This is a genomic window from Rhizobium grahamii CCGE 502 (genome assembly GCF_000298315.2).
Classification (GTDB): domain Bacteria; phylum Pseudomonadota; class Alphaproteobacteria; order Rhizobiales; family Rhizobiaceae; genus Rhizobium; species Rhizobium grahamii.
In genome coordinates this window covers 111643-166993 of sequence record NZ_AEYE02000008.1, presented here as the reverse complement: position 1 = coordinate 166993, position 55351 = coordinate 111643, and the positions used below count along the sequence as shown (strand labels likewise).

Annotated in this window: 59 protein-coding genes and 1 tRNA gene (2 of these 60 running past the window's edge); 30 read left to right on the top strand and 30 right to left on the bottom strand. The window is 59.6% G+C overall.

Annotation, left to right across the window (positions count from 1 at the left end):
- Window positions 1-69: the beginning of a superoxide dismutase family protein gene (locus tag RGCCGE502_RS06590; RefSeq protein ID WP_016553392.1), read on the bottom strand. Its footprint begins 447 nt before the window's first position; only the first 69 of its 516 coding nucleotides appear in the window; the start codon lies at window positions 67-69; its stop codon lies off the left edge, out of view.
- Window positions 70-192: 123 nt separating this feature from the next.
- Window positions 193-501, bottom strand: a complete 309-nt coding sequence (locus RGCCGE502_RS06585) for a hypothetical protein (RefSeq protein ID WP_016553391.1) — start codon at window positions 499-501, stop codon at window positions 193-195.
- A gap of 458 nt (window positions 502-959) precedes the next feature.
- Here RGCCGE502_RS06585 and RGCCGE502_RS06580 point away from each other — a divergent pair, with 458 nt between their 5' ends.
- From RGCCGE502_RS06580 to RGCCGE502_RS06570, 3 genes are all read left to right on the top strand, one after another.
- Entirely contained in the window at window positions 960-2837 is a 1878-nt protein-coding gene (locus tag RGCCGE502_RS06580) for a putative bifunctional diguanylate cyclase/phosphodiesterase (RefSeq protein ID WP_016553390.1), read from the top strand.
- A gap of 70 nt (window positions 2838-2907) precedes the next feature.
- A complete protein-coding gene (locus tag RGCCGE502_RS06575; protein WP_016553389.1) occupies window positions 2908-3552 on the top strand; it encodes an HD domain-containing protein in 645 nt (214 codons plus the stop codon).
- Window positions 3553-3561: 9 nt separating this feature from the next.
- On the top strand, window positions 3562-4416 hold the full coding sequence (locus RGCCGE502_RS06570; RefSeq protein WP_016553388.1) for an MOSC domain-containing protein: 855 nt from the start codon (window positions 3562-3564) through the stop codon (window positions 4414-4416).
- On the opposite strand, the gene RGCCGE502_RS06565 is transcribed toward RGCCGE502_RS06570, so the two are convergent.
- The 12 genes from RGCCGE502_RS06565 to rpoZ form a co-directional block, all read right to left on the bottom strand.
- Window positions 4413-5414 (bottom strand): aldo/keto reductase, encoded by a 1002-nt coding sequence (locus RGCCGE502_RS06565; RefSeq protein ID WP_016553387.1) that lies wholly within the window; start codon window positions 5412-5414, stop codon window positions 4413-4415. The genes RGCCGE502_RS06570 and RGCCGE502_RS06565 overlap by 4 nt on opposite strands.
- Before the next feature lie 108 nt (window positions 5415-5522).
- Window positions 5523-6281, bottom strand: a complete 759-nt coding sequence (gene recO, locus RGCCGE502_RS06560) for a DNA repair protein RecO (RefSeq protein ID WP_016553386.1) — start codon at window positions 6279-6281, stop codon at window positions 5523-5525.
- Between the two features lie 68 nt (window positions 6282-6349).
- On the bottom strand, window positions 6350-6793 hold the full coding sequence (locus tag RGCCGE502_RS06555) for a response regulator (protein WP_425327219.1): 444 nt from the start codon (window positions 6791-6793) through the stop codon (window positions 6350-6352).
- Between the two features lie 143 nt (window positions 6794-6936).
- Window positions 6937-7689 carry a Crp/Fnr family transcriptional regulator gene (locus RGCCGE502_RS06550; protein ID WP_016553384.1) on the bottom strand — a complete coding sequence of 251 codons (753 nt, stop codon included), beginning with the start codon at window positions 7687-7689 and terminating at the stop codon, window positions 6937-6939.
- 135 nt (window positions 7690-7824) lie between these two features.
- Window positions 7825-8763, bottom strand: a complete 939-nt coding sequence (gene era / locus RGCCGE502_RS06545; protein WP_019279736.1) for a GTPase Era — start codon at window positions 8761-8763, stop codon at window positions 7825-7827.
- Window positions 8764-8771: 8 nt separating this feature from the next.
- A complete protein-coding gene (rnc, locus tag RGCCGE502_RS06540; protein WP_016553382.1) occupies window positions 8772-9491 on the bottom strand; it encodes a ribonuclease III in 720 nt (239 codons plus the stop codon).
- Window positions 9488-10231, bottom strand: coding sequence for a signal peptidase I (gene lepB, locus RGCCGE502_RS06535; protein WP_016553381.1), 744 nt, complete (start codon window positions 10229-10231; stop codon window positions 9488-9490). The genes rnc and lepB overlap by 4 nt, the downstream gene beginning before the upstream one ends.
- Before the next feature lie 115 nt (window positions 10232-10346).
- On the bottom strand, window positions 10347-10751 hold the full coding sequence (gene acpS, locus RGCCGE502_RS06530) for a holo-ACP synthase (RefSeq protein ID WP_016553380.1): 405 nt from the start codon (window positions 10749-10751) through the stop codon (window positions 10347-10349).
- On the bottom strand, window positions 10748-11332 hold the full coding sequence (locus RGCCGE502_RS06525) for a DUF2062 domain-containing protein (RefSeq protein WP_040674063.1): 585 nt from the start codon (window positions 11330-11332) through the stop codon (window positions 10748-10750). Before RGCCGE502_RS06525 ends, acpS begins: the two co-directional genes overlap by 4 nt.
- Window positions 11333-11473: 141 nt before the next feature.
- The gene (locus RGCCGE502_RS34905; RefSeq protein WP_016553378.1) at window positions 11474-11623 is read right to left on the bottom strand and encodes a DUF3563 family protein; all 150 of its coding nucleotides are present in this window, start codon (window positions 11621-11623) and stop codon (window positions 11474-11476) included.
- Between the two features lie 163 nt (window positions 11624-11786).
- Entirely contained in the window at window positions 11787-14030 is a 2244-nt protein-coding gene (locus RGCCGE502_RS06520; protein WP_016553377.1) for a RelA/SpoT family protein, read from the bottom strand.
- Window positions 14031-14130: 100 nt separating this feature from the next.
- The gene (rpoZ, locus tag RGCCGE502_RS06515) at window positions 14131-14535 is read right to left on the bottom strand and encodes a DNA-directed RNA polymerase subunit omega (protein ID WP_016553376.1); all 405 of its coding nucleotides are present in this window, start codon (window positions 14533-14535) and stop codon (window positions 14131-14133) included.
- Window positions 14536-14821: 286 nt separating this feature from the next.
- Here rpoZ and RGCCGE502_RS06510 point away from each other — a divergent pair, with 286 nt between their 5' ends.
- Window positions 14822-15406, top strand: a complete 585-nt coding sequence (locus RGCCGE502_RS06510) for a LabA-like NYN domain-containing protein (RefSeq protein ID WP_016553375.1) — start codon at window positions 14822-14824, stop codon at window positions 15404-15406.
- Window positions 15407-15452: 46 nt separating this feature from the next.
- Here RGCCGE502_RS06510 and smpB read toward each other — a convergent pair whose 3' ends face one another.
- Together smpB and dapA are read right to left on the bottom strand one after the other, a co-directional pair.
- Entirely contained in the window at window positions 15453-15932 is a 480-nt protein-coding gene (gene smpB / locus RGCCGE502_RS06505) for an SsrA-binding protein SmpB (protein WP_016553374.1), read from the bottom strand.
- Between the two features lie 104 nt (window positions 15933-16036).
- Window positions 16037-16921: a 4-hydroxy-tetrahydrodipicolinate synthase gene (gene dapA, locus RGCCGE502_RS06500; protein WP_016553373.1), complete on the bottom strand. Its 885-nt coding sequence runs from the start codon at window positions 16919-16921 to the stop codon at window positions 16037-16039.
- Window positions 16922-17134: 213 nt separating this feature from the next.
- Between dapA and RGCCGE502_RS06495 the strand changes: the two genes are divergently transcribed.
- Both RGCCGE502_RS06495 and RGCCGE502_RS06490 read left to right on the top strand, forming a co-directional pair.
- On the top strand, window positions 17135-19201 hold the full coding sequence (locus tag RGCCGE502_RS06495) for a lytic transglycosylase domain-containing protein (protein WP_016553372.1): 2067 nt from the start codon (window positions 17135-17137) through the stop codon (window positions 19199-19201).
- A gap of 57 nt (window positions 19202-19258) precedes the next feature.
- On the top strand, window positions 19259-20146 hold the full coding sequence (locus RGCCGE502_RS06490; protein ID WP_040674099.1) for an alpha/beta fold hydrolase: 888 nt from the start codon (window positions 19259-19261) through the stop codon (window positions 20144-20146).
- Between the two features lie 90 nt (window positions 20147-20236).
- Here the strand turns inward: RGCCGE502_RS06490 and RGCCGE502_RS06485 are convergent, their stop codons facing one another.
- The 4 genes from RGCCGE502_RS06485 to RGCCGE502_RS06470 all read right to left on the bottom strand — a co-directional run bounded on the left by RGCCGE502_RS06485 (window position 20237) and on the right by RGCCGE502_RS06470 (window position 24438).
- Window positions 20237-21289 (bottom strand): porin, encoded by a 1053-nt coding sequence (locus RGCCGE502_RS06485; protein ID WP_016553370.1) that lies wholly within the window; start codon window positions 21287-21289, stop codon window positions 20237-20239.
- A 561-nt stretch (window positions 21290-21850) separates the two neighbouring features.
- A tRNA-Ser gene (locus RGCCGE502_RS06480) sits at window positions 21851-21940 on the bottom strand.
- 81 nt (window positions 21941-22021) lie between these two features.
- Window positions 22022-23239: an NAD(P)/FAD-dependent oxidoreductase gene (locus tag RGCCGE502_RS06475; RefSeq protein ID WP_016553369.1), complete on the bottom strand. Its 1218-nt coding sequence runs from the start codon at window positions 23237-23239 to the stop codon at window positions 22022-22024.
- An 83-nt stretch (window positions 23240-23322) separates the two neighbouring features.
- Window positions 23323-24438, bottom strand: a complete 1116-nt coding sequence (locus RGCCGE502_RS06470) for a Gfo/Idh/MocA family protein (RefSeq protein WP_016553368.1) — start codon at window positions 24436-24438, stop codon at window positions 23323-23325.
- Between the two features lie 205 nt (window positions 24439-24643).
- Here RGCCGE502_RS06470 and RGCCGE502_RS06465 point away from each other — a divergent pair, with 205 nt between their 5' ends.
- The 8 genes from RGCCGE502_RS06465 (at window position 24644) to RGCCGE502_RS37145 (ending at window position 32730) form a co-directional block, all read left to right on the top strand.
- Complete coding sequence (locus tag RGCCGE502_RS06465; protein ID WP_016553367.1) at window positions 24644-25519, top strand: MurR/RpiR family transcriptional regulator; 876 nt, start codon at window positions 24644-24646, stop codon at window positions 25517-25519.
- A 92-nt stretch (window positions 25520-25611) separates the two neighbouring features.
- The gene (locus RGCCGE502_RS06460) at window positions 25612-27546 is read left to right on the top strand and encodes a bifunctional 5-dehydro-2-deoxygluconokinase/5-dehydro-2-deoxyphosphogluconate aldolase (RefSeq protein WP_016553366.1); all 1935 of its coding nucleotides are present in this window, start codon (window positions 25612-25614) and stop codon (window positions 27544-27546) included.
- A 23-nt stretch (window positions 27547-27569) separates the two neighbouring features.
- A complete protein-coding gene (iolD, locus tag RGCCGE502_RS06455; RefSeq protein ID WP_016553365.1) occupies window positions 27570-29420 on the top strand; it encodes a 3D-(3,5/4)-trihydroxycyclohexane-1,2-dione acylhydrolase (decyclizing) in 1851 nt (616 codons plus the stop codon).
- A gap of 66 nt (window positions 29421-29486) precedes the next feature.
- Window positions 29487-30542, top strand: coding sequence for a myo-inosose-2 dehydratase (gene iolE, locus RGCCGE502_RS06450; protein WP_016553364.1), 1056 nt, complete (start codon window positions 29487-29489; stop codon window positions 30540-30542).
- The gene (gene iolB / locus RGCCGE502_RS06445; RefSeq protein ID WP_016553363.1) at window positions 30481-31275 is read left to right on the top strand and encodes a 5-deoxy-glucuronate isomerase; all 795 of its coding nucleotides are present in this window, start codon (window positions 30481-30483) and stop codon (window positions 31273-31275) included. Before iolE ends, iolB begins: the two co-directional genes overlap by 62 nt.
- Window positions 31276-31366: 91 nt before the next feature.
- Complete coding sequence (locus RGCCGE502_RS06440; RefSeq protein ID WP_016553362.1) at window positions 31367-31585, top strand: DUF1127 domain-containing protein; 219 nt, start codon at window positions 31367-31369, stop codon at window positions 31583-31585.
- A gap of 55 nt (window positions 31586-31640) precedes the next feature.
- Window positions 31641-32474: a helix-turn-helix transcriptional regulator gene (locus tag RGCCGE502_RS06435; protein WP_019279733.1), complete on the top strand. Its 834-nt coding sequence runs from the start codon at window positions 31641-31643 to the stop codon at window positions 32472-32474.
- 91 nt (window positions 32475-32565) lie between these two features.
- Window positions 32566-32730, top strand: a complete 165-nt coding sequence (locus RGCCGE502_RS37145; protein ID WP_016553360.1) for a hypothetical protein — start codon at window positions 32566-32568, stop codon at window positions 32728-32730.
- Window positions 32731-32768: 38 nt separating this feature from the next.
- On the opposite strand, the gene RGCCGE502_RS06430 is transcribed toward RGCCGE502_RS37145, so the two are convergent.
- Both RGCCGE502_RS06430 and RGCCGE502_RS06425 read right to left on the bottom strand, forming a co-directional pair.
- Complete coding sequence (locus RGCCGE502_RS06430; protein ID WP_016553359.1) at window positions 32769-34136, bottom strand: MATE family efflux transporter; 1368 nt, start codon at window positions 34134-34136, stop codon at window positions 32769-32771.
- Between the two features lie 67 nt (window positions 34137-34203).
- The gene (locus RGCCGE502_RS06425; protein WP_016553358.1) at window positions 34204-34641 is read right to left on the bottom strand and encodes a glyoxalase superfamily protein; all 438 of its coding nucleotides are present in this window, start codon (window positions 34639-34641) and stop codon (window positions 34204-34206) included.
- Window positions 34642-34978: 337 nt separating this feature from the next.
- Here RGCCGE502_RS06425 and RGCCGE502_RS06420 point away from each other — a divergent pair, with 337 nt between their 5' ends.
- Entirely contained in the window at window positions 34979-35311 is a 333-nt protein-coding gene (locus tag RGCCGE502_RS06420; protein WP_016553357.1) for a hypothetical protein, read from the top strand.
- A gap of 298 nt (window positions 35312-35609) precedes the next feature.
- Entirely contained in the window at window positions 35610-36476 is an 867-nt protein-coding gene (locus RGCCGE502_RS06415) for a LysR family transcriptional regulator (RefSeq protein WP_016553356.1), read from the top strand.
- 37 nt (window positions 36477-36513) lie between these two features.
- Here the strand turns inward: RGCCGE502_RS06415 and RGCCGE502_RS06410 are convergent, their stop codons facing one another.
- Entirely contained in the window at window positions 36514-36960 is a 447-nt protein-coding gene (locus RGCCGE502_RS06410) for a baeRF12 domain-containing protein (protein ID WP_016553355.1), read from the bottom strand.
- 288 nt (window positions 36961-37248) lie between these two features.
- Between RGCCGE502_RS06410 and RGCCGE502_RS06405 the strand changes: the two genes are divergently transcribed.
- Complete coding sequence (locus RGCCGE502_RS06405; RefSeq protein WP_016553354.1) at window positions 37249-37644, top strand: hypothetical protein; 396 nt, start codon at window positions 37249-37251, stop codon at window positions 37642-37644.
- 94 nt (window positions 37645-37738) lie between these two features.
- Window positions 37739-38851 (top strand): pyridoxal phosphate-dependent aminotransferase, encoded by a 1113-nt coding sequence (locus RGCCGE502_RS06400; RefSeq protein WP_016553353.1) that lies wholly within the window; start codon window positions 37739-37741, stop codon window positions 38849-38851.
- 140 nt (window positions 38852-38991) lie between these two features.
- Here the strand turns inward: RGCCGE502_RS06400 and RGCCGE502_RS06395 are convergent, their stop codons facing one another.
- Window positions 38992-39258 carry an SEL1-like repeat protein gene (locus RGCCGE502_RS06395; RefSeq protein WP_016553352.1) on the bottom strand — a complete coding sequence of 89 codons (267 nt, stop codon included), beginning with the start codon at window positions 39256-39258 and terminating at the stop codon, window positions 38992-38994.
- Window positions 39259-39694: 436 nt separating this feature from the next.
- Between RGCCGE502_RS06395 and RGCCGE502_RS06390 the strand changes: the two genes are divergently transcribed.
- The gene (locus RGCCGE502_RS06390; protein WP_016553351.1) at window positions 39695-40033 is read left to right on the top strand and encodes a DUF2147 domain-containing protein; all 339 of its coding nucleotides are present in this window, start codon (window positions 39695-39697) and stop codon (window positions 40031-40033) included.
- Between the two features lie 52 nt (window positions 40034-40085).
- Here the strand turns inward: RGCCGE502_RS06390 and RGCCGE502_RS06385 are convergent, their stop codons facing one another.
- A complete protein-coding gene (locus RGCCGE502_RS06385) occupies window positions 40086-40784 on the bottom strand; it encodes a glutathione S-transferase N-terminal domain-containing protein (protein WP_016553350.1) in 699 nt (232 codons plus the stop codon).
- Window positions 40785-40937: 153 nt separating this feature from the next.
- On the opposite strand from RGCCGE502_RS06385, the gene RGCCGE502_RS37140 reads away from it, so the two are divergent.
- On the top strand, window positions 40938-41114 hold the full coding sequence (locus RGCCGE502_RS37140) for a hypothetical protein (protein ID WP_016553349.1): 177 nt from the start codon (window positions 40938-40940) through the stop codon (window positions 41112-41114).
- A 95-nt stretch (window positions 41115-41209) separates the two neighbouring features.
- Window positions 41210-42706 carry an AMP nucleosidase gene (gene amn, locus RGCCGE502_RS06375; protein WP_016553348.1) on the top strand — a complete coding sequence of 499 codons (1497 nt, stop codon included), beginning with the start codon at window positions 41210-41212 and terminating at the stop codon, window positions 42704-42706.
- A 9-nt stretch (window positions 42707-42715) separates the two neighbouring features.
- Here amn and RGCCGE502_RS06370 read toward each other — a convergent pair whose 3' ends face one another.
- On the bottom strand, window positions 42716-42934 hold the full coding sequence (locus tag RGCCGE502_RS06370; RefSeq protein WP_016553347.1) for a hypothetical protein: 219 nt from the start codon (window positions 42932-42934) through the stop codon (window positions 42716-42718).
- Between the two features lie 148 nt (window positions 42935-43082).
- Here RGCCGE502_RS06370 and RGCCGE502_RS06365 point away from each other — a divergent pair, with 148 nt between their 5' ends.
- From RGCCGE502_RS06365 to RGCCGE502_RS06350, 4 genes are read left to right on the top strand one after another with little or no spacing between them, the layout of a single operon-like run.
- Window positions 43083-43442, top strand: a complete 360-nt coding sequence (locus RGCCGE502_RS06365; RefSeq protein WP_016553346.1) for a YciI family protein — start codon at window positions 43083-43085, stop codon at window positions 43440-43442.
- A gap of 10 nt (window positions 43443-43452) precedes the next feature.
- Window positions 43453-43812, top strand: a complete 360-nt coding sequence (locus RGCCGE502_RS06360) for a YciI family protein (RefSeq protein ID WP_016553345.1) — start codon at window positions 43453-43455, stop codon at window positions 43810-43812.
- A gap of 4 nt (window positions 43813-43816) precedes the next feature.
- Window positions 43817-44176 (top strand): YciI family protein, encoded by a 360-nt coding sequence (locus tag RGCCGE502_RS06355; protein ID WP_016553344.1) that lies wholly within the window; start codon window positions 43817-43819, stop codon window positions 44174-44176.
- 3 nt (window positions 44177-44179) lie between these two features.
- Window positions 44180-45421 carry an RNA polymerase sigma factor gene (locus tag RGCCGE502_RS06350; RefSeq protein ID WP_016553343.1) on the top strand — a complete coding sequence of 414 codons (1242 nt, stop codon included), beginning with the start codon at window positions 44180-44182 and terminating at the stop codon, window positions 45419-45421.
- Here RGCCGE502_RS06350 and RGCCGE502_RS06345 read toward each other — a convergent pair.
- Window positions 45392-46354 carry a lysylphosphatidylglycerol synthase domain-containing protein gene (locus RGCCGE502_RS06345; RefSeq protein ID WP_016553342.1) on the bottom strand — a complete coding sequence of 321 codons (963 nt, stop codon included), beginning with the start codon at window positions 46352-46354 and terminating at the stop codon, window positions 45392-45394. The two genes, RGCCGE502_RS06350 and RGCCGE502_RS06345, sit on opposite strands and share 30 nt — an antisense overlap.
- 69 nt (window positions 46355-46423) lie before the next feature.
- On the opposite strand from RGCCGE502_RS06345, the gene RGCCGE502_RS06340 reads away from it, so the two are divergent.
- Complete coding sequence (locus RGCCGE502_RS06340; protein WP_016553341.1) at window positions 46424-47440, top strand: glycosyltransferase family 2 protein; 1017 nt, start codon at window positions 46424-46426, stop codon at window positions 47438-47440.
- Entirely contained in the window at window positions 47433-48929 is a 1497-nt protein-coding gene (locus tag RGCCGE502_RS06335) for a glycosyltransferase family 39 protein (RefSeq protein WP_016553340.1), read from the top strand. The genes RGCCGE502_RS06340 and RGCCGE502_RS06335 overlap by 8 nt, the downstream gene beginning before the upstream one ends.
- Before the next feature lie 9 nt (window positions 48930-48938).
- Here the strand turns inward: RGCCGE502_RS06335 and RGCCGE502_RS06330 are convergent, their stop codons facing one another.
- Window positions 48939-50306, bottom strand: a complete 1368-nt coding sequence (locus RGCCGE502_RS06330) for an aspartate aminotransferase family protein (protein WP_016553339.1) — start codon at window positions 50304-50306, stop codon at window positions 48939-48941.
- A 52-nt stretch (window positions 50307-50358) separates the two neighbouring features.
- Here RGCCGE502_RS06330 and RGCCGE502_RS06325 point away from each other — a divergent pair, with 52 nt between their 5' ends.
- Window positions 50359-51741, top strand: coding sequence for a glutamine synthetase family protein (locus tag RGCCGE502_RS06325; RefSeq protein ID WP_016553338.1), 1383 nt, complete (start codon window positions 50359-50361; stop codon window positions 51739-51741).
- A gap of 82 nt (window positions 51742-51823) precedes the next feature.
- On the opposite strand, the gene RGCCGE502_RS06320 is transcribed toward RGCCGE502_RS06325, so the two are convergent.
- Window positions 51824-52768 carry a diacylglycerol/lipid kinase family protein gene (locus RGCCGE502_RS06320; RefSeq protein WP_016553337.1) on the bottom strand — a complete coding sequence of 315 codons (945 nt, stop codon included), beginning with the start codon at window positions 52766-52768 and terminating at the stop codon, window positions 51824-51826.
- Between the two features lie 314 nt (window positions 52769-53082).
- On the opposite strand from RGCCGE502_RS06320, the gene RGCCGE502_RS06315 reads away from it, so the two are divergent.
- A complete protein-coding gene (locus RGCCGE502_RS06315) occupies window positions 53083-54297 on the top strand; it encodes an MFS transporter (RefSeq protein ID WP_016553336.1) in 1215 nt (404 codons plus the stop codon).
- Here RGCCGE502_RS06315 and RGCCGE502_RS06310 read toward each other — a convergent pair.
- Window positions 54271-54669, bottom strand: coding sequence for a winged helix-turn-helix transcriptional regulator (locus RGCCGE502_RS06310; RefSeq protein ID WP_016553335.1), 399 nt, complete (start codon window positions 54667-54669; stop codon window positions 54271-54273). The two genes, RGCCGE502_RS06315 and RGCCGE502_RS06310, sit on opposite strands and share 27 nt — an antisense overlap.
- A 104-nt stretch (window positions 54670-54773) precedes the next feature.
- On the opposite strand from RGCCGE502_RS06310, the gene RGCCGE502_RS06305 reads away from it, so the two are divergent.
- Window positions 54774-55351, top strand: the 5' portion of a protein-coding gene (locus RGCCGE502_RS06305; RefSeq protein WP_016553334.1) for a zinc-binding alcohol dehydrogenase family protein. The gene runs 436 nt beyond the window's last position; 578 of the gene's 1014 nt are visible here — the first part of the coding sequence; its start codon is at window positions 54774-54776; its stop codon lies beyond the right edge, outside the window.

Genomic DNA, 55351 nt, shown 5'->3' with positions numbered 1-55351 from the left:
CTCCTGAGCCATCGCCACCGACGAAACGCATATGAACGCCAGAGCGGCTATCGAGAGTGTTGTTTTCATTGGAGCTTCCTTCCTTGCATCGTCGTTTCCAACGTGTGAGGCACGAAGCTGTTCCTGAAACGGCAACAAAGAAAAAGCCGGCCTTAGCGGCCGGCTCTGCAAATTTCAGCGTGCACAATGTGATCAGATGTCGAGATCATACTGACCGTAGGTGCTCTTATAGAGATCGGACGAAGTGCTCTGCTGGGACTGCGGATAGAAGTTGACGCTTCCGCTCTCACGAGTACCCATCATGAATGCAAGCACGCTATCCGACAGCTTGGGCGCGAATTCCTGGATGCTACCTTCTTCGCCCAGCTGCTTCAGAATACCCGGCTTCTCATCAGCCGCCCGCTCGCCACGGCTCAACACGCCATCGCCGTTCGTATCCAGCCGTGACAACGTCGCGAGGTATGCGTAGGACGTATCATTAACCGATGAAACTTGGCTCATACAAACCTCCATTCACCGCCGTTTCGGTGATGTTTGTACGCAATACGAAATGGGGAAATTGAAAGACTAAGCGGTCGTTAAACTGATTTGCGCACTGCGTCAATAAGCTGTTAACACGCCATTAACTATGATTGACAAAGTGTGATCTTCGCGCATCGCTGGCCTTGGCACTCCTCTCCACTCGCCTGGTTCTGAAGGCAATACGACACCATCCACCCAAATATAGTGCCCACGATATATTCGTTTGCGGTGCAATAGAATTTTAATGCGACCGAGGGATTATCTCCTCCACGGTGCATCGCGCCAGGTGAGTTTTTAAATTGCCCAGACAATAGTTTTTTCGATTGCTTCAAAAGGTTCTTTCATGTCTGACGCGCAGCGTCGCAATTGCAGGCTAGCAGGCGACTCTCAGGATTCCGCTCAACGGCGTTTCTCTCCCGGAATCGAGATTGCCGCAAATGGATGCTGAGACCCTCTTCCGGCAGCAATGTACGAGCGCTGTCGGCGGGGACGGCTCTGCAAACGCCGAGCGTCTGGTGGATCTCGTTGTCGAGACGTATCGGCTGCAGGCGGGAAAAACGCGGGCGACCGAGCATCGATTTCAGCGGCTGAGCCACGACACCGACAGACTGAAAGGCACGCTTGCCGAAACGACGGCAAAACTCACGGAACAGCGACGCCTTTTTCAGATCGTACTCGACAACCTGCCAGAAGGACTGAGCGTCTTTGACGCGGAACAGCGCCTGATCGTCTGCAACACGCGCTTCCGACAGCTTTTCGGGTTCAGCGCTGATGACGCATCGTCCGGGGCCTCCATGGGATCGCTGATTGGGAAGGTTCGCGGCACCGAGCGAGTTGAGCAAAAGATTTCCCGTTTGCGTGACGCCAGTCCGCAGGGCGGACACATCCGTCACCGCGAATGGATGATGGATGACGGACGGACGATCCGGAGCGTTATCACCGTTCTGCCCGATGGCAGCAACATCTCCATCCACGCCGACATCACCGAAGACCGCAAGGCGGCCGAACGGATCGCCTATCTTGCTCATCACGATCCGCTGACTGGGCTTCCAAACCGCATCAGCCTCAGGGAACGCATCGACGCAGCACTGCTCGGCCGCAAACCGGACGAACAGATCGCGCTCGTGCACCTCAATCTTGACCGCTTCAAATCGATCAACAACACCCTCGGCGTTTCGGCCGGAGACAAGATCCTGCGGCAGGTCGCCGAACGCATCCGCATGTCGGCAGGCGCCGGCAATGTGTTGGCACGCCTCGGCTCTGACGAATTCGCGATTTTGCAATCCGGGCGCCAGCAGCCATGGAATGTCACGGCTCTTGCCGATCAAATCCGGCGGGAACTGTCAGAACCGTTCTTTCGCGGCGAGAAGGCCGTCGAGCTCAGCGTATCGATGGGTATCGCCATCAGTCCACAAGACGGAACCGAGACCGATGTCCTGCTGAAGCATGCCGGGGTCGCACTGTCACACGCCAAGAGCAGCGGCGGAAAGGGCGAGCGTTTTTTCACCGCCGACATGGAAGCGCAAATCGAAGCGCGGCATGCACTGGAAGCGGATTTGCGAAAGGCCGTCGAGCGCGAGGAATTCGAGCTCCACTATCAGCCTCTCTACGACCTCAGCCAGCAACGTATCTGCGGGTTCGAGGCGCTCGTGCGGTGGAACCACCCGACGCGCGGTCGGGTGCCACCGCTGGAATTCATCCCCCTCGCCGAAGAGGTCGGTCTCGTGGTCGACATTGGCCGCTGGGTGCTGCGCCGGGCGTGCCGCGATGCCGTTTACTGGCCTGAGGATATCAAGGTCGCGGTCAACGTATCGGCCATTCAATTCACGGATAGTGACCTGCCGGGCGACGTCGCGGCTGCTCTTGAAGAAGCGGGGCTTACGGCCGGTCGTTTGGAAATCGAGATCACCGAAAGCGTGCTAATGGAAAATCTCGATGAGGCGCTGCCGATCCTGCATGTTCTGAAGCAGCGCGGCATTCGCATCGGCATGGACGATTTCGGCACCGGCTATTCGTCCCTCAGCTATCTCCGGCGGTTTCCGTTCGACAAGATCAAGATCGACAAATCGTTCGTCAACGGCATCGTCGAAGACAAGGAAGCCTTTGCGATCATGCGCGCCATCATTCTTCTCGGTGACGCGCTAGGCATGCGCGTAACGGTGGAGGGGGTAGAAACGGCCGAGCAAATGGCCTTACTTCGGTCTGAAGCGTGCGATGAAATCCAAGGCTATCACATCAGCCCGCCACGGCCTGCCGTTGAGGTTCCTTACCTGCTGTCGCAGCTGCCGGAACACGAAAGGTTCAAGGCGGGCTGAACGGCAGCTCGTTGCGACTCTTAGTTCCGGCGTTTATGGAAGGACACCATTCTTCCAACACGGTGATCCCATGTTCCAGGCCAAGGCCTTCGCTCCTTTTGAAAAGCTTGCCAGCGAGCTCATGGTCCACTCGTCAGAAGGCGACGACGGTTCGCATGACATTGCGCATGTGCTGCGGGTCTTCAAAAACGCAATGCGGATTCAGGCTCTCGAGGGTGGCGATGCGAGAGTTATTGCTGCCGCCGTCCTGCTGCATGACTGCGTCGCCGTGGAAAAGAACTCCCCCATGCGATCGAAGGCCTCTGTGCTGGCGGCAGAGAAGGCATCGGCCGTTCTCGCTGAGCTTGACTGGGACGGCGACGATATCGCAGCCGTGGCGCACGCCATTGTCACGCATAGCTTCTCGGCCAACGTTCCGCCGGAAACGCTGGAGGCGAAGATACTGCAGGATGCCGACCGGCTGGATGCGATAGGCATGATCGGGGCTGGTCGCTGCTTCTACATCGGTGGCCGAATGTCATCGGCGCTCTACGATCCGTTCGATCCTTCTGGCAGCAATCGCCAACTGGACGACAAGCGCTTCGTCATCGACCACTTCCAGACCAAACTGTTGAAACTGGCGGATGGCTTTCAAACCAACGCGGGACGCGCGCTTGCGGCCGAACGCGATCAACGGCTGCGCGACTTCCTCGGGGCATTCATGGACGAAATCTAGGAGCACTTGATGCGTATCACTGATCTTTTCATCTATCCGCTCAAGAGCACCCGAGGCATCGCCCTGCAGTCGTCAGAGATCGATGCATTTGGGCTTCCGGGCGACCGGCGTGCGATGATCACCGACAGGGACGGACACTTCATCACGCAACGCGAATTGCCCGATCTCGCTCGCATCGGTGTTCAGGCCGAGCCTTCGCAGCTTCATCTCAGCATGGGCGACAAGCAGATGGTTGCGCAGATCCCTATGGCCGCGAAGCGGATGGATGTTTCGATCTGGAAGTCCATCGTCAATGCCGCAGTTGCCGACGACGCCAGCAATCACCAACTCTCGGAATGGCTTGGCCGAGATGTAAAATTGGTGTTCTTCGATCAGGATGCCAAACGTTCCGCCAGCGCGGAATGGGCCGGCGAAGGCACGCCGGTCACGTTCGCCGATGGCTACCAGATCTTGGTGACGACAACCGGCTCCCTGCGGGCGCTGAACGCCGACCTTGAGACACACGGCGAAGGCCGTGTCGGCATGGAGCGGTTCCGACCCAATATCGTCGTCGATACGGAAGAAGCTTGGCAGGAAGACCGCTGGGCGGCGATCGAGATCGGTGGCATCCGTTTCGACCTCGTCAAGCCTTGTGCCCGTTGCATCATGACGACGCAGGACCAATCGACCGGATCGCGCGACGTTCCGAACCCGATGCCGGCCATGGGGCGCATTCGGATGTCGGCGGACCGGCGCGTGCCCGGCCCGCTCTTCGGCTGGAATGTCACCCCGCGCGGAACCGGCAGGATCACGGTCGGCGATACCGTCAGGGTTGTCGAAGAAAGACCCGCGGGTTGGACCTTCAAGGTGCGCAACCGCGCCTAAGTCCGAAGCTGAGCAAGAGTCTCGTCGATTTCCGTCATCACCGCAGGAGGCAGTGGGCCTTCGGCCAGCGCGCCGGCATTCTCTTCAACCTGGGCGACGGTTCGGAAGCCCGGGATCGGCAAAGTTCGGGACGAGCGCGCCCACAGCCACGCCAAGGCGCCTTGCGTGAGAGTTCGTCCGCCGGATTTCAGCAACTCGCGAACCGCCTGAAGTCTCGCCGCGAAGTCTGGCGCAATGCGCCCATCCTTGAAATAGACCATCCAGTCGAGGCTCGCGCCGCGAACATCCTTGTCGCCGACCTTCGTGTCGGCGCTGAATTTTCCGCTGAGCAATCCCATCGCCAGCGGCCCGCGGTTGATCGAGATCAGTCCATACCGATCGATTACCGAGATCATATCCGGCACCGGCTTGAAGACGTTCATCGTGTGCTGGACGGAAACGAAGCCAGGACGCGCAGCATGTCGCGCAGCCCGATCGGGATAGTCGGTACTCCAGCCAAAGGCGTCGACCTTACCTTCACCGCGCAATTTCTCCAGCGTTTCGAAGACGTCATCCGACTGCTCAAGCGGAAAGTCGTTCAAGTGGAACTGGAGCAGATCGAGACGATCCCTCTTCAGCCGGCGCAGGGATGTTTCCGCCGACCGCCTGATAAAGTCGGCGTCGGCAAAGGCCCCAGTCGCCTGCTTCGTCTCAGGATTGGTTGCAAAACCGAACTTGGTCGCAACGACAACGTCGCTGCGGTTGCCGATCGCCTCCCCCAGAACCTCCTCGGAATGCCCCGCGCCGTAGTTCGATGCCGTATCAAAGAAACGAATGCCGAGCTCGATTGCACGATGAATGGCCGCGATGGATTCCTTGTCATCGACCTCACCCCAGCCAAGCGGCGTATCGCCAGCATAGAACGGCCCTCCGATCGCCCAGCAGCCCATGCCCAATCGCGGGATTTCAGTGCCGTCCCAGAGATTTATTGTGGTCTTCGTATCGGGTTTGGTCAGCATGGCCTACTCCTCCAATCGCTGGGCTGTATGCAATCGACATAGGAAGATGTCCGATGCGGGTAAAGCGCCTGCTCTGCACGACATTTTTCAAGCATGAAAAACGGTCGATCAGGCCGGCAAGCCGTCCTTTGCGGACGCGGCTTTTAGCGCCTTCAGAGTCGCCTGTACGAAGCCTTCGCGCGCCGCTGCCGCCTCCACGCCACGCGGCTCATAGACATGGCGATGCAGAAAGAATGCCGTCAACCGGAACGCGGCATTGAGGCTGTCGATGTCGGCCGCACGGTTCTGCTCGCTATTGAGGAACGGGGGCAGCAGCAGCATCTTGTCGGCCCACGGTGCACCCGCAGCCCGGCTGACCGCCCTGCCCGACTTCGGTGACACATACAAGAGGTCGGAACGCACACCCGTAGCCGCGCACTCGGTCAGATCGAGGCCGAAACCAAGGTCATTCAGCACAGCTAGTTCGAAGCGAACGAAGAGTTCGCCTGCGTCGGCCGGATTGTGGAGATTGTCGAGGATGACCTCGAGAGCTTCGAACAGGTGCGGATGCGGATCGCGTTCCGGCAACAAACGTAGCAACGCGCCCATCGCCTGCACGCCATAGACGGCGGTTGCCGTTTCCATCAAGCGTGCGGCCCGCAACGTCAACGGCTCGACACGAAATTCGCCAAGGTGCTCGTCGAGACGGGCTCGCCATGTGACCTCCACCTCGTTGCCAGGCTGGAGGACAGGCTGCATGGCCCGCGACCGGCCTGAGCGGACCATTCCGAGATGGCGTCCGCGCTCGCGCGTCATCACCTCGGCAATAACGCTGTTCTCGCCGTGGCGCTTGACGCCCAAGATGATTGCTCGGTCGTGCCACTGCATCGGAAACGAACCCTGAACTCTACGATTCGATCCTACCGCAACACCGACGCCCTGTCATGAAAAGGCGTTCAGGCGTCCGCCGGGAACAATTTCTGAAGGAAGTCGCGCATCGCCAACTCGCCAAACGGCTTGACGAGCAGCGGCACGTTCCGGAGGTCTTCGGGAAAGTCCTTCGTATCCGAATAACCGCTGACAAAACCGAAGGGAATGTTCAAACTCGAAAGATGGCGCGCGAAATCGAAGCTCATGACCTCACCAAGATTGACGTCCAGCAGCGCGAAATCAAAAGGCTCGGTCTTGGTCACCTCCATCGCCTGTTCGAGGCCGCTGACGATACTAATCGTCTCGACACCCACCTGACGAAGGATATCCTCGGCCTCCATCGCGATAATCAAACTGTCCTCAAGGACCAGAACACGGTTTGCCTTCATACCCAATACGCCCCTCGCTGAGTGTCGCCCAAGACGCTCGGCCCCTGCATTTTCCGGATTTCCACCTCTGACGCCCCATATCCGACGACTATCTACCGCTTAACTTGCATAGCCGCTTTTTCGTTTCGGGTCGATAAAAAGCAAGCAGGAAGAAAGATGGCATGGATGACCTTAGGTCCATGTCTCTCAGCATGCATTTAAAAAAGACATAGCGCCCGCATGCATTATATGAACGGCCGGACTTTTTCTCCAAGCCCCTCCCAGCCAGCGGCAGCAAGCAACCCCTCGCCATCAAGCACCTCGCAGGCACGCTCCTGCCAGCGGATCAAGTTTCGATTTGATAATTTTTTCAATGTTTTATTCGTGTGAACGATCGATAAGCCGAGCGTATCCGCCACATGCTGTTGGGTAATCGGAATCGACGCATTTTTGGTCAGGAGCTTTAGTCGCCTCGCCCGCTCGAACAGGAAGGCAATGAGGTAGGCTGCCCGCTCGAGGGCTGTCCGGCGGCCGATACTCAAGAGATGTTCATCAAGCATTCGCTCTTCCTGGGCCGCGATCCAGGTAATGTCGAAGGCGAGCGACGGATGCTTGTTGTAAAGGGTCATTAGTTTGTCGCGTTCGAAGACGCAAAGGGACACAGGCGACAACGCTTCGACTGAGTGCTGCATTTCCCCCATGATCGTCCCCTGGAGACCGATCAGATCGCCCGGCATTATATAGTTCAGAATCTGCCGGCGCCCGTCTTCCAGCGCTTTATAGCGGAAGCCCCAGCCGGAGAGAACCGTGAAGAGATGAGCGCTATGGGCGCCCTCGACGAGGATTGTCGCGCCGGCGTCAGCAGCCAGTTCGCCTCGCTTGAACTTAGAAACGAAATCCAGCTCTTCGCCGCTGAATTCCCGGAACGTCGAGTCGGCACGCAGCGGACACTGCTCGCACGGGGTCTTGAACGAGTGAGTGGCGCGCGGGGTTGCCATAGAGGCCCTTGTGCTCGAATGATGAAATGCCGCCGGCAATGGCAGCACATTCATATAAGAACACACAAACCCCAGGGTTGTTCCATGCGCGAGCGAATTTTTGCCGCAGAAACAACGCTGTAGAAGCCGTTTTTCCTACTTCGGGAAATCCAGCCCCATTTCGCGGAAGCGCTCGGGATCATCGCCCCAATTTTCGCGAACCTTCACGAACAGGAACAGATGGACCGGCTGCTCGAGAATTTCGGAAAGCTCTCGGCGTGATGCAGAAGAGATGGCCTTGATCGTTTCGCCGCCCTTGCCAAGCGCGATCTTCTTCTGACTGTCGCGCTCGACGTAGATGACCTGCTCGATGCGAACCGAGCCGTCCTTGCGTTCTTCCCACTTCTCCGTCTCGACATGCGACGAATAGGGAAGTTCCTGGTGCAGGCGAAGGAACAGCTTCTCGCGGGTGATCTCAGCCGCAAGCTGGCGCATGGGAAGATCGGAAATCTGGTCTTCGGGGTAATACCATGGCCCTTCCGGCAGCGTCTTTGCCAGATAATCCATGACGTCTTCGCAACCGGAGCCGTTCTCGGCCGAGATCATGAAGGTTTGCGTGAAGGTGACCTTCTCGTTGGCGGCTGCCGCCAGCGCCAACAGATCTTCGCGCTTGACCCGGTCGATCTTGTTCAGGACGAGGATCTTCGGCTGATGCACCTCCTTGAGGCCCTCAAGAATGGCTTCCGCGTCACCGCGGAGACCGCGCTCGCTGTCGATCAGCAGCATGATGAGGTCGGCATCCTTGGCGCCACCCCAGGCCGACGTAACCATGGCGCGGTCCAGCCTTCGGCGCGGCTTGAAAATACCGGGCGTATCCATGAACACGACCTGGGCATTGTCGTGGATCGCAATGCCGCGGACGATCGCGCGCGTCGTCTGCACCTTGTGGCTGACGATCGAGACCTTTGCGCCGACCAAACGGTTCACCAATGTCGACTTGCCGGCGTTCGTCGGACCGATCAGGGCAACGAAGCCCGACCGTGTCGCACCCGCAGTTTCAGCGGAGCCGTCCGCCATTTCGTGTTCTTCTGTCATTTGTCCCGTCAGTTTCCGGCAGAGGATTTCTGCCAAATGCCTTCGCGCTCCAGCATTCGCGTAGCTGCGACCTGCTCCGCAGCCCGCTTTGACCGTTCAATTCCCGTTTCGGGCTGAACACCGGCGACCTCCACAGTAACCGTGAAGCGTGGATCATGATCCGGTCCGCTGCGTTCATCAACCCGGTAGATCGGCGTGACGCCGAATTTGGCATGCGACCATTCCTGCAGTTCGGTCTTTGCGTCGCGCCGCGCACCGTCGGCGCGTGCTGCCCGCTTCTCCCAGAACTTCAGGATAAAGCGCCGCGCGACCTCAAGGCCGCCGTCGAGGTAGATCGCCGCGATGAGACTTTCGACCACGTCGGCCCGGACATTCATCATGCGCTTTCCGGTCAGCTTCTTGACGTCAGCGCCGGTGCGAATGAAGTAGTGCAGACCGAGTTCATCGGCGACTTCGGCGCAGGTATCGGCACTGACGAGCTGATTGAGACGGACCGAGAGCTCGCCCTCGGTTGCCGCGCCGAATGTGCGGAAGAGCAGTTCGGCGACGCAGAGGCCAAGCACCCGGTCGCCAAGAAACTCCAGCCTCTCGTAGTTCCCGCCTTTTTGCGTGCGGGCACTCGCATGCGTCAAAGCCCGATCCAGCCGCTCTTTCTCGGCGAACTGATGACCGATCAGGGCTTCAAGCCGTGTCCGATCCGCCGCCGAGAGCGTCTGCGCCTTACTCATTCAACGCCCTTGAAGAGACGATCCCAGCGCATGTTCGTCGGCCACTTCCAGATCTCGCGGAACGACGTGTCGTTGCCGAGCGAGAAGAAGATGACGCTGGCGCGACCGACCAGATTTTCCGCCGGCACGAAGCCGACATCGAAGCGGCTGTCGAGCGAATTGTCGCGATTGTCGCCCATCATGAAGTAGTGACCTTCCGGAACGATGAACTCGCGCGTGTTGTCGCCACGGGAAACCGGAGACTGGTCGAGCGTGTCGTAGGTAACGCCATTATCCAGCGTCTCGCGGAAGACGGGCACATCCTGGCCCGGATCTTGAGCATAGTCGGAATTGAAAGTGCCGTCCGGCACCTTCGGAATCGCCGTGCCGTTCACGTAGAGAACACCTTCCCGGACCTGAATATGATCACCGGGAAGGCCGACCAGCCGCTTGATGTAATCGACTTCGGGATTCGGCGGGAAGCGGAAGACAACGATGTCGCCGCGCTTCGGTTCACTCGCGAAGATGCGACCGCTGAACAGGTTCGGGGAAAAAGGCAGCGAGTACTTCGAATAGCCGTAGGCGAACTTGTTGACGAAGATGTAATCGCCGACAAGCAGGGTCGGCATCATGGAGCCGGACGGAATGGTGAACGGCTGAAAAAACACCGTTCGGATAACCATCGCCAAAATCAGCGCCTGTGCGATGACCTTGATGTTTTCCCAGAGGGCGTTCGGCTTGGTTTCGACTTTTTCGGACACGCAGTCTTATTCCTTCAACGCGCCAATAACGACGCAACTCTTGTTTGCTTCTCTCTAGCGGCTTCGGCCGATTGCGGCAATGGCGCCAACATTAAAAGCGACTCTACGTCGCTGATCATGCGCTATCCGGCAGCGCTTCGATAATAACGAAAGCCTGCGCCAAGGGATAATCATCCGTTATCGTCAAATGAATGGCAGCCTTGTGGCCCGCCGGCAGCATTGATTGCAGCATCTCTGCCGCGCCACCCGTGAGCTTCATCGTCGGCTTGCCGCTTGGCAGGTTCACGACACCGAGATCCCTCCAGAACACGCCTTGCGCCATGCCTGTTCCAAGGGCCTTGGAGCATGCCTCCTTGGCAGCAAAACGCTTCGCATAGGAGGCCGCCCGATTGGCACGCCGATCGGACTTCGCCCGCTCGATCTCGGTAAAGCAGCGATTGGTGAAGCGCTCGCCGAAGCGCTCGAGGGACTTCTCGACGCGCCTGATATCGATGAGATCGCTGCCGATGCCGATGATCATACGGTTTCCTGCACTGGATGTGACAAACGAATGCGGGCACGCGTCATCAGCCGTTCGCGGCGGCGCGTCTGGAAGCCCTTCACGGCGTAGAAGGTTCCGAAATACACGATGACAGAAGTCAAAAGTGCAGGCGGAATGGAGCCGACAAGCATCGGCTCGAGAACGGGTCGCCAGAGTTCGCTGAAATGCAGTTCGTGGAACAGCGCGCCGAGGTCGATCGATTGCCCCGGCATTGCGTCGTGACGCGCAAGCAGCAGGTGACCGATCTCCCAGGTCGCTCCCCAGATGAATGGGTAGGTCAGCGGATTGCCGAAAGCGGCGCAACCGAGCGCCGCAGCGACCATATTGCCGGAGAAGAAGTAACTGAGCACGAAGGCCATGACGAAGTGGACGCCAATAAAGGGCGTCCAGGACACGAACACTCCTGCGGCGACACCCATCGCGACGGCGTGCGGCGACGCCGTCAAGCGGAGAACACGCATCGTGAGGTAGCGGAGCGGCCGCAAGAAGCCCTTACGGGGCCACAGCAACTCACGGACCTTTTCACGAAATCCGGCAGGTTTTCGACGTCTGAACAACATGGCGCGTATGTAGTGCACGCCGCACCGGCGTGACAAGAGCGCCAGACCATCTCAGTCAATATTTGATCATCGCAGACTGAGCATTCACCAGGGGCGCGATATGCGATACGCGCCTTCCGTTCCTCAAGTATAGGCTCGGTATTACCGGATGCGGAACAGGCCGCGGTCAACCTGACGCTGACGATACTCAAGATCGATACGGTCGAAAGAGCCGTTCAGGTAAGCGATTTCGCGTTCTTCAGCAGTCGGCGCACGCAGTGCACGGGCGATCTTCTTGATCGGTGTAAACATTTCTTTGCCTCATCTTCTGTTCAATTTTCCGATGACTGGAAGATAGGCGCACGCGGCCGTGATTACCAACGCTCTAACATAGGCGCAGCCATGCACGCATCGCATACCTAGCCTATATCCGTGCGATTTCCGTCACGAAACGATCACAAAATGTGCAACAGCCTTATTCGTAAAGCCGACGAACGGTTGCGACGCACTCCAGATCCTTCAGCTGGGCGAGCAGCTGGTTAAGCTGCCGTAGATCCCATACCTCGACGTCGAGTGTCATTTCGGTGAAGTCGGTTGCGACGCGCACGGTATTGAACACCCGGATATTGACGTCGACACCGGCAACGGTCTGGGCGAGTTTCGCCAAAGTACCGGGCTCGTTCAGAGCATTGACCATGATGCGCGCCATGAAACGCGACTTGTTGGCCTCATCGAGATCCCAGCGCACGTCGATCCAGCGGTCCGGCTGATCGTCAAACCGCTGCAGCGTCGGAGACTGGATCGGGTAGATCGTGATCGCGTTCCCCTTCTCCGTGACGTTCATGATCCCGACGATACGGTCACCGGGGACAGCGCCGGTCGGGGCGAAGTGCACCTCGACATTGCTGGAGATGCCGCGGATCGGCATCGCATCCATATCGATGTCCGCTTTGGCATCCGCGCCGTCGATGGCCGACTTGGGCTTGCCCGGGATCTTGAAGATCATGCCTGAGGCGCTGCGAACATTGAACCATCCGTCGTCGCCGCTCGGCTTGGCCGTCACACGCTCCTCCAGATGATCCGGATAGACCGCACGCAGCACGTCCAGTGACGACATCTCGCCACGACCGACTGCCGCGATGGCATCTTCGACGTCTTTCTGCCCCAGGCGATGCAGCGCGGGCTTCATCGCTTCGCGCGAAAAGATCTTTCCGGCTCGGTCAAAAGTCCGCTCCAGAATGCGATGGCCAAGACCGGCATACTGTTTGCGGATAGCCAATCGCGTGGCGCGACGGATCGCCGCCCTCGCCTTGCCCGTTACGACGATCTCTTCCCAGGCTGCCGGCGGCACCTGCACGCCGGAACGAATGATCTCCACCTCATCGCCGTTCGCCAAACGGGTCACGAGCGGCATGATGCGACCATTGATCTTAGCGCCGACGGTCGTGTCGCCGATATTGGTGTGAACCGCATAAGCGAAGTCGATCGGCGTCGCGCCACGCGGAAGCGCGATCAGCTTGCCCTTTGGGGTGAAGCAGAAGACCTGATCCTGGAACAACTCAAGCTTGGTATGCTCAAGAAACTCTTCAGGACTATCCCCTTCTGCGAGTGCCTCGATCGTATGGCGCAGCCAGGAATAGGCATTGGATTCACGCGAAAGGATTTCGTTGTCTGAGGTCGAGGCGGCGTCCTTGTAGAGCGTGTGGGCAGCAATACCGAACTCTGCAATCTCATGCATGCGCCTGGTTCGGATCTGCAGCTCGATGCGCTGGCTGGACGGACCAACGATCGTCGTATGCAGCGACCGGTAGTCATTCTGCTTCGGTGTCGAGATGTAGTCCTTGAAGCGGCCGGGGACCACGCGCCAGCGGGTGTGAACGATACCGAGCCCCCGATAGCAGGCAGGAATATCGTCAACGATGATGCGGAAACCGTAGACATCCGAAAGCTGCTCGAAGGACAGCGACTTCGACTGCATTTTGCGAAACACGGAGTACGGCTTCTTCTGACGCCCCTTGACGATCGCGCCGGTCATCCCGTTGGCAACGAGCAGATCGCCCAGTTCAGTCTCGATCTTCTTGACCAGACCTTCGTTGCGCTTCGAGAGTTCCTCCAGCCGCCCGGTGACGGTCTCGTAGGCTTCCGGGTTGATATGGCGGAACGAGAGGTCTTCCAGCTCCTCGCGCATGTCCTGCATACCCATGCGTCCGGCCAGCGGCGCATAGATATCCATCGTCTCCTCGGAAATGCGGGCGCGCTTTTCCGGCGACATGTGATCCAGTGTGCGCATATTGTGCAGGCGGTCGGCGAGCTTGACGAGAAGCACACGCACATCGTCGGAAATGGCCAGCAGCAGCTTGCGCAGGTTTTCAGCCTGCTTGGCCTTCTTGGTGACGAGATCGAGCTTTTTGATCTTCGTCAGTCCCTCGACCAGTCGCCCGATGTCCTCCCCGAAGAGCTCATCGATCTCGGCGCGGGTTGCTGTTGTGTCCTCAATCGTATCGTGAAGCAGCGCAACCGCGATGGTCGACTCGTCAAGGTGCATGTCTGTCAGGATGGCGGCAACTTCCAGCGGATGCGAAATATAGGGATCGCCGCTCGCACGCTTCTGTTGTCCATGCTTTTGCATTGCATAGACGTAGGCCTTGTTCAGCAGTGCTTCGTTGGCATCGGGCTTGTATTTCTGAACCCGCTCCACGAGCTCGTACTGCCGCATCATCCCGAAACCGCTCCATTAAAAAAGAAAAGCGCGCCAATCACGGATTGGCGCACATGATATGCAATAATATGCCGAAGCTATAATGGTGCAAGGTTGACGATTAGTAATCGTCGCTCTTTTCCGGCGGCACCAGGCCTTCGATACCAGCCAGAAGCTCTTCTTCCGACATCTGGTCGAAGGTAATCGTTTCCGGCAGGTCTTCCTGCTCTTCGCTGTCTGCCGCGGCGACGCCGCCGGCTGCGATGAGGCTCGCCGGATCGGGCTCGGGCTCGTCGATTTCGACATGCTTCTGCAGCGAATGGATCAGATCTTCTTTCAGATCATCCGGAGACAGCGTCTCGTCAGCAATTTCGCGAAGCGCCACAACCGGGTTCTTGTCGTTGTCACGATCGATCGTGATCGAAGCGCCCTGGGAAATCAGCCGGGCACGGTGGCTGGCAAGCAGAACCAACTCGAAGCGGTTCTCAACTTTATCGATGCAATCTTCAACGGTGACACGGGCCATTGCCTGTCCTTTGCGGTCGTGATCTCGGGATTAACACGCCCGATACAATTAAAACCGGGCAAATTCAAGTTTTCATTGCGCAAAGCCCCAACTCACAACGCCAGCGAATTTTGGATGGAAAGCGGGTTTCCACCAAAAGTTGCTTGGAATATCGCGAATCGTGCCCTAAATCTTTCTTATATGAATAGTTCATAAAGTAAGAATTGTTCCAAGCGATCGCATAACCCATTGTTTTTTTGGGTTTCTGACGAAAGCATTAAGATTGCTCACATTGGATTGGTACGCGATGTTTGATCCACGCGAAAAAATTGCTCTTTTTATCGATGGCGCCAATCTCTACGCTGCGTCCAAAAGTCTGGGTTTCGATATCGACTACCGCAAGCTGTTGAAGGCGTTTCAGAAACGCGGCTATCTCCTGCGCGCCTACTACTATACGGCCCTGATCGAAGATCAGGAATACTCCTCCATTCGCCCGCTGATCGATTGGCTCGACTACAACGGCTATAAGGTCGTCACCAAGCCGGCCAAGGAGTTCACGGATTCGATGGGCCGCCGCAAAATCAAGGGCAACATGGATATCGAGCTGGCGATCGATGCCATGGAGCAGTCGGAAACCGTCGATCATCTTGTCATCTTCTCCGGCGACGGCGACTTCACGACGCTTGTCGAGGCACTTCAGCGCAAGGGCCGCAAGGTTTCGGTCATCTCGACGATGGCAACACAACCACCGATGATTGCCGATGACCTGCGCAGGCAGGCCGATCACTTCATCGATCTTCTGTCGTTGAAGAACGAAATCGGACGCGATCCTTCGGAGCGGCCACCACGGCCTACTACCGAACCTGCGGCGCCAACCGACCTGGACGCCTAAATTCGAGCGCTCAGCGCCGTCTTCAAGGCAGATGCTCAGATTCCGATTAGCCGTTGTCCTTGAGAAGACGGCTCTTCTGTCTGTTCCAATCGCGTTCTTTCTCGGACTCGCGCTTGTCGTGGAGCTTCTTACCCTTCGCAAGCGCCAGTTCCATTTTCGCGCGGCCGCGGTCGTTGAAATAGATCTTCAACGGAATCAAGGTCATGCCCTCGCGATTGATGCCGGCGCGCAGCCGGTTGATCTCGCGGCCGGAGAGCAGCAGTTTGCGCCGCCGACGCGGCTCATGATTGAACCTGTTTGCCTGCAAATATTCAGGCAAATAGGAATTGATCAGCCAAATCTCGCCATCTTCGTCGGAAGCATAGGATTCGGCGATATTGGCCTTCCCCTCGCGCAGGGACTTGACCTCAGTGCCCTTGAGCACGAGGCCGGCTTCATAGGTGTCGATGATCTCGTAGTTGTAGCGGGCCTTGCGGTTTTCCGCCACGATCTTCTTGACCACGCGCTCGCTGCCTTTAGGCGCCATAACACATTCCAAAATGCTTGAGGGCGCGACTACCGCGCCCTTCTCTCTTGCCTTCTATGTAAGGGAACATCGGCTGCCTGTGAAGGCAGGCCGAGCCGCTTGCCTCAGTTCAGCAAGCCGGCATGGCGCATGGCGGCATCGATCGCTGCTTCGGTGGCGGGTTCAAGCGTCGAAATCAGCGGCGAGCGGACGTTGCGGCTCATTCTGCCCAACTTTGCGAGGCCATATTTCGCCCCGCAAAGACCGGGTTCCAGGAAGATCGCTTTGTGCAGTGGCATCAGACGATCCTGGTATTCCAACGCCTTGGCATAGTTGCCGGCAAGCGTCGCGGCCTGAAACTCGGCGCAAAGGCGCGGCGCGACGTTGGCGGCCACCGAGATGCAACCGACCCCACCGTGGGCATTGAAGCCGAGTGCCGTCGCATCCTCACCCGACAATTGTCTGAATTCCTTGCCGCAGGTAATTCGCTGCTCGGACACCCGCTCGATTTTGCCGGTAGCGTCCTTGACTCCGACGATATTGGAGTGCGCCTTCGCAAGTGCGCCCATCGTTTCCGGCGTCATGTCAATCACAGAACGGCCGGGGATATTGTAGATATAGATCGGCAGCTTCACGGCGTCGGCAATTGCCGAAAAATGTGCGATCAGCCCCTTCTGCGTCGGCTTGTTGTAGTAAGGCGTAACCACGAGGATCGCATCTGCGCCCGCCTTCTCGGCATGCTGGGCGAGCTCAATTGCTTCGCGCGTATTGTTCGAACCAGCCCCGGCCATCACGGGCACGCGCTTAGCTGCTGCTTCGATGCAAAGTTCCACCACCCGCTTGTGCTCGGCATGCGACAACGTCGGAGATTCGCCGGTCGTGCCGACCGGAACGAGACCGCTGCTGCCTTCTTTGATCTGCCAGTCGACGTGGCTCGCGAACGAGGCCTCATCCACCTGGCCAGCATCAGTGAACGGAGTGACGAGAGCGGGAATGGATCCCTGGAACATGCAGAACTCCTCATGGCCGAATTCACGCTTCGGCCGCATTCCTTGAATATTGGTGGGGCACCATAGTGCGGTGAAATCGCCGCGACAAGCGCGCAGGGATCGGTTTAGGGCAAATTCCGATAGCAAATGTGAACGAAGTTTACTGGCCTCGGTAAGCTTTCGTTAAGATGGCTCCCGCCAAATGGTTGGGCGTGTTTTCATTGCGAGTGTCCCATGAAGAGAGCAGTCTTGATCCTGTCCGCCCTCGGCTTTACCGCCGCCGCGTGGAGCAGCCTCGCGTCTTCGCTTCCGAATGAGGCCGTACCCGTTCCCGATGTAAAGCCGATAGGTTTCGTTCCTCAGACATCGGTACCGGAATCGATCATCACCGGCTCGATTCCACGCAGCCAGGCACCGATCAGCAGCGACCTGAAATCCGGGCTGGACGCGCTTTCGGATAACAATCCCGCGCAGGCGATTTCCATTCGTGACCGCATGGGAAGCGGGACGCTTGACCGGCACATTCTGACTTGGGCAATCGCGGTATCGGGGCAGAAGGGCATTCCCTCCTCCGAAATTGCCGCCGCCGCCCAGGAGTTGCAAGGATGGCCCGGGCTCGCGAAGCTACGGGCCTATTCCGAGCGTGCCATCTACGACGAAAACCCTGCCCCTGGCTCCGTTTTGGCTGCCTTCGGGCAAACTGCGCCCGAGACGACGTCCGGCGCGATGATCCTGTCTCGGGCACTCATGTCAACCGGCAAGCAGAGCCAGGCGGCAAAGTACATCCGGAAGGTCTGGCGCGGCGAGACGCTCGACAAGCCGACCGAAGACAAGATTCTCGCAGAGTTCGCCAGCCTGCTTACACCAGCCGATCACAAGGCGCGAATGGACTACCTGATGTATCGCAATCGCGCGGCACAGGCCAAGCGCTTCGGCGACATGGGGCAGGCCCAGTCGCTTTACAAAGCTTGGGCGGCTGTAATGAGCAATGCGCCCAACGCCGGTGCACTTCTGGCTTCCGTCGACGGCCAGTGGAAAGGCGACGCCGGTTACCTCTTTGCACACATCGAATACCTGCGAAAACAGGACAAGTATGCGGAAGCCGCCAAGCTATTGCAAAAGGCCCCCCGCAATCGTGACGAACTGGTCAATGCAGGCGAGTGGTGGAACGAACAACGGATTGTGAGCCGCGGCCTCGTCGATGAAGGGGAATTCAAGGCCGCTTACGGGATTGTTGCCAACTACACGGCAACAACACCGACCGACATCGTTGAGGCGGAGTTCCATGCGGGCTGGTATGCTCTGCGGGGCCTGCAGGACGCAGCGGCAGCACAGGCGCATTTCCGCAAGATCCTCGATTTTTCCAATGGACCGATTTCGGTGTCTCGCGCCTGGTACTGGATGGGACGGTCCGCCGAGGCCGGCGGACCTGGAAAGGCATCCGAATTCTATGCCAAGGCCGCCAGCTATCCGACGACCTTTTATGGGCAACTCGCCAGCGACAAGCTCGGCCGCAAAACACTGAATGTGGCCTACCCATCGCCCACCCAGGCCGACCGACAACGCTATCTTGAACGCGAAGCGGTACAGGCCATTGCTCGCCTTGACGCGTCCGGCCATGGGTGGCGGGCGAAGAGCCTTTATCTCGCGCTCGCCGAGCAACTGCAGAGCCCGGGTGAACTTTCGGTTTTGAGTGCGCAGGCGGAGCGTTCCGGCAACCACCATCTGTCGCTGCAGGTCGGCAAGATCGCCTACTCGCGTGGCGTCGATGTCGCAGCACTGGCCTTCCCGCTCGGCGTCATTCCCACGAATGCCAACATTTCCGGGTCCGGCAAGGCGCTCGCGTACGCGATCGCCCGGCAGGAGAGCGCCTTCGATCCGGCCGCTGTTTCGGCCGCGGACGCTCGCGGGCTTTTGCAGATATTGCCGGGAACGGCGAAGGCCGTCGCCAAGCGCCACAGCATCGCCTATTCCAAGGACCGACTGACGGCCGACGCCGGCTACAACGCGACGCTCGGGGCGCATTATCTCGGCGAACAGATCGATGCCTTTGGCGGCTCCTACATCATGACCTTCATTGCCTACAATGCGGGTCCAAAGCGGGTGCCCGAATGGATCGGCCGCTACGGCGACCCACGCGGCCAATCGATCGACACCATCGTCGATTGGATCGAGCGGATCCCCTTCCCCGAGACCCGCAACTATGTGCAGCGGGTGATGGAGAATTACGAAGTGTACAAGGTACGGTTGGGTGAGCCGAGCGACATCGTCCGCGACCTGACCGACGGTCGTTCCTCCTGATTGGCGGATGTCGTCGGCCTCGCTAAGCTGATCCTGCAGCAACAGGAGCGGCGCGCGGTGGATAGAGCAGCAAACGATGGCTTTCGGGCGATCACCTTTCAGAGCGATGACGGGCTGACGCTCTACGCCCGAGATTATGGTGGCCCAGAGATCGCGGACCGGCTGCCGGTGATCTGCCTGCCCGGACTGACACGGAACGCGCGCGACTTCCACAGCTTGGCGCTGTTGCTGTCGACCGACCCGGTGACGCCTTGGCGCGTCATTGCGATCGACTATCGTGGGCGCGGCCAGTCCGACCGGGACGCCAACAAGGCGAACTACAATCTCGGCATCGAAGCGCGCGATGTCGTCTCGGCCTGCCAGTATCTCGATATTGAGCGCGGCATCTTCATCGGCACCTCGCGCGGCGGGCTGATTCTGCATCTGCTGGCGCAAATGCGGCCCGATCTCATTGCAGCGGTCATCCTCAACGATATCGGACCTGACATAGAAGCCAACGGCCTCAAGCGCATTCGCGATTATCTCAATGCCGCACCGCCGCGCTCCTGGTCCGAGGCGGTCGCTTTCCTGAAGGCCTGCCATGGCAGATACTTCCCTGCCCTGCAGGAAGACGACTGGCGCGAGATGGCCGCAGCAATCTATCGGGATATCGACGGGAAGCCGGTGGCGGACTTCGATCCAGCCATCGCCACACAGTTGCTGGCCATCGACTTCGCTCAGCCACTGCCGGATCTCTGGCAGTATTTTGACGACCTCACTGCCGTGCCGGTACTCGTCGTCAAAGGAGAACACTCGGATCTGATCGCCGACAAGACGGTCGAGGCGATGAGAGACCGGTGTCCGTCCCTCTCGGTGCTGGAGGCACAAGGCCAGGGGCATGCGCCATTGCTGCATCTGGAACCGGTGTTGCAGCGGGTGAGGCGGTTCGTCTCCGAGGTGACGTAGGGGCCCAGCGCATTTACCTGTGCGGCATCCCAAAACAAAAAAGCCCGGCTCGAAAGCCGGGCTCTCCTGATTGACCGAAGTCAGACCAGATTAGAATGCACGCTGCAGACGGAAGTAACCGGTCGTGACGTCGTCGATGTCGTCGCCGTCGAGGTAGTTGACGGTTGCCTTGGCGTAGAAGTTGTCGGTGATCTGGTAATCAACCGTCAAACCAACCTTCCAAGCGTCGCCGAAGCCGTCGAAGTCGTCCTGGGCGCCGTCGTCGTCGTTGTAGTTGCCGAAGTATTCAACACCGGGGGTGAGCTTCAGCTTGTCGGTCGCCTGGATGGCGTACTCAGCTGCGACCGCCCATTCGGACCGGTCGTAGTAGGAGTTCTGGCCAGATGCCCAGACCGCTGCGAGGCCGAGCGTGCCCGGACCGATTGCAACCGTACCCATACCACGGATCGCACCTTCTTCGTTATCGGTGTCATAACCACCGATAAGCTGGTAGGTGAAGGCGCCAGCCTTGCCACCGAGGCCGAGAGCAACGCCAACGTTGTTCGGGTGCTCGGAGTCGTCCAGCGGGTAGTGACCGTCTTCCAGCTCGTCAACCGAGATACCAGCGTAGAAGTCGCCAGACTCGTACTGATAACGGATGGAGTTGTGCAGCGTCTCGTGCGTTGCGAGAACGTCGGTTTCGCCAGACAGACCGTCATCCCACCAGCTGTAGAACAGACCAGCGCGGAAGCCGGCGATGTCGATGTAAGCCGAGTCGAGGATCGAGTTCTGGAAAGCAGAGTTCGCCGCATCAGCATTGTGCTGCAGAACGATCACGCCGGTGAGCGGACCATACTCGGTGTCGCTCTTGGCCGTGAACTGAACCTGGCCACGAGTAAAGGCATCCCAGTCAGACGTGCCCGGGTTCGGACCACCGTGGTCAGACTGATCCGGACCAACGTCAACCTGGAAACGGATGTAACCTTCGATCTTCAGGCAGGTTTCCGTGCCCGGGATGTAGAAGTAGCCAGTGCCGTAAGCGTCGCAGACGCGAACGTATTCAACCGGTTCCGGCTCAGCAGCAACGATAGCGTCAGCAGCCTGAGCACCGGAAACTACTGCGAGAGCAGCAGCGGAGCCGAGAAGAAGGCTCTTGATGTTCATATTGACCTCCAATTCAAAGTTTCGATCGGGTCTGGGTTTTTCGCCGTTAGAGCAGCGTTCCCTGCCCCATCCCCATGTTTCAAGAAGTCGGACGATCAACCGCCCTCGCTTCCGAGGTTGAAAATACAAGACCGGGACTGTCACGCAATCACCAACTTGCCCGTTTGGGGTGTTTACGACAGCCTTCCCCATGCGCTGTTGCTGAAAGGTCACAAATGCGGCATCCGCCCCTCCCGTTTCTTTATACTTTATTAAGAAACCCCTGATTTTGCGGGAGTTTGGCTGCAATGAGCCGCAGTGCCGGGCTGTGGATTGTGCCACATTGGAACCAGTTTCTCGCCGGATTCGCGTCTTTTGTTGAAGAAGGAGAAGACCAAGCATCGACGCCCACCTCAGGCCATGGGCGCAATTCACGAAGAATCAGTTTCCCTGACGAAGGATGATTCTCGGTTCGATTCTGTTGACGCGAGATTCGGCGGGCTAAGCGCGCAGGTGGCAGCGGTCAAATACGACAGCGCCCTCTGGTGGTGATCGTCGAAACAGATGGTAGGAAAGTTGTGATGGCGGAGAAGATGGGATTCGAACCCACGATACCCTCTCGGGTATACTCCCTTAGCAGGGGAGCGCCTTCGACCACTCGGCCACCTCTCCGGTGGGAGCCCTGATAGAGTCATTCGACAGGTGACGCAAGCGCTTTTTCGGCTTTTTCACCTGATGCTGGGGCCGTCGGCCTCAGCTCAGCAGTTGCTTAAGATCGGTAGACGCGTCGGCGATGATCGCCCTGTCGGGATTGATGCCGGATTCCAGCATCTTCTTGCCGCTGACATAGGCCTTGGCATCATTGATCGCATCGACGGCAATGAATGAGCCGTTCTTGAAATACCAGATCGAGTGCGCGCCCTCGCGGGCGCCTGGGCGCAGGACCGTATCGTCGTATCCCATATTGAAGCCGGCGATCTGCAACTTGACGTCATACTGGTCCGACCAGAACCAGGGCTTGGGGTCGTATGCTTCATTCCCGCCCGCGATGATGGCGGCGACCGCCTCTGCCTGATCGACGGCGTTCTGCACCGATTCGAGACGAATCCGCCCACCCTGCCACGGCAGAACCGCACAATCGCCGGCGGCAAAGATCGACGGATCGGATGTGCGGGCAAATTCGTCCACGATGATTCCGTTGGCAACCTCGAGCCCGGCCTCCTTGGCGAGCTGGTCGTTTGGAACGACACCGATACCGACGATGACGAAATCCACGTCGATCGTGGATCCGTCGGAGAGCTCCGCCGCGACGACCCGGCCCTCGTGGCCGACAAGGTGCTTGAGCCCGGTCTTTTCCCTGATGACAACGTCATGCGTCTCGTGAATCACGCGCATGATATCGGCGGTCTCCTTGGCAGCGACGCGCTGCAGGATTCGGTCGGCCATCTCGATCACGGTAACCTCGAGACCGCGATGGCGGGCGACGGCCGCCGCTTCAAGGCCGATATACCCCCCGCCAATGATGAGCACGCGGCGCCCTGGGCGCATCTCCTCGGCCAACAGGTCGGCATCGCGCCTATCGCGGGCCACGTAGACGCCTTCGAGATCTCCGCCGATCGCAGCCGGCAGCGCTCGCGGCGTGGATCCGGTCGTCAGTGCCAATGTACCGTAGTCCAGCACCGAACCGTCCTGCAGCAGCACCTGTTTCTTGTCGCGCACAATCTGCTCTGCCCAGGTGGAAAGCCGGATTTCGACATTATTGTCAGGGTACCAATGCTCTGGCCGGAACAGCAGACGATCGAACGTCATCTCGCCGAGCAGATACTTCTTCGTCAGCGGCGGTCGCTGGTAGGGCAGCGCATCTTCAGCGCCAATGATGGTGATTGGGCGGGTATCCTTGAGCGCACGCAGCTTTGCAGCCAATGCAAAGCCGGCCTGCCCAGCGCCGATGATCACCAATCTGTCCGTCACGTTCTCACTCCCAGCATGCAGCCACGCGTTCCAGCAAAGGCCTACCCCCTGCCCCCAGCGTCGTCAACCGGAAGGGGTCGACCTCAATCGATCTCGATCCAGCGGCGCTCGTGGAATGACTGTGCCATGGCGTGAACAGACTTCTCTATCCTAAGACCGTCTTCGAATGTCACGATCGACGACGGCTCGCCGGAAATTGCACGGATCAGTTCGCGGCATTCGATGATCTTCAGATCGTTGAAGCCAAGACCATGACCAGGTGCCGGAATGAAGCGATCGTATGGACGATGCGTCGGGCCGGCCAGTATCTTGCGGAAGCCCTGTTCTGAGCCGCGGCCCGCCGCCTGATAGAGCTCGAACTCGTTCATGCGTTCCTGATCATAGGCGATCGAACCCTTCGAGCCGAAGATCTGCAGCGCGATTCGACCCTTGCGCCCCCAAGCGGCGCGGTTCGCCATCAAGACGGCGGAGATCCCGCCACCAAGACGCATCAGGACGTTGGCGGCGTCGTGATTCTCGACGTCGCGACGCCCGCCTTCCTGCAAGGGACGATTGGCATAAGGCTTCACCATATCGGTGATGACCGCCTCAACGTGACCGAACAGATACCAGAGCAGCGACAGCGGATGCACGGCGAAGTCATCAAGCGCGCCGTAGCCGGCGGAAAGCTCGCTCTTCCAATAGAAGAAGGCATCGGGATCGGCCATGAAGTCCTCGTCCATTTCGACGCGGATGTGGTTGACGGCGCCGATCGCACCTTCGTCGATCAACGTCTTGACGTGGCGCATGACGGGATTCTGGATGTAGTTGTAGCCGAGAACTGCGATCTTGCCCGCAGCCTTTGCCGTCTTCAGCATACGCTCGGCATCGGCATATGCCGGCGCCATCGGCTTCTCGCACCAGACATGCTTGCCCGCCTCGAGCGCAGCAATCGCCATCTCCGCGTGGAACTGGTTCGGCGTGGTGACCGACACGACGTCGACTTCGGGATCAGCGATCAGCTTGCGCCAATCGGCGGTTGCCTTTTCGAAACCGAATTCGGAGCCGCGCTTGGCCGCAAGGTCTGCATTGGCTTCGGCCAAATGAATCAGGCGTGGACGCTCGACGTCCCCGAACACCGTCTTCACTGCGTTCCATGCCAATGCGTGGCATTTGCCCATATAGCCGGTGCCGATCAGGCCGATTCCGAGTGGCTTCATCTTGTCTCCTCCGCGTTCCTCGCCGATTTTTTGGAATATTTAGATCATTTTGACAAGCGCCCTTGATGGCCACTTTTCGCCCCACGCTTGGTTTTTTTGCTCAAATCCCTTAAATTCCAGCAGAATAAAAACAGTTAGGCACACGGATGGAAATCATTTATGGTCCGAATTATGGAATGTTTATTTCATTCATCGGATCGTGCCCATGGATAGTGACACCAAGACGCCCATACGCGTGCCGCGCGACTTCGAGAGTCTGCGCAGCACGATTATCGAGCGCAAAGCAAACATGCCGAAGCGGCTGGCGCAGGTCGCCGCCTTCGCGCTCGGCAATCCTGACGAGATCGCGTTCGGCACAACGGCGAGCATCGCTGCGGCCTCCGACGTGCAGCCTTCGACGCTGGTTCGTCTCGCGCATCATTTAGGCTACGAGGGGTTCTCCGATCTCCAGAGCATCTTTCGCGAGCGCCTGCGCGATCGGACGCTGACCTATGAAGAGCGCCTGGTCACACTGGAACAGGCCAGCGGCGAGGACGAGGACGCCAATCTGCTTTCCGGCTTCATTTCGGCTGCGAGCCAGTCGGTCAATCGACTGGCGGCCACCGTGCAGACCGATACCTTTACAAAGGCCGTCGATATTCTTGCCGCTGCGGAGACGATCTACCTGATCGCCAAGCGACGCTCCTATCCGCTGACCGCACACATGACCTATGCCTTCTCGAAGCTGAACATCCGACACCAGATCGTCGCGTCCCCAAATGGCGTCGATCCGGAGATGGTGCAATTCGCGACTCACAAAGATGCAGCAATCGCGGCGAGCTTCTCGCCTTATGCCGCCGACAGCCTGAGCCAGGCGGAAGCGCTGGCGGATCGCGGCGTGCCTGTCGTTGCCATCACCGATTCGGCCTTCTCGCCGCTCGCCGCCCGCGCCACCTGCTGGTTCGAGGTGGCCGAGGCGGACTTCGCCGGTTTCCGCTCGCTCTCCGCCTCGATGGCCCTGACGATGGCGCTCCCGGTCGCGATCGCTGAGCGGCGGCGGAAGCGAACGCAGGTAAAATCGACAAAATCAAAAATGGAATAAACATTCCGAATTGACAACAATACGGAACCGATGTTTCATTACTCGCAATCAGCAGGCGCCAAGCCGTAGCTAAAATCTAGCGGGAGGACATCATGGCACAACCGAACCCGGGCTCGCAGCCGGAACCGTCGCTTGACGTGATCACGATCGGGCGGTCTTCGGTCGATCTCTACGGCCAGCAGATCGGTTCGCGGCTCGAGGACATCGGCTCCTTTGCGAAGTCCGTCGGCGGCTGCCCTGCCAACATTGCTATCGGAACGGCGCGCCTTGGCCTCAAGTCAGGCCTGATCACTCGGGTCGGCGACGAGCAGATGGGCCGCTTCATCATCGAGCAGTCGGCGCGCGAAGGCGTCGAGACGAAGGGCATCAAGACCGATAAGGAACGCCTTACGGCACTGGTGCTGCTTGCCGTCGAGGCCGAGGGCGTCTCGCCGATGATCTTCTATCGCTCGGATTGCGCCGACATGGCGCTCGACGAAGGCGATATCGATGAGACCTTCATCGAGTCCTCGCGCGCCGTACTGGTGTCGGGCACGCATTTCTCCCGGCCGAATACGGAAGCCGCACAGCGCAAGGCCATCCGGATCGCCAAGGCCAACGGCCGCAAGGTCATCTTCGACATCGACTATCGGCCGAATCTCTGGGGCCTTGCCGGCCATGCGGAAGGTTTTGAGCGCTATGTGAAGTCCGATCGCGTCTCCTCCAAGATGAAGGAAACGCTGCCGGACTGCGACCTGATCGTCGGAACCGAAGAGGAAATCCTGATTGCGTCAGGTGCAGATGACGTGCTCGGCGCGCTCAAGGAAATCCGCCGCCTGTCGCCGGCAACGATCGTTCTCAAGCGTGGCGCCATGGGTTGCATCGTCTATGACGGTCCGATCAGCGACAATCTCGAAGACGGCATTGTCGGCGAGGGCTTCCCGATCGAGGTGTTCAATGTGCTCGGCGCCGGCGATGCCTTCATGTCCGGCCTGCTGCGCGGCTGGCTGAAGAACGAGCCTCTGAAGACCTGCGCCACCTGGGCTAATGCCTGCGGCGCCTTCGCCGTCTCCCGTCTGCTCTGCTCGCCTGAGTATCCGACCTGGGCCGAGCTCGATTTCTTTCTGAAGCACGGCAGCCAGCATCGCGCGCTGCGCAGGGATGAAGCGATCAATCACATCCATTGGGCCTCGACGCGCAAGGGCGATATCCCGCTGCTTATGGCGCTAGCCATCGACCACCGCTCGCAGCTGACCAGCGTCTGCGACGAACTGGGTCTGGACTACAAGAAGATCGTCGCCTTCAAGCGCCTTGCGGTGGAAGCCGCCGCCCGCGTCGCGGATGGCCGCAGCGGTTACGGCATGCTGATCGATGAGCGCTTCGGACGCGACGCCTTCTTCGATGCGGCAACCAAGAACTTCGCCTGGATCGGCCGCCCGGTGGAATTGCCGGGATCGAAACCGCTGCGCTTCGAGTTTAGCCAGGACATCGGCTCGCAGCTCGTCGAATGGCCACTCGATCATTGCATCAAGTGCCTGTGCTTCTACCACCCGGATGATCCGGCAGCGCTGAAGACCGAACAGCAGGAAAAACTGCGCACGCTCTTCGAAGCGGCGCGCAAGGTCGGTCGCGAACTGCTGATCGAAATCATCTCGAGCAAGAATGGGCCGCTGACCGACGACACGATCTCAACGGCGATGGAAGAACTCTATGCGCTTGGCATCAAGCCCGACTGGTGGAAGCTCGAGCCCCAGGCTTCGACGGCTGCCTGGAAAAAGATCGAAGCCGTGATCGCCAAAAACGACCCATGGTGCCGCGGTATCGTCCTGCTCGGTCTCGAGGCTCCGGCCGACGAGCTGGTCAAGGGCTTCGAGGCGACGCTGGCTGCTCCTTCCGTCAAGGGCTTTGCGGTCGGCCGTACCATCTTTGCTGAAGCGGCCCGCGGCTGGCTTTCCGGCAAGCTGAACGATGAGGAAGCGATATCAGACATGGCGGGACGCTTCCGCCAATTGACCGACGCCTGGTTGAAAACCCGCGGCCTGAATTAATTAGAGCATTTGGGAGGTGCCTCATGGGCAAGACTGTACGATTGACGATGGCGCAGGCCGTCACGCATTTCCTCAAGAAGCAGATGACCGTGGTCGATGGCAAGAAGGTCCCGATCTTCGGCGGCGTCTGGGCGATCTTCGGCCACGGCAACGTCGCCGGCATCGGCGAGGCGCTCTATCAGGTCCGTGGCGAACTGCCGACCTACCGTGCCCATAACGAACAGGGCATGGCGCATGCGGCGATTGCCTATGCCAAGGCGAATTTCCGCCAGCGCTTCATGGCCTGCACCACATCGATCGGCCCCGGTGCGCTCAACATGGTGACGGCGGCCGGTGTGGCGCATGTCAACCGCATCCCGGTTCTCTTCCTGCCCGGCGACGTTTTCGCCAATCGCGCGCCGGATCCGGTGCTGCAGCAGATCGAGGATTTCGGCGATGGCACGGTTTCGGCCAACGACGCCTTCCGTTCGGTTTCGCGTTACTTCGACCGTATCACACGGCCGGAGCAGATCATCTCGGCGCTGAAGCGCGCCATGCAGGTACTGACCGATCCCTATGATTGCGGCCCGGTGACGCTGGCACTGTGCCAGGACGTACAGGCTGAAGCCTTCGACTATCCGGAAAGCTTCTTCGAGGAGCGTGTCTGGACCACGCGCCGCCCGCGTCCGGATGCCGATGAGCTTGCGAACGCCATTGCGCTCATCAAGAAATCCGAAAAGCCGGTCATCATCGCCGGCGGTGGTGTGCTCTATTCGCAGGCCACCAAGGAACTCACGGCATTTGCCGAAGAGCATCGGATCCCCGTCGTCGTCACGCAGGCCGGCAAGTCGGCAATCGACGAGCGGCACCCGCTGGCGCTTGGCTCCGTTGGTGTCACCGGAACGTCTGCGGCCAATGCCATTGCAACGGATACAGACCTGATCATCGCCGTCGGTACGCGCTGCCAGGACTTCACGACGGGTTCCTGGGCGCTCTTCCAGAATGAAAAGCTGAAGATTCTCGGCCTCAACATTGCCGCCTACGACGCGGCCAAGCACGACGCCCAGACACTTGTGGCCGATGCCCGCGAGGGACTGAAGGCCGTTTCGAGCGGGCTTGCCGGCTGGAAGGCACCGGCTGGGCTGGCGGAGAAGGCCGAACGGGAAAGGAAAGTCTGGATGGACGCCGCCGCGAAGGCGATGGCGAGCACCAATGCCGCCCTGCCATCCGACGCCCAGGTGATCGGCGCCGTGACCCGCTCGATCGATCTCGAGAAGGCAATCGGCCTATGTGCTGCCGGCGGCCTGCCAGGCGAGATGCACAAGCTCTGGCCGGCGACCGCGCCGGGCAGCTACCACATGGAATACGGCTTCTCCTGCATGGGCTACGAGATCGCCGGCGGTCTTGGCGCCAAGATGGCGCATCCTGAGAAGGAAGTCTTCGTCCTCGTCGGCGACGGGTCCTACATGATGCTGAATTCCGAGCTCGCCACGTCGGTCATGCTCGGCCTGAAGCTCAACATCGTCCTGCTCGACAATCGAGGCTATGGCTGTATCAACCGGCTGCAGATGGCAACCGGTGGCGCGAACTTCAACAACCTGCTGAAGGACGCGCATTACGAGGTCATGCCGGAGATCGACTTCCGGGCACATGCAGAAAGCATGGGCGCGATCGCGGTCAAGGTTGCCTCCATTGCCGAACTCGAGAAGGCGATCGCCGACTCGAAGAAGAACGATCGCACTTCGGTCTTCGTGATCGACACCGATCCGCTGATCACCACGGATGCCGGCGGCTACTGGTGGGACGTTGCCGTCCCCGAAGTCAGCCCGCGCGAGCAGGTCAACAAGGCGCACGCGGCTTACGTCAAGGCGCGCGCCGCCCAGCGCATCGGCTGATCGACTGATTTCATCTTCGGGAAGAGCGGCTCCGCTCTTCCAACAATGTTTTTGAGGAGACTATTGATGAAGGCCAAACTTGGCATGTCGCCGATCGCCTGGTGGAACGACGATCTTCCCGAGCTCAGCGACGACGTATCCCTGGAAGAATGCCTGCGCCAGTCGCGCGGCGCCGGCTTCACCGGCATGGAACAGGGCCGCCGCTTTCCGAACAATCCGGCCGAGATGTTGCCGATCCTGAAGGCCGCCGACGTGACGCTTTGCGGCGGCTGGTTCTCCGGCACGCTCGTCGATGAGGATCTTTCCGCCAACAAGGATCGCATCGCGCCGATGATCGAGCTGTTCAAGGCCGTCAACGCTCCCTGCATCGTCTATGGCGAAGTTGGCCGCTCCATCCAGGGCGACCGCTCCAAGCCTCTCGCGACCAAGCCGCGTCTCTCGGATGACGAGATGAAGGCCTATGCGCGCAAGGTCACGCAGTTCGGGGAATGGTGCGCCGAACAGGGCATGCCGCTTTCCTATCACCACCACATGGCGGCCGTCGTCGAGACCGAGCCGGAGCTCGATGCCTTCATGCGGAATTCGGGCGAAGGTATTCCACTGCTGCTCGACGCCGGGCACCTGGCGTTTGCCGGCGGCGACGTTCTCCGCGCCATTGACAACCACCACGCCCGCATCAACCACGTTCACGTCAAGGACATCCGCAAGGCTGTCGTCGACGGGCTCGATCGCAGCAAGCAGTCCTTCCTCGATGCGGTGGCGCTAGGCGCCTTTACCGTGCCGGGCGACGGCTCGCTCGATTTCGGTGCGATCGTCAAGCGGTTCGCCGGTTATGGCTACGAAGGATGGTTCGTCGTCGAGGCCGAACAGGACCCGCGCAAGGCGCCGCCACAGAAGATGGCGGAGATCGGCCACGCCGAACTGATGCGTGTCATGACGGCCGCTGGCTATACTGTCGAAACCGAGGGCTTTCCCAAGGGGCAACGAGAGGCGTTTCGTCTGACGGCGGGACGCCCAACCTCTCCCCTATGGGGAAATTTGCAGGCAATGGAGAGTACCGATGCCAAACCTGAAGGTGAAACCGTCCAGCACGCATGGCCGCGTGACCCATGTGACACCTGAAAGCGCCGGCTGGACTTACGTCGGCTTCGACATGCATCGGCTCAAGCCGGGCGAAACAGTCTCCGGCGATGCAAGCGACCGCGAAGTCTGCCTTGTCTGGGTGTCAGGCAAGGGCAAGGCAACGGCCGCAGGCGAGGATTTCGGTTCTGTCGGCGGGCGAATGAGCCCGTTCGAAGGAGCGCCGCATTCGCTCTACGTCCCGGCCGGCTCCAGGTGGTCGGTGACGGCGGAAACGGACCTCGAACTCGCCGTCTGCTCGGCGCCCGGCGGCGGCGACCACAAGGCAAAGCTCATCCCGCCCGGCGTGCATCCGCAATTCCAGCGCGGCAAGGGCTCGAATGTGCGCCTCGTGACCAACATCATGCCCGAAGACGACAATTCCGCCCACTCGCTGCTGGTGGTCGAGGTCATCACCCCGAGCGGCAACACCTCGTCCTACCCGTCGCACAAGCACGATCAGGACAACCTTCCGAAGGAGAGTCTGCTGGAAGAGACCTATTACCACCGCATGAACCCGCCGCAGGGCTTTGCATTCCAGCGCGTCTACACCGACGATCGCTCGCTCGATGAGGCGATGGCGGTGGAAAATGGCGACGTGACGCTGGTGCCGAAGGGCTATCACCCCTGCGCCACCATCCACGGCTATGATCTCTACTATCTCAACGTCATGGCCGGGCCGAAGCGCGTGTGGAAGTTCCACAATGCGCAGGAACACGAATGGCTCTTGAAATAGGACGTCGCAGAATCGCTAAATAATCTGACAGCGGGCGAGCCGTGCAGATGGTTCACTGACTCCATCGAAATCAAACCGATGGAGGATTACCATGCACGGCTCAACCACCATTCTTGCGGCCGATAGGCGATCGGCCAAGCCAACACGGCTCGTGGCCGCGATTCTCTCCTTCTATCACTGGACAGCGCGCAAACTGAGAGAACGGCGCAATCTGAACGCTGTCATGGAGCTTTCCGACGAGCAGCTGAAAGATATCGGCCTGTCGCGCTATCAGACCGAAAGCGATGTGCACGGCTATTGCCGGGACTGAACTGTGCTAGGATGCCGATAGCAGGCTTTCTCGCATGCAACTTCCGGACACTGTCATGGCGCAATTCTCGACCGAACTGCTGTTGAAGACGAAGACCGTCACGATCCGTGACGTCGTCTGCAACGGTGAGTGCCGGCATAAGAGCGACGAGGAATGCGCCCACAAGACGAGCCTCGTCTATCCTTACCGCGGTGTTTTCATGCGCCATGTCGGGCGCAACGACACCGTGGCTGAGGCAAACCAGATGCTGTTCTTCAATGCGGCGCAAGGCTACCGGATCAGCCATCCGGTCGACGGAGGTGACGCCTGTATCGACCTGTCCATCGATGACGCATTGCTCGCCGAGCTGGTGCCGAAAGATCAGATCCAGCCGGGAGAGCTCTTCGGTTTCCGCCGGCAGCGACGGCGGATCGATCCGCGGGCGCAGGCGCTCGTGGCGCTGCTGCGCCACGGCCTGCATCGCAAGGCTGCGGAGACACTGGAGGCGGAAACGCTGGCACTCACCCTCGTGCGCCGGTCACTCGGAGAACGAACATCACATGCCGCCGGCGCGAGCGTCGGGCGGCAAAAGCTTGTTGACCGCGCGAAGCTCGCCCTCTCCTCGGATCTCGCCCGCCGGTGGACACTTGCAGAAATCGCCGCGGAAGTCGGCGTTTCGCCTGTCTATCTCACGCAGGTCTTTCAGCAGGTCGAAGCCACCCCGCTTTACCGCTACCAGCTGCGGCTGCGCCTTGCCAGGGCACTCGATCTGCTCGGACGGTACGACGATCTAACCGCGCTCGGCTTGGAGTTGGGCTTTTCCAGCCACAGCCATTTCACATCCTCGTTCCGCCAGACCTACGGCCAGACGCCCGCCGAATTCCAGCGCGCGGCGCGGCTTCGGCGCTGAGAAGTTGCTAAAGAATTCGACAGCGGCGGCAGCGGCATAAGTGGTCTGATGATCCTGTCCCGAAGGGGATACCAAACGGAGGATCATTGCCATGAAGAAAACGACCTGTGCTGCCTGCGACTGCGAACTCGGGCCTGACGTGATCAGCGTCAAGCTCGGCGGTAAGACCGTCGAGGTCTGCTGCCAGGAATGCGCCGAGGCGCTCAAGGAAGCCGACGCTGCAGCGACCACGGCCAGAGGGAGCAACAATGAGTGAACCGGAGAGCCGCGCCCATCGGGCGCGGCTTTCGTCTTTCAGGCGGGGAGCAGGCCGTAGCGCCAGCCCTCGCGTCTCGCCAGGCGGACAAGCACCCAGGCAGCGAGCAGCAGCATGCACGACTCCGCAAAGACCGGCACCATCCAGATCCCCATCTCGCCGAAGATATGCGGCAGCAGGAACGTCAGGGGCAGCGTGAACAGATAGGGCCGCGACAGGCCGAAGATCGCCGCACGCCGGGCATCGCCGATCGACTGGAAATAGCCCGAGAGCACGATCATCTGGCCGAAGAGGAAATAGCAGCCGACCGTCCAGGGCAGGATGCGCGCCACCTCGCCGACCACGATGGGATCACTGACGAAGATCGCCCCGAACCGTCCGGCCAGCAATTCGACGCTCAGCTCGACCGTTGCGCAGTAGACGAGCGCCGACACCATCGCGATCAGAAGGCTACGGCCGACTCGATCGGAGAGCCCTGCCCCGAAATTGTTGCCGGATATGGTCTGGAAGGCGATGTTGAGGCCGAGCAGCGGCAGATAGGCGAAGGTCATGATTCGCGTGATGATGCCGTAGGCGCCGATGGTCGCCACGTAGTCGGACGTGCCCCAGAGCGAAAGATTGAAGATCACTGCTGCTGAGTTCAGCGAAATCCCGATGAAACCGAGACTCATCGGCATGCCCAGGGCGAGGATGGTCTTCCATTCGCCCGCCGGACCGCGGCCTGCAGGTCGCAAGGCGTCGACCTTCCCCCAGCGATAGGCGAGGATTGCGGCGAGGCAGATCGCCTGCGCCGAGACGGTGCCGATCGCCGAACCGGCGACACCCCACTGCATGACAGCCATGAAAAACCAGTTGGCGGCGATGTTGAGGAGCGAGGCGGCGAGTGTGACGGCGGTCATGAAGCCGATCCGGCCTTCGCAGCGCAGGGCATCGACGTTCAGCGACAGGAAGAAGGCGATGAGGGCTGAGCCGATCATGATTCCCATGAAAAGCGTGGCGTTTGCCGCCACCGTCGCGTTGCCTTCGGCCGCCGCGACGACGATCCGCCAGCCGACGCTCCAATAGGCGAGATTGAGCAGGACCACGACCGCGATCGCCAGGAGATGCGCCGTGGCGAACGTCCGGCGGGCGGCTTGCCTGTCTCCTGCACCGAGTTGGCGGGCGAGAATGCTTGCCATGCCGTTCGAGACAAGGGATTGCAGGGCGATGATCATCATCAGACCGGGGAAGATCAGCGTGACTGCCGAGAGCGCTGCCGGCCCGACATAGGCACCGAGAAAGTAGGCATCGACTACGGCGAAGAGACCATTGATCGTCGTGATCATGATGATCGGCGCCGCCGTCCGGGCGAAGACGACACCGAGCGGGGCGGTCAGAAACATGTTCTTTTCAGCATTGTTTTTCATAGGGATACCGAAAGCGACGGCGCGCAGCTGCGGGCCGTGTGGAAAGAGAACCAGGGCGGGAAGCGGCTCAGATGTCGAGAATGAGGTGAGGAACACCGTTCGACGTCTTGCGCGGCGACACGCCGTTGCCGTCGACCTGCGCATTGATGCGCTGCCGAAACGCCGAGAAGCTCTCGAAGGTCACGACATCGACAGGCTCGTCGAAGTGGATCGTGATCTTGTGGAGCCCGCCACCATGCGCCGAAAGCGCCAGGATCTTGCCGCTGAACGCCTGGTTCAGATACCGGCCACGGACCTGGGCGCCGACGGAAAGGGCAGCTATCGGCTCTTCGTTTGGCCGTGTCGCAAGCGCGGAAAGCGTGTTCCAGTCACGCACGCCGTGCTGCTGGGCAACGAGTTCGAGGGCGGCGCTATGGGAAATCGCGGTGCCGCGTGTTTCCATCGCCTGACGGAGACGTTTCGCCTGCGATTTCAGTTCTTCGATCGGGGGATATGCAGTGGTCACGGATTCAGCCTTTCAAAAGGCATGCCATTTCGACCGTCACAAGGGAGCTCGCATTGCCTGCAGTCAGCATGCACCAAATGGCTGTGACTGAATCGTGCCGAGGACTTCACCATGGACTTGTCGTCCGCGAGCGGCCGGCGCCTCGAGCCATGCCCGATATGCTCGAAGGGCGGCGGCCTGTCAAGCAGGAGCGGTTGCCCGCCTTGCCCAATAATGAGCCATTCTGCTCTCCAGACAGGCATAAGCTTCGGATTGTAGGGAGATTATTCAGAAGTTGTCAGCAATCTTGCGCTAATCTCGAAGCGTACAACAAGCGGAGGCTACCATGGCCTTTCAGATGCACCTCGACACAGAACACCCTCAGCCCGAACAGGCCTACCGGGAATTTTCGCTCGATCGCCCCGGCAAGATCATCTTTGTCGGACACCACCTCAGCACGGGAACGCAGGTCCGCTGCCTGATCCGCACCATTACGCTTGCGGGCGCGGTCCTCGAGGTCAACCCGAACCTCGAGGTGCCGAATCATTTCTTCCTCGAGATCCTCGGCATTCACGACGAGATCGGCTCGACGGTCGTCAAGCGCGAGGGCGACCTCGTGACAATCAGCTTCAACATGCTGATCAACCCGGAATTCCTGCATCACGTCTTGCGACTGAATTTCGAAGCGTAGTCCGCATGCGGCCGCCCTCGCATTTCGCCCGTGACAACGCCGCGGTCCTGGCGGCACTGCGTCTCGCGGCCCGCCAAACGAAGAGCCGCACGATCAGCTTAAGCCCCTGCCATTCCGGACCTTCGAGCGGATCGCTAAACCTATCCCGATGAACTTTTCGATTGCGATCCTGAAAGGTACTCCAGAGAACCACCCAGTTGAGATCCATTGCTCTGGCCTCCATCTATTGCTGATGTGACTGAGCTAAGTCTCCCCGTACTCTCGATGTAGATGCATGGGAGAAAGAGGGTTTTCATCCATGAAAGATGCGAACTGGGACGACCTGCAACTGTTCTTCCATGTGGCGACCGGCGGTGGGCTTTCGGCTGCGGCAACGCAAACCGGCCTCAGCGCACCGACGATAGGCCGTCGCATGCTGGCACTGGAGCGTGCGACGGGACGCGCGCTCTTCAACCGCGGACCGACGGGATACCTGCTGGCAAAGGACGGCGTTGCGCTTCTCGAGCGGGTTCGCTTGATGCAGGACGCAGCCCAATCCATTGCGGATTGGCGAGGCGAAGTGTTGACGCTTCCCATTGTGTCGATGGCCGCGGACAGTTGGACGTCACGCTTTGTCGCCTTCCACCTTGCGGCCATCTGGACGCCGAAGGACGCCTTTCGGATGTGCTACAAGACTTGCGATGGCAGCGTCGACTTCACCTACCGCGAGGCCCACATCGCTATTCGCCATGACCGCCCCGACACCGGCAACGTTGCCATCCGGCGATCCGTCAGCGTTGCACATGCCGTCTACCAGGCGCGCAGCTTCGACGATCGCAACCGCAACTGGATCTCACTCGGCACAGACATCGCCATCACGCCGGCCGACAAGTGGACCTTCGAGCATCCGGACTACTGGATCACCGGCTGGACGAATACGCCGCATATGCTCTTCTATCTCATCCGCGGCGGTGCCGGACGCGGCGTCCTACCATGCTTCATCGGGGATTCTGACCAGAGCCTCGTTCGCGCTGGGCCACTTGTCGAAGAGTTGACATACGAGATGTGGGTCACCGCTCACGACGACGAGCGTCAACGCCCGGAAGTGCGCACCGTCATTGATCGACTGGTCGGGCTTTTTTCCGAGAACGAAACGCTCTTTGCCGGGGAGGCGCCGGGACCATAGAAGCCGCCGGCGCAGATCCGGGTTTGGCGATAGTGTCTCAAGCAGCCAGGTGTCGCTCTATCTGGTCGACAGGCAGATTGATGTAGTCCTTCGGCACTTCAGCCGAAATCGCAGCCTGAACTTGAGGTGTCAGGCTGCTCCGCAGGGTGCCGAGTGCCTTTGGCGGCGCGACCAAAATGATGTTGCGAGCATTCTTTTCGCGCACCAACAGATCCATTTTCACGGCAACCTGTTTCAGAAACTGTGCTTCGGCCTGCTCATGCCAATCCGTTTGCTCCACGGCACTAGCGCTCTGCCCATCGGCCGCGTGCGTTCGACCCGGTTTGTCGGCTCCTATTTTGCGATCCGGTTCATTGGGCTGGCTCAAGGTTTCCTCAACCTTGAGGTTCATCAATTCTATGTCGCCTGCGTTCCGCAGGATCAATGCCTTGGCACCATCGCAAACGACCACCCACGATTTCGACGGAACTCTGACATCAGTCATTGTGATTTCCTCGCTTTGCAATTTTGAAGCGCCATTGGCGCCCCCGACAATCAGAAAAACGTGCAGAGCCGAAAAGAGTTCGATGACTTTTTTACGACAATTGCGGCGCATCGCGGTGCTCGCACCCCTGGCCGCTCGATCTGAAGTCCCGTCTTCCGACGTGGACGCCCAGAAAAAGACTGCATCGTTAAAATTGTATTTGGTTCCTTGACAATTGCGCAAAGCATTCGTGTGAGGCTCTAGTCGAAGAGGACCGGGACGACCTTGGTTCAAGGGAGACACGCGGAAATGTCGATGCTTCGCGCCACGCACCTTGCGACCGTAAAATCTGCGGTTTACGAGACGCGCTGGGAACAGTTCAGTGTTAGACGCCCTGCGCGTATCATCGCGGTGCGGCCCTGCCTCACCGGTATCTCCATCCGCAGCGCAGAGATCATCGACATCTCGCGCGGGGGTGCCACGTTTGTCGTTTCATCGACAGCGGGCCTGCCAAAGCACTACTACCTCAGTATTCTTGGCCTTGCCTATCGGATTGGTTGCGCCGAGGTCTATCGCAATAACGAGCGCATTGGCGTGCGGTTCATCAATACAATCGAGCCGGAGGTTCTACGTCGCGTCGTGCGTGCGGATTTCATGGCAGGCAACGTAGAAGCACTCGAAGCGCGCGGAGCCGTACGCATGTAAATCGCGCTCACCGCGGAATAATGTTTCTTGCCTTGGCGGCAGCAGAGCCTATTCTCGGTCCGATTTTTCACAGCATCCAGGAAACTGCTCCAGCATGTCCGCCTTTTCGCGCTTCGCGCCGCTTGCTAGCGCCCTTCCCTCCACCGTTCCCTTCGTCGGTCCAGAAGCAATCGAGCGCCAGCGCGGCCTTTTGGTCAAGGCGCGTATCGGCGCCAACGAGAACGGCTTCGGCCCAGCCCCATCGGTGCTTGCCGCCATGCGCGAGCAGGCCGGCGACATCTGGAAGTACAACGACCCCGAAAACTACGCGCTTAGGGAGGCACTCGCCAATCATGTTGGAGTCGGAATCGACTCCATCGCGATCGGTGGCGGCATCGATGAATTGCTCGGTCAGATCGTGCGGCTCGTGATCGAGCCTGGGGCACCCGTCGTGACCTCATTCGGTGGCTATCCGACCTTCAACTTCCACGTTGCCGGCTTCGGCGGCCGGCTCGTCACCGTGCCCTATGTCAACGATCGCGAAGACCTCGACGGCCTTCTGGAGGCCGTCAAGCGCGAGAACGCGCCTCTGGTCTATTTCGCCAACCCGGACAATCCGATGGGAAGCTGGTGGGATGCCGACAACATCGTCGCCTTTGCCCACGCGCTCCCGGAAACCACGATGCTGATCCTCGACGAGGCCTACAGCGAAACCGGCCCGGCCGGATCTCTGCCCGCGATCGAGGCGCTCATCGACCGTCCCAATATCGTGCGCACGCGCACGTTCTCGAAAGCTTACGGCCTGGCTGGCGCCAGGGTCGGCTATGCCATCTCGACACCAGGCACCGCGCGCGCGTTCGACAAGATCCGCAATCATTTCGGGATGAACCGGCTGGCGACGGTTGCGGCGCTGGCGGCACTCAAGGATCAGGCCTATCTCGCCGAAGTCGTGGGCAACATTCGCATGGCACGCGACCGGATCACCGCAATTGCCAAGGCGAACAACCTGGTTCCACTTGCGTCCGCGACCAACTTTGTAGCGATCGACGCCGGACGCGACAGCGCTTATGCCCGTGCCATCGTCGACGGGCTGATGCAGCATGGTGTCTTCATCCGGATGCCGGGTGTTGTTCCACTCAATCGTTGCATCCGCGTCAGTGTCGGACCGGAAGCCGACATGGCGCTTTTCGACGAAGCACTGCCGCAAGTGCTCAAGGCGCTGGGCTAGGGCAAAGCAAAGAACCGCGCCGGCCTTGTTCCTGCCGGTCGCGGTTCATGTTCGTGGCATCGGCTTCTTCAAAAGCTCCCGCCGTCCCTCTTTTGAGGTTGTTATTGATTCTCGCTCGCATGTTGGCGGTCAGCCGGCCTTTAGTGGATCGTCATCCACTCGCGGGCGGCCCGGAGTGCCTCGACGATCTGCATCTTGTCCATGTTTGCGGCGACATCGGCGCGAAGCTCGGCGGCGCGGTCGTTGCCCTTGATCGCCGCAATGTTCAGCCACTTGTGCGCGGCGACCAGATCGACGGCGCAACCGCGGCCGGTCGCATACATCAGACCCATCTCGCAGAAGATATCGGCGCTGTTTTCGCCACCCATGGTGGCCATTTCAGCATTGTGCGTTTCAAAGCGTGCCATCGGTTTATCCCTGTTTAGCCTGTTGTCGACTTACCCTGTTTTACCTTCCGGGCCTTGCCATCTATCGCGGCTTTAAGTGCCCTTCGGTTCGGCGGGTTTGCCCCGCTCCTTTGATAGCTCCACTATGCCAATGCCCTTTCAAAAAACGCCTAAAATGCATGATTAATTTGAAACAAACAAAGTGCAAACACTTGGTAAAATTGGATTTTTGTTAAACATCGCGATGCCTATGGATTAAGGATTTTCGACACAATTTTACGGAATATTCAGATCTCGAAATCAACTTTCCGTTCACCACAAAATCAGCATCGCATGTCTGAAACGGAAGATTTCGTCGCCTCTGGCTCAACAAAAGCGGTGTCGCGAGCTTCAAGAAACAGATTTACGTTTACGTTCGCGTCATATATTTTCCCGCCGGGACATTAGGGAGGAACGAATGATCCGCACACTTATTCTCGCTGGAGCATTTGCGCTTGCCGCCGGGGCGGCCTGCGCAGACGAACCGATCGTCGGCAATTGGAAAACGGCTTCCGGCGACACGGCGCATATTGCATCCTGCGGCGGCAGCTACTGCATCGTGCTGAAGTCCGGCAAGTACGCCGGCAAGAAGATTGGAACGCTCGCAGGCAGCGGCGAGAGCTACACCGGCCAGATCACCGATCCCGCCAACGACAAGACCTACAGCGGATCGGGCAACGTTCTCGGAAACTCACTGAAAATGAAGGGCTGCGTCCTCAACGTGCTCTGCAAATCGCAGACCTGGACACGCCTGTAGAAGACCGATCGCAAAAGGAAGCGCCCGGACGGTCGCCGGGCGCTTTTTTATTTCAGCGGGCGCGCTGATTGAAGAGAATCTTCTGTGCTTCCTTGTCTTCGGCAAGATTGCTGCGCTCGCGCTCTTCCTTGCCGACCGTTGTCCCGCGGATCACGGCAGGCCGCGCCATCATCGTCTCGAACCAGCGTTTGAGGTTGGGAAACTCATTGAGGTCCTGCCCCTGCTTCTCGTAGGGAATGACCCAGCCGATGCAGGCCATGTCAGCAATCGAGTAGTCGCCTGCGAGATATTCACGATCCGCCAACCGCTTGTTCATCACGCCGTACAGGCGGTTTACTTCGTTGGTATAGCGGTTGATGCCGTATTCGATCTTCTCCGGCGCATATCCGCGGAAGTGGTGCGCCTGTCCGGCCATTGGGCCCAAGCCGCCCACCTGCCAGAAAAGCCATTCGTCGATCTGCACGCGTTTGCGCTCGTCCGTCGAATAGAACTTCCCGAACTTGCGGCCGAGATATTGAAGGATAGCGCCGGATTCGAACACCGAGATCGGTTCGCCGCCAGGACCATCGGGATCGACGATCGCCGGCATGCGGTTGTTCGGAGCGATCTTCAGGAATTCCGGCGCGAATTGCTCGCCGCGTCCGATATTGATGTATTTGACCTCGTAGGGAACGCCGAGTTCCTCGAGCATGATGCTGATCTTCCAGCCATTCGGGGTGGGCCAGTAATAAAGCTCAATCGGTGCCGTCATGAAAATCTCCTTTGGGGACTCCAGAGATAAGCAGTGGCGGCCACGCTTCAAGCTTGCCGACTTCCTGAACGGCGGATGAACCGGGACCTCAGCACCGGTTCAGCCATAGCGTGGCAAAACTGTCTCAACGCTAAGGCGATACCGGGGCAAGTCATGGATATGCTCATTTTGGCAAGACGTTTCACCATCATTACACTGTTTGCGGCGGTCTTCGCCGTCAGCTTCTCGGCGGCCGTCAGCCGCAATGCAGGCGGCGGTGCGCAGTCTCACTTCGGAGCCAACTATACGTGCTTCGACACCAGCACCCCGTTCTGCAGGACAATCCGCTAATCCATCGGCGCGGGCGGCATCGGCCGCGCCTCAAACCTGTGCAGTCCCCTCCGATGCGTCGTTTGCTTGTTAAAAACAACACCCTATAATGGCGCATGAGCAAACGAATCTCTTCACCCCTCGACATTCTGTCCCCGTCCCCCTTCGTTCCGCAAACCTTTGACGATCCGATCAAGGCTGTCGACGTGCTGACGGAACTCTATGAGCGCAATACCAACTTCCTGATCGAGAGCTTTGCCAGCCTTGCCAAGGGCGCGCCGATCACGTCGCGGTATCGTGCCTTCTATCCGCAGGTGAGCATCGAGACGACGAGCTACGGCCACGTTGACACGCGGCTTTCCTACGGCCATGTCACCGCTCCCGGGATCTACACGACGACCATCACGCGGCCGCAGCTCTTCCGTCACTATCTGAAGCAGCAGCTGGGCTTGCTGATGAAGAACCATGACGTACCGGTCACCGTCTCGGAATCGGCGACTCCTATTCCCCTGCATTTTGCTTTCGGCGAGGGCGCGCATGTCGAGGCATCGGCTGCAGCTTTCCTGGACATTCCGATGCGCGATCTGTTCGACACGCCGGATCTGAATACGACGGACGATGAAATCGCCAACGGCGAATACATTCCGCCGCCCGGCGAACCTTCGCCGCTTGCTGCCTTTACGGCTCAGCGCATCGACTACTCCCTCGCCCGGCTTTCGCACTACACCGCGACCAGCGCCCAGCACTTCCAGAATTTCGTGTTGTTCACGAACTATCAGTTCTACATGGACGAATTCTGCCTCTGGGCACGCAAGCTGATGGCCGAAGGTGGCGATGGATACACGGCCTTCGTCGAGCCCGGCAACATTATTACCCATGCCGGATCCAGTCAGCCTGAGACAGACGTTACGCTTTCACGCCTGCCGCAGATGCCCGCCTACCATCTGAAGAAAAAGGGGCATGCCGGCATTACGATGATCAACATCGGCGTCGGCCCGTCCAATGCCAAGACGATTACCGACCACGTGGCCGTGCTTCGTCCGCATGCCTGGCTGATGCTCGGCCATTGCGCTGGTCTGCGCAACAGCCAGCGTCTCGGCGATTATGTCCTGGCGCATGCCTATATGCGCGAGGACCACGTTCTGGACGACGACCTGCCGGTCTGGGTGCCGATCCCAGCGCTAGCAGAAGTACAGGTAGCGCTTGAGGGTGCCGTCGCAGAGATTACCGGCTACGAGGGCTTCGAGCTAAAGCGGATCATGCGAACCGGTACGGTTGGTACGATCGACAACCGGAACTGGGAGCTGCGCGACCAGCGCGGCCCGGTGAAGCGTTTGTCCCAGGCGCGCGCCATTGCGCTCGATATGGAGTCGGCCACGATTGCTGCAAACGGCTTCCGCTTCCGCGTGCCCTATGGCACCTTGCTTTGCGTATCGGACAAGCCGCTGCACGGCGAATTGAAGCTACCGGGCATGGCCACTGCCTTCTACAGGACTCAGGTCAACCAGCATCTGCAGATCGGCATTCGCGCGATCCAGAAGCTCGCGGCAATGCCGCCGGAAGCGCTGCATTCACGCAAACTCAGAAGCTTCTTCGAAACGGCCTTCCAATAGGCCGTTTCCTTACTGGCGCGTGGCGGCAACCGCGATGGCGAGTTGCTGCTCGTAACGCTCACCGGCGGTATCCAGCGCCAGGATAGCGACTGAAAGAACGACAGCAACCGCGGCAAGCCGGGTGATGATGCCTCGCTTCGTTGACGTCGTCGCACCGAGGCGTTGACGCTTGTCCTGTTGGCGAGTCGCCGTGATGTAGTTCGCCAGTGCAATCTCGAAAAGATTCATCGTCGTCACTCCATGTTGTTGACGACACTTTGTCGAAGCTGGCCGGCTCGTTTCGACGCAACCTCCCCCAAAAAGATTTTTCCGCTTGTTGTCGAAATCGCCCTAGGCTGTCCGTCCAATGATTGACACGGCCAACGGAGAGCCAACGATGAAATATCTCTGCCAGGTCTGGTTCGAGCCTGCGACGCTTGAGGCCATGACCGATGACGAGAAAAGGAACCTCGACAGGGCGTCGCTTGCCTACGACGACGACCTGGTTGCCAGTGGACACATGCTTACCGCCCATGCGCTGCAATCGCCAAGGAGCGCCATGACTGTTCGTGTTCGCAACGGCGAGATGTCGGTGACGGACGGGCCCTTTGCGGAGACAAAGGAACAACTCGGCGGCTTCATTCTCATTGAAGCGAAGGATTTGAACGATGCCATTCGCGTTGCGGCCGGCATTCCACTCGCGAAACTTGGATCGATCGAAGTCAGGCCGATCTACGATATTCCAGTTCACAATTGAGGGAGACGTCATGAATTATCTCTGCCAGATCTGGTTCGACACGGAGAAGAGCAAACTCGTCCCGCAGGAAGAGTGGGATGCGCTCACGCAGGAATGCATCGCGAGCGACAATCATTGGGAGGAGCGCGGGGTTTTCCAGGCCGCACTTGCGCTGCGCGCGCCCGAAACAGCCGTCACGCTCCGTATCAAGCAAGGCGTCACCACGGCAACCGACGGCCCCTTCGCCGAAATCAAGGAACACCTCGGTGGGTTTGTACTGATCGAAGCCGCCGATATGGAAGAAGCCAAGACGATTGTCTCCACGCTTCCGATACTGAGGTACGCCTCGGTCGAGATTCGTCCCGGCTATTCCATCAAGGACGGGAGATGATGCAATGCGCTTTGTTTGCTTGATCTACAACTCGGCCGATGTTGACGGTCGCCAGACTGCGGCGGAAACCGAGGCAGTCGTTCGTGCTCACTTCGGCTTCGACGACGATCTTCGCGATCGCGGCACGCTAATCCACGCCGACGCCCTCGAAACGCCCGACAAGGCCGTTGTCCTTCGGGTGCGCAACAATGAGATCAGCATGACGGACGGCCCGTATGTCGAAACCAAAGAGCATCTGGCCGGCCTCTATATCATCAATGCCTCTGATATGAGTGAGGCAATAGCCATTGCCGCTGAAATTCCTTGCGCCCGAATTGGAACTGTGGAAGTCCGCCCCGTGCGGATTTTGCCACTACCGGAGTAAACCTTGGAACGTTTGATCGAGGATATCTACAGAACGCAGTCTCGCCGAGTGCTTGCGACCCTCATCCGTCTCCTCGGCGACTTCGACAGGGCCGAGGAAGCCTTGCACGACGCGTTTGCTGCCGCCGCGAGGGCATGGCCGCGCGATGGTGTGCCGGCGAACCCTTTCGGCTGGCTGGTTTCGGCCGGGCGGTTTCGCGCAATCGATCACATCAGGCGCCGGTCACGATTTGATATGTCGGTGAAGGACATCGAGGAGAGCCTGTACGGGTCTTTCGACGAAACGGAGATCGGCGACGTGGAACTGATCGAAGACGACATGCTCCGCTTGATCTTCACGTGCTGCCATCCGGCCATACCAGCTGACTCACAGATGGCGATGGCTCTTAGAGAAATATGCGGGCTTACGACCGAGGAGATCGCCCACGCATTTCTCGTCCCCGCGCCGACTGTGGCGCAGCGCATCGTTCGTGCGAAGAACAAGATCCGGTCGGCGAAAATTCCCTATGAGGTTCCCGCGCGGGACGAGTTGCCGGAACGGTTGGACCGGGTGTTGCATGTCATCTACCTTGTCTTCAACGAGGGCTATTCCGCGTCGTCGGGCGATGAGATCGTCCGGGCAGATCTCACCTCGGAAGCCATCCGCCTTGCGCGGTTGCTCGCGGGGCTCCTGCCACATCCTGACGTCTCGGGGCTGCTTGCCCTGCTTCTCCTGCAGGATTCGCGCCGTGCCGCCAGGCGAAGGCCAGGGGGAGGTCTCATTCTGCTCGCCAATCAGGATCGCAGCCTTTGGGATCATGAAAAGGTTCGTGAAGGTCTTGGACGTCTCGACGGTGCCATGCGGAATGGAGAGGTCGGTATCTATACGCTGCAGGCAGCCATTGCCGCGGAGCACGCCCGGGCCGAAGCGCCGGAAAAGACGGATTGGCGACGCATCGTCGGCTACTACGATCTGCTGCTCTCCGCCCATTCGTCGCCGATTGCCGAGCTCAATAGAGCCGTTGCGGTGGCGATGGTCGAAGGACCAGAAAAGGGACTACAGTTGGTCGACGCGATTCTGCAGGCTGGAGAACTGGAGAACTATCATCTCGCGCACTCTGCCCGCGCCGATTTTCTGCGGCGGCTCGGCCGGAAGGAGGCCGCAATTGCGGCCTATGAGGCGGCGTTGCGCCTGTGCCAGCAGGCGCCGGAGCAGGCCTTCCTGAGAAACCGCATCTCAGAGCTTTCGGGTGCGGCCGAGAGGTAGCGAGATCGCCGTGCCGGTCAGGGCCGAAACGATGATCAGCAGATGTGCGTTGATGCTTGCTTGTGCCAAGGCAGCGAGGGCTGTCTTCTCGCTGGATGCGCCAAGGGCGACAGCCCCAGCCGTGATCCCAGCGGGATAAGTACCGACGCCGCCTGGAGCGTGCACTGGGAGCACCGATGAAAGCTCGCCGCCGAGCGCCCCTCCGAAGCTCGCGGCCATCGGCAAGACGCCCATCAAGCTGAGTGCCCAGGCAAGCACCAGAACCTTGACGAGCCAGTTGATGACGGTCATGGCCCAGGCGCGCGCAAAGGCCGCTGCGTTGAGAGGGAGCCCCCTCTCAATCTCGATCACGAGTTTCTGAGCCTTGGATGGCAGGAGCTTGCCGGCGAGCCGCAGCAGTGGCCGCCTCAGAGCAAAAGCGATTACGGGGACCACAAGGAACGCCGTCCACACAGCCCACGCAATGATCGTGTGCGGCGATGCAATCGCAAAACCGATGCCTGCGGCGGCCAGCAAAGCATGCAAATCAAGCAGACGCATGACGAGGAGCGCGGACGTTCCGCGCGCCAGAGGGATGCCGAATTCGGTGCGCATCAACACCGGAAAACTCGTCTCACCGGTTCGAAACGGCAGCATGATGTTCAGGAGGTTGTGGATCTGCGTAATGCGGAAAAGCACCTTGAAGCGACCCGCCGTCTCGCGCGGGAAATAATCGTGGATGCGCCAGGTCCGGAGGAAGTAGGTGCTGGTAAGCAGGACGAGCGCGCCAACAACCGGGATTACGCCCACCTCGGCCCATTGCTTGAGAATGACCGACCAGCCCCAGAACCACTGGATGAAAAGCGCATAAGCCGCGACGATTGCTATCGTCAACAGCGTCATTCGATTGCGGATAAACCAGGATTGTCGGCTGGCAACAACCGGAAACTTCATATAGTAGGCTTTCCTGACTATCGCGGCGAAACCCGCCTGCGGCCGTGCGCCTTGTAGGAGAAATAAAACGTGCAGACAACGGTAGACTCGCGTCAAGGCCTCGTGGAAACGATGCGGCCGGTCGAATTGTCGCTGGTGGTGCCCGTCTTCAACGAGGAAGAGAGTGTCGGCCCGCTGATCGATCGCATTTGCCTGGCCATGGCAACTTATGCTGATCGCTGGGAGCTGATCCTGATCGACGACGGCAGCACGGATGCAACGCTCGCCAACTCACGCAAGCACATCGGCCGCGAGGGGCTTACCCTGAGAATTGTCGAACTGCAGCGCAATTTTGGCCAGACCGCCGCAATGCAGGCCGGCATCGACGCCGCGACCGGGCGGCTGATCGCCACGATGGACGGCGACCTGCAGAATGACCCCAAAGACATTCCATCGATGGTCGCCGAACTCGAACGCCGCCAGCTCGATCTTCTTGTCGGCTGGCGCAAGAACCGCCAGGACGGTCTTCTGCTGCGCAAGATCCCATCATGGTGCGCCAACTATCTCATCGGCCGCATCACCGGCGTGAAGCTTCACGACTACGGCTGCAGCTTGAAGATCTATCGTGCCTCGGTCATCAAGCAGGTGAAGCTGATGGGCGAAATGCACCGCTTCATCCCGGCCTGGGTTGCCGGTGTCGTACCGAGCTCGCGCATCGGCGAGATGGTCGTAACGCATCACGCACGTCAGCACGGCCAATCCAAGTACGGCATCTCGCGCACCTTCCGCGTGATCCTCGACCTGCTGTCGGTCATGTTCTTCATGCGATACAAGGCGCGGCCGGGCCATTTCTTCGGCTCGCTCGGTCTTGGCCTCGGTGCAATCTCGGTCCTTGTCATGCTTTACCTGCTCTTCGACAAGTTCGTCATGGGTGACGACATCGGCACGCGTCCGCTGCTGATGGTCGGCATTGTCTTCATGCTTTCCTCAGTCCAGCTGATCACGACCGGCATCCTCGCCGAAATGATCGCCCGTACCTACTATCGCGACGACACGTCGCCGAACTACATCGTCCGTCAGGTCTTCGATGGAAGTGAGAATGCGTAATCTGCTGGCTCGCAAGCCGGACACCGTTGTCCTACTGCTGGCGGCCTATTTCGTTATCAGTTTTATCGTTCGCCTGCTGGTGCCGAACGGGCTGCGCGTGGATGAATCCCAGCAGGCGTTCTTCTCGCAATGGCTCGTGGCCGGATACGACACCCAACCGCCGCTCTACAACTGGTTCCAGGCCATCGTCGTGTCGGCGTTCGGACTGTCGGTCGTAACGATAGCCGCAGCCAAGAACCTGATCCTGTTTTTTCTTTTCCTGAGCTACTACAAGCTCGCAAAGCTCGTACTCGACGATCGGTTGTTTGCCGCCATCGCGACGCTTTCGCTGTTCGCGATTCCGCAGGTTTTCTGGCAAGCGCAAAGGGACCTGACCCACACGGTCGCCCAGATGCTGATGATCAACCTGCTGCTTTACAGCATCATCAAGACGCTGAAGGCACCGTCGCTGCTCTCCTACGTGATGATCGGCGTCACGCTCGGCCTCGGCATGCTGACGAAGTACAACTTCACTCTCGTCGTGCTTGCAGCACTGGTTGCAGTGTTTCTGCACCCGGTCGGACTGAAGCGACTACTCGACTGGCGCTTCCTGTTATCGCTGGCGATTGCGGTCCTCATCTTCCTGCCGCACGGCCTTTGGCTGATAGACAATCTCAGCCTGGCCGCAACTCGTACACTCCATACCATGGCGCAAGAGGCGCCGACTGGTGCGTTCGCGAAGCTGATCAAGGGACCGACCGAGTTCTTCGGCCAGGTGCTGGTGATCTTGGCGCCGCTCGTCGCGGTTTATGCGATCATCTTCGGCAAAAAGTTTCTCCGCAGTCTGCGACCGACCACCGTTTGGGCTCACTTTTTCGACACGATATTCCTGGTGATTGGCCTGCAGGTTCTACTGCTGGTTTTTGCCATCGGCATAACATCCATGCGCGACCGGTGGGTGTTGCCCCTTCTCTTCCTGATGCCGATCGCCTTTTGCCTCAAGATGCAGGCACGCGGTATCCGGGCGGAGGATTTCGCAAAGCGCTTCTTTATCGTGCCACTAGCGGTGATGATCGTCGTTCCCTCGCTGGTTTTAGTCCGAGCGCATGCACCGACGCTGTTCGGTCGACCTGAGGCCTACAACGCGCCTTACGAAGAGTTTGTCGGCAAGATCGTCGCGGAGGAAGGCAAGCGCCCGGGGCTGGTGGTGACCGATGGGTGGCTCGCTTCAGGAAACCTGCATCTGCAGCTGCCCGATGTTCCGACACTATGCACGTTCTTTGGCAATCTGCTTGTTGACTACGAGTGGACAGCTGACAGGCCGATCCTCGCTGTTTGGCTCCCCTCCCGGGAGACCACCACGCCGCCGCCGGAGTTGGCTGAGTGGATCCAACAGAACCTTGGCCCGCAATACGGTACAGTCACCGTGAAGAACACGAGCATCGGATACATCGGCGGGCGACCACAGGACCAACGCCTCTTTGGTTACGCCTGGATTTATCCCCACTGACGTCTGCGCTCAGCTGCGCAGTTCCCGCCATGCGGCATCAAGCGCGATCTTCGCGATGCGCGCCATTTCTTCCACCTCCTCGTGGGTGATGACGAGTGGCGGCGAAGCAAGCATCCTGTCCCCCGTGGCGCGCAGGACAAGTCCATTTGCGAGAGCATGATTGCGGACCAGCGCGCCAACCGCATCCGGCCTTTCGAAGCGGGTGCGGCTTGCCTTGTCAGCCGTCAACTGAAGCGCTCCCATGAGGCCGACATTGACGGCCTCTCCGACGAGATCGTGCTCGCCAAGCGCTCCCCAGACCTTGCCAAAATAGGGGCCAATGTCGCTTCGAACACGTTCGACGAGCTTTTCATCCTCGATGATACGGAGATTCTCGAGGGCTGCGGCGGCACAGACGGGGTGGCCGGAATAGTTAAAGCCGTGGTTGAAGTCTCCGACCTCGTTGATCAGCACCTCAGCGATGCGGTCGCCGACGAGGACGCCACCAATCGGAAGGTAGCCCGACGAAAGCCCCTTGGCGATCGGCGCCAAATCAGGCTCGACGCCGAAATACTGGTGGCCGAACCACTCTCCGAGACGGCCGAAGCCGCAGATCACCTCATCGCAGACAAGGAGGATGTTGCGTGACTTGCAAATGCGGGCGATCTCCGGCCAATAGGTCGCCGGCGGGATGATGACACCGGCAGCCCCTTGGATTGGCTCCGCCACGAAAGCCGCGACATTCTCCTCGCCGAGCTCGTCGATCTTCACCTCCAGTTCGCGGGCCACCGTGAGGCCGAACTCAGCCGGTGAGAGCTCACCGCCCTCGCCGTACCAATAAGGCTGTCCGATGTGGACGATGCCCGGTATCGGCAGGTCGCCCTGTTCGTGCATGTATTTCATGCCACCGAGGCTAGCACCCGCCACGGTCGAACCGTGATAGCCGTTCTTACGGGCAATGACGGCCTTCTTCGAGGGTTTGCCGACCGCGCTCCAATAGACGCGCGCCATCCGGAACCATGTGTCGTTTGCCTCGGAACCCGAACCGGTGAAAAACACGTGATTGAAATGCGGCCCGGCATGGGATGTGACCTTTTCGGCAAGCAGCGTCGTTGGCGTCGTCGTCGTGCCGAAGAACGTGTTGTAGTAGGGCAGCTCGTTCATCTGCCGTGCGACGGCGTCGGTGATTTCCTTGCGGCCATAGCCGACGTTGACGCACCACAATCCGGCAAATCCGTCCAGATAGCGCTTGCCTTGGCTATCCCAGATGTAGACTCCCTCGCCGCGTTGAATGAGGCGCGTGCCGTCCGCATTCAACTTCCGCATGTCCGAGAAAGGATGGAGGTGATGCGCCGCGTCGATGGCAGCGAGGTTTGAGCGTGCGTAAGTATCGGACATGATTTGCAAAACACCTTCGGAATTGAAAGCCTCATCTCAATAGGCTACGAGCTTGGCCTTCTCCGAAGGGATTTTCAAGATCATGGCAGAGGACACGGATCACGGTACAGCAGCGAGCGGTAACGCGCGCATCGAACTCCTGCTCGTCGGCATGAATGGCGACCTCCGCGGCAAGCAGATTCCACTCGACGGCCAGAACAAAATCTGGGCTGGCGAAATCCGCCTTCCCTCCTCCACGCAGTCGCTCGACATCTGGGGCGATGACAACGATGACATCACTGGCCTCTCGCTTTCCGTCGGCGACCCGGACGGCAATTGCATTCCGGACGAACGCAGCCTGACGCCGATGCCATGGGCGCCGGAGGGGTCAATGCAGGTCCTTGCAACGATGCACGAGTTCGACGGCACGCCAAGTTTCATGGACCCTCGAGCGATTCTTGCCTCCGTGCTGAAGCGGTATGATGAGCGCGGCCTCACACCTGTTGTGGCGACTGAGCTGGAGTTCTACGCAGTCGATCCGAACTGGCGTGAGACTGGCCGCCCCTCGCCGCCGGTCAGCCTCACCTATCAAGGGGAAGCGAACGGCTTTCAACTTTACGACATGAGCGCTGTTGATGCGCTCGATGACTATCTGCAGACCGTGCGCGCCTATGCAAAGGCGCAAGGGCTGCCGGCCGATGCGACGACGGCGGAATTCGGTCCCGGACAGTTCGAGATCAACTTGCTGCATCGGCCAGACGCGCTCGCGGCAGCCGACGACTGCATCTATCTGAAGCGTATTGTGGAACAGGCTGCACGCAAGCACGGGCTGAAATCCACCTGCATGGCCAAGCCATACTCCGATCATGCCGGCTCAGGCCTTCATGTACATGCCAGCGTCATCGACAAGGACGGACGGAATATTCTGGATGCCAAAGGTGGTGAGCCGCGCAAGCTGAAATCCGTCTGCGCCGGCCTGCTTCAGACCATGCGCGAGGCGCAACTCGTTTTTGCACCGTTTGCCAACTCCTATCGCCGCTTCCAGCCCGGCTCGTTCGCTCCCGTCGACCTCACCTGGGGATACGGCCATAGAGGCACCGCTGTCCGCATACCCGATCTGAACGGCCCAGCCGCTCGTATCGAACACCGCGTCGCAGGCGCTGATGCAAACCCCTACTTGCTACTTGCCGCTATCCTCGGGGGCATGTTGCTCGGCATCGATTCCGAGCTTGACCCCGGCGAGGAGACGACGCCTTCCCATACACCTGCACACACGGCACAACTGACGCACGACTTCCTGACGGCAGTCGACGCTTTCCGTCTCGCGCCGTTTATCGCCGACATATTCGGCGAGCCCTATCAGAAACTCTACGGCGACACGAAGCGCAAGGAGGCCATCACCTACCTGCGCACAGTCTCAGATTTCGACTACCGCACCTACCTGTCGCGTCTGTAATCGCCATCCCTAGAAGCGCGCCGAGGTTCATTTGATCCGGCGGCAAGGCGGCCGATCCGAGTCCGGTAGATGATTGGAACTGCTAGGGAGCAATTTCGCGTCGCTCGGCCTCATCAACCTGCGCTGCAAGTCCTTGCCGGACCAATACCTTGAGTTCGCCGGGATGCAGTTTCAGCGTGACGTCACGCTCTAGCGGACGCAATTCGCCATCCATCACGCAGTTCGCCTTTGAAGGCAGCTTCGGAAAGTGCAGATGCACCTCCGCTGGATGCATGACCATGACGTCTGCGTTCTCCCTCACCTTGCCTCGCAAGAGGTCGACCGCGAGACGCGCGACGCCGATCGGTTTCAGCGGCTTGGCGGTATAGAACCCCAGTTCGCCGCTGGTGAGGCAGTCTGCATAGAGCAAGGCGTTCTGACCGAAGGGGTTGTTCGAAATCGACACCGCGGAAACTCGGCGACGCTCATAGACGCCCCCCGCTGCAAACTCCACCTCGAATTCGGGCGGATTGAACACGACGCCAAGAGCGGCACGAGCGCTTGCCCCGATCTTTCCAAAGCGCGAGCGATAGGTATAGGAATTTCGATAGCGTACCATACGGGCATGAAGCCCAGCTGAAAATTGATGAATGAATGGCCGACCATTCGCGCTGGCGATGTCGACGTGATCGACTTCGCCAAAGGCCAGCGTCTCCAACGCCATCCAAATGTCGAGCGGAACGCGCAGCGAGCGTGCGAAGAGGTTCATTGTCCCGGCCGGCACGACGCCAAGTGCAATTCCATTCTTCCAGGCGATCGATGCTGCTGCCGAAATCGTCCCGTCGCCACCGCCGGCGACGATGCCATCGATGTCGTCACGGCGGGCGGCCCGTTCCATGGCTGGCACGATCTCCCTGCCGGAAAAGACGATCGCATTGAAATCGTGGCCGGCCTCCCTGAACACGGCTTCGGCCCGGTTTTCATAGGCTTCCATATCGGTGGTCCTGAAAGTCCCGCCATCTCGATTGAAAAAGCCAATAAGTTTCATATGGTTCCCGTTGTCCGCAGCAAGAAACGACGACCTGTCCGGCGCTGCTAAGCAGATGGTTCTTACACCCACGATTTCAAGCTAACGGCTGTTTTACGAAGGCCGAGATCGGCAGCAGCACCGCCGAATCTGCAAGGGACGTATGCATATCGGGCGACGCTGCACTGCAGAAAATGCACTCGACGCCTGGCGGTCAATCATCGATAGATGGGATAGTGGAGGATGCCTCCATTTCCCTTCATCTCTGGCCGACCGGTTCTGGCTGCGCTCGCGCCTTGTCCGTACGTCACGCATCGAATGCCAAGGAGTGCCTCTTGAGCCAGGTCGCCGTAAACGATTCCATCGACGTCAATCCGGTAGACACCGCCCCGTCGCCAATGGCGATCGCGCTTGTGCAACTGGCACTTGCTTGCGGCGGCTTTGGCATCGGCACCGGCGAATTCGCGATCATGGGCCTCCTGCCCAACGTTGCCGACACCTTCTCGGTAACGACCCCGCAGGCAGGCTACGTGATCAGCGCCTATGCACTCGGCGTCGTCGTCGGCGCACCTATCATTGCCGTGCTCGCGGCGAAGATGGCCCGCCGCTCGCTGCTCCTGCTGGTGATGGGCATCTTTGCCATCGGCAACATCTTGAGTGCGATGGCGCCGACGTTCGAAAGCTTCACGCTGATGCGCTTCATCACCGGCCTGCCGCACGGCGCCTACTTCGGGGTTGCAGCGATCGTGGCGGCCTCGATGGTGCCGACGCACAAGCGTGCCCGCGCCGTCGGCCGTGTCATGCTGGGATTGACGGTTGCGACCCTGCTCGGGACGCCACTTGCGACCGTGTTCGGGCAGTCACTCAACTGGCGCGTTGCCTTTACGATCGTCGGTATCATCGGCCTTCTGACGGTCGCGTTGATCTGGTACTACGTGCCGCGCGACCGTGTCGCCGATGGCGCAAGCTTCAAGCGCGAGCTTGGCGCCTTCAAGCGCCCACAAGTGCTGCTGACGCTGGCGACGGCATCCGTCGGTTTCGGCGGAATGTTTGCGATGTTCAGCTATATCGCACCGACCACCACACAGGTCGCAATGCTGCCCGAGAGCATGGTCGCCGTGATGCTGATCATCTTCGGCATCGGCATGAACGTCGGCAATGTCGTCGGCTCCTGGTTTGCCGACAAGTCGCTGATGGGGACGATCGGCGGGAGCCTCGTGTTCAACATCGTAGTGCTGACATTGTTCTCCCTGACCGCCGCCAATCCGTTCATGCTGGCGCTCTGCGTTTTCTGCATCGGTTGCGGCTTCGCTGCCGGTCCAGCCGTCCAGACCCGCCTGATGGACGTGGCTGCGGATGCGCAGACACTTGCTGCGGCATCGCATCACTCGGCGTTCAACATTGCGAACGCGCTGGGGGCTTGGCTCGGTGGACTGGTCATTGCAGGAGGCTACGGCTTCGCCGCAACCGGTTACGTCGGCGCGATCCTGTCGTTTATCGGCATCTTTGTGTTCGCGGCGTCCCTAAGCCTTGATCGCCGCAGTCACTGATACATCTGAAACTTCTCCAAGGTATCGACCTTCGGGAAGGCAGGAGACGTTTTCCTCACCCCAGGCGGCAAGCGCCTCGATGACAGGCCTCAGCGTAAGGCCAAGTGGCGTCAACGCATAGTCGACGCGAGGTGGAACAACGGGAAAGACCGTCCGCGAAACAAGGCCCGACTCCTCGAGTTCACGCAGCTGCTTCGTCAGCATACGTTGGGTCACGGAGGGCAATTTGCGACGCAGCTCATTGAAGCGCAACGTCCCGCCCATCAGGTGGAAGAGGATCACACCCTTCCACTTGCCATCGAGAAAACTCAATGTCGCTTCCACGGGGCAGCCGGGAAAATTGCTCGTCAGCTTGGCACGGGAAAGCGACATTTGACGGTATCCTTTTTGGTACTACGTACAGAATTTGTGCATTCTTGCAGGTATCGAACATAAGACGCATCTAGCCCCCGTGCAAACGAACACAGGAGTTTCCCATGCGCGCAGTCGCCTACAAGGTTCCCCAGCCCATCTCCGCCGAGACCTCTCTCATCGACGTCGATCTGCCAATCCCGGAAGCGGAGGGGCGCGACCTGCTGGTCGAGATCAAGGCGGTTTCCGTCAACCCGGTCGACGTGAAAGTGCGCGCCGGCGTGGCGCCGACCAGTGAGGAACTGAAGGTGCTTGGCTGGGATGCTGCCGGCGTCGTCAAGGCGATCGGCCCCGAAGTGACGCTTTTCAAGGTAGGCGACGAGGTCTTCTACTCCGGTGTGATCAGCCGGGCCGGCACCAATGCCGAATTCCATCTCGTCGACGAGCGGATCGTGGGGCACAAACCGAAGAGCCTTGGCTTCGCGTCGGCTGCCGCCTTGCCCCTGACGTCGATCACCGCCTACGAGGCGCTCTTCGACCGGCTGAGGGTACATGATCCGGTTCCTGGGGCCGCTCATGCCGTTCTCATTATCGGCGGCGCTGGTGGCGTCGGATCGATCGCAATCCAGATCGCACGCGCCCTGACCGACCTGACGGTCATAGCGACAGCGTCCCGTCCCGAGACGAGCGCATGGATCAAGGA

Coding starts and splice junctions, on each gene's coding strand:
- RGCCGE502_RS06550 (WP_016553384.1), bottom strand. CDS start 7,689: ATGGCAACCCCGCGCGCCACTCACTCGTTCAAGACCCCGTGCGAGCAG.
- RGCCGE502_RS06510 (WP_016553375.1), top strand. CDS start 14,822: ATGTTTGATCCACGCGAAAAAATTGCTCTTTTTATCGATGGCGCCAAT.
- RGCCGE502_RS06525 (WP_040674063.1), bottom strand. CDS start 11,332: ATGTTGTTCAGACGTCGAAAACCTGCCGGATTTCGTGAAAAGGTCCGT.
- RGCCGE502_RS06485 (WP_016553370.1), bottom strand. CDS start 21,289: ATGAACATCAAGAGCCTTCTTCTCGGCTCCGCTGCTGCTCTCGCAGTA.
- RGCCGE502_RS06470 (WP_016553368.1), bottom strand. CDS start 24,438: ATGAAGCCACTCGGAATCGGCCTGATCGGCACCGGCTATATGGGCAAA.
- dapA (WP_016553373.1), bottom strand. CDS start 16,921: ATGTTCCAGGGATCCATTCCCGCTCTCGTCACTCCGTTCACTGATGCT.
- RGCCGE502_RS06435 (WP_019279733.1), top strand. CDS start 31,641: ATGGCGCAATTCTCGACCGAACTGCTGTTGAAGACGAAGACCGTCACG.
- era (WP_019279736.1), bottom strand. CDS start 8,763: ATGACAGAAGAACACGAAATGGCGGACGGCTCCGCTGAAACTGCGGGT.
- RGCCGE502_RS06355 (WP_016553344.1), top strand. CDS start 43,817: ATGCGCTTTGTTTGCTTGATCTACAACTCGGCCGATGTTGACGGTCGC.
- RGCCGE502_RS06330 (WP_016553339.1), bottom strand. CDS start 50,306: ATGTCCGATACTTACGCACGCTCAAACCTCGCTGCCATCGACGCGGCG.
- RGCCGE502_RS06565 (WP_016553387.1), bottom strand. CDS start 5,414: ATGCTGACCAAACCCGATACGAAGACCACAATAAATCTCTGGGACGGC.
- RGCCGE502_RS06495 (WP_016553372.1), top strand. CDS start 17,135: ATGAAGAGAGCAGTCTTGATCCTGTCCGCCCTCGGCTTTACCGCCGCC.
- RGCCGE502_RS06420 (WP_016553357.1), top strand. CDS start 34,979: ATGCACCTCGACACAGAACACCCTCAGCCCGAACAGGCCTACCGGGAA.
- RGCCGE502_RS06360 (WP_016553345.1), top strand. CDS start 43,453: ATGAATTATCTCTGCCAGATCTGGTTCGACACGGAGAAGAGCAAACTC.
- RGCCGE502_RS06405 (WP_016553354.1), top strand. CDS start 37,249: ATGTCGATGCTTCGCGCCACGCACCTTGCGACCGTAAAATCTGCGGTT.
- RGCCGE502_RS06335 (WP_016553340.1), top strand. CDS start 47,433: ATGCGTAATCTGCTGGCTCGCAAGCCGGACACCGTTGTCCTACTGCTG.
- RGCCGE502_RS06410 (WP_016553355.1), bottom strand. CDS start 36,960: ATGACTGATGTCAGAGTTCCGTCGAAATCGTGGGTGGTCGTTTGCGAT.
- iolD (WP_016553365.1), top strand. CDS start 27,570: ATGGGCAAGACTGTACGATTGACGATGGCGCAGGCCGTCACGCATTTC.
- RGCCGE502_RS06395 (WP_016553352.1), bottom strand. CDS start 39,258: ATGGCACGCTTTGAAACGCACAATGCTGAAATGGCCACCATGGGTGGC.
- RGCCGE502_RS37140 (WP_016553349.1), top strand. CDS start 40,938: ATGGATATGCTCATTTTGGCAAGACGTTTCACCATCATTACACTGTTT.
- RGCCGE502_RS06570 (WP_016553388.1), top strand. CDS start 3,562: ATGCGTATCACTGATCTTTTCATCTATCCGCTCAAGAGCACCCGAGGC.
- RGCCGE502_RS37145 (WP_016553360.1), top strand. CDS start 32,566: ATGAAGAAAACGACCTGTGCTGCCTGCGACTGCGAACTCGGGCCTGAC.
- RGCCGE502_RS06385 (WP_016553350.1), bottom strand. CDS start 40,784: ATGACGGCACCGATTGAGCTTTATTACTGGCCCACCCCGAATGGCTGG.
- RGCCGE502_RS06345 (WP_016553342.1), bottom strand. CDS start 46,354: ATGAAGTTTCCGGTTGTTGCCAGCCGACAATCCTGGTTTATCCGCAAT.
- RGCCGE502_RS06440 (WP_016553362.1), top strand. CDS start 31,367: ATGCACGGCTCAACCACCATTCTTGCGGCCGATAGGCGATCGGCCAAG.
- RGCCGE502_RS06465 (WP_016553367.1), top strand. CDS start 24,644: ATGGATAGTGACACCAAGACGCCCATACGCGTGCCGCGCGACTTCGAG.
- iolB (WP_016553363.1), top strand. CDS start 30,481: ATGCCAAACCTGAAGGTGAAACCGTCCAGCACGCATGGCCGCGTGACC.
- RGCCGE502_RS06580 (WP_016553390.1), top strand. CDS start 960: ATGGATGCTGAGACCCTCTTCCGGCAGCAATGTACGAGCGCTGTCGGC.
- amn (WP_016553348.1), top strand. CDS start 41,210: ATGAGCAAACGAATCTCTTCACCCCTCGACATTCTGTCCCCGTCCCCC.
- RGCCGE502_RS06460 (WP_016553366.1), top strand. CDS start 25,612: ATGGCACAACCGAACCCGGGCTCGCAGCCGGAACCGTCGCTTGACGTG.
- RGCCGE502_RS06585 (WP_016553391.1), bottom strand. CDS start 501: ATGAGCCAAGTTTCATCGGTTAATGATACGTCCTACGCATACCTCGCG.
- RGCCGE502_RS06575 (WP_016553389.1), top strand. CDS start 2,908: ATGTTCCAGGCCAAGGCCTTCGCTCCTTTTGAAAAGCTTGCCAGCGAG.
- RGCCGE502_RS06310 (WP_016553335.1), bottom strand. CDS start 54,669: ATGTCGCTTTCCCGTGCCAAGCTGACGAGCAATTTTCCCGGCTGCCCC.
- acpS (WP_016553380.1), bottom strand. CDS start 10,751: ATGATCATCGGCATCGGCAGCGATCTCATCGATATCAGGCGCGTCGAG.
- RGCCGE502_RS06400 (WP_016553353.1), top strand. CDS start 37,739: ATGTCCGCCTTTTCGCGCTTCGCGCCGCTTGCTAGCGCCCTTCCCTCC.
- RGCCGE502_RS34905 (WP_016553378.1), bottom strand. CDS start 11,623: ATGTTTACACCGATCAAGAAGATCGCCCGTGCACTGCGTGCGCCGACT.
- smpB (WP_016553374.1), bottom strand. CDS start 15,932: ATGGCGCCTAAAGGCAGCGAGCGCGTGGTCAAGAAGATCGTGGCGGAA.
- iolE (WP_016553364.1), top strand. CDS start 29,487: ATGAAGGCCAAACTTGGCATGTCGCCGATCGCCTGGTGGAACGACGAT.
- RGCCGE502_RS06430 (WP_016553359.1), bottom strand. CDS start 34,136: ATGAAAAACAATGCTGAAAAGAACATGTTTCTGACCGCCCCGCTCGGT.
- recO (WP_016553386.1), bottom strand. CDS start 6,281: ATGCAGTGGCACGACCGAGCAATCATCTTGGGCGTCAAGCGCCACGGC.
- RGCCGE502_RS06365 (WP_016553346.1), top strand. CDS start 43,083: ATGAAATATCTCTGCCAGGTCTGGTTCGAGCCTGCGACGCTTGAGGCC.
- RGCCGE502_RS06520 (WP_016553377.1), bottom strand. CDS start 14,030: ATGATGCGGCAGTACGAGCTCGTGGAGCGGGTTCAGAAATACAAGCCC.
- rnc (WP_016553382.1), bottom strand. CDS start 9,491: ATGAGTAAGGCGCAGACGCTCTCGGCGGCGGATCGGACACGGCTTGAA.
- RGCCGE502_RS06320 (WP_016553337.1), bottom strand. CDS start 52,768: ATGAAACTTATTGGCTTTTTCAATCGAGATGGCGGGACTTTCAGGACC.
- RGCCGE502_RS06390 (WP_016553351.1), top strand. CDS start 39,695: ATGATCCGCACACTTATTCTCGCTGGAGCATTTGCGCTTGCCGCCGGG.
- RGCCGE502_RS06415 (WP_016553356.1), top strand. CDS start 35,610: ATGAAAGATGCGAACTGGGACGACCTGCAACTGTTCTTCCATGTGGCG.
- rpoZ (WP_016553376.1), bottom strand. CDS start 14,535: ATGGCCCGTGTCACCGTTGAAGATTGCATCGATAAAGTTGAGAACCGC.
- RGCCGE502_RS06370 (WP_016553347.1), bottom strand. CDS start 42,934: ATGAATCTTTTCGAGATTGCACTGGCGAACTACATCACGGCGACTCGC.